Below are 57671 nucleotides of genomic sequence, written 5' to 3'. Positions count from 1 at the left end.
AATTTCTGGTTCACTTGGTTCAAATTCTTCCATTGTAGGAAGGGTTACACCATAGCCATGTTCACTAGCCTCTTCAATCGCCTCACGGAATCGTCTATGCGCTTGTTTTGCCTCTGCTGCTTCTTTTATAAAGAGCAGCCAATCTTTTTTCGTCGCAATCGGTGAATCCAACCATTCATTACAAACAGCTTTATAAATTTCAGGCTTTAACGTAATACGAACCGTTGCCAAACCAAGACCAGCATCCACTCGTTCAATTTCACTTTCTTCTACAAAGTCAATTTCTCGTAATTGGGAAGCAGCTTGGGATACGTCTCGAATTTTAGTAACTGAATTTAATACGTTTCCAACAGCGTCAGAAAGCGTCACATTCAACGGATGAGTATAATCTAATACATCTAACCAATCTGGCTTTTCAACCTCAATATCTTCAATTGGAAACTCATATAAAGCTTCTTGAAGAATATACTCCATATCCTTCACTGTCATTTGATCAATAGCCACAGGGATTACAGGTACCCCATACTTCTCAAGAAGCTCATTTCGAAGGGCCATTGTATTGTTATGAGTAGGCATTTGACAGTTTAGGACAATGACAAATGGTTTGCCAATCGCCTTAAGTTGATCAACAATTTGTTCTTCCGCAACTTCTGCAGCAATACGGTTAATACCATTAACTGTACCGTCCGTAGTCACAACAACGCCTATGTTGGCATGATCACGAATTACTTTGTCAGTACCGATTTTAGCCGCTTCCTCAAAGGGAATTGCTTCAGAATGCCATGGAGTATGAACATATTTCGGGCCTTCATCATCCTCATAACCTTTTACACCGTCAATAATGTAACCAACACAGTCTGCAAATCGAATTCGGAATGGGATTTCGCTTTCTCCAATATTAATCTCTGTTCCTTGGGCAGGAACAAATTTTGGTTCAGCTGTCATGATGACAGGACCTGGTGAACTTTGAGGCAGCTCGTCCAGTGCTCTTTTGCGATCTTCTTCATTTACGATATTCGGGAGCACAATTGACTCCATCATTTTTTTCACAAAAGTAGACTTACCAACTCTAACAGGCCCTACAACACCAATATATACGTCCCCATTCGTTCTTTCTGCTATTTGATGAAAAATTTCTTCGCCTATTGTAGCTCCTCCTTTACGTAATTCAGTTTATGATTGCCTTACCTCAATTATGAAACAACCATGTATAATTTCAGAAAAATAAATAGATTATTTTTTCCTCTAGTTCATTTAGTGAGTGACCTCTACTAGAATGCATGGACTAATTTTCCATTGTTTAAAAATATGAAAAGGTGTCCTTAAATATGACAACATTTAAGGACACCTTGTTTTATAGTTTATTTTTCTTCAGTTGTTGGATCATACATAAATACTGGTTCGTTGTTCTCATTTACTGTATACGGCAATGAATAAGCTGGTACAACTGGATAAGCTTCTACTAACAACATTCGAATATCTTCTCCTGGAGTAGGCTTTAAATTATTTTCTTTTATGAAAGTATTTAAGTCCATCGAATAATCTACATAAAGATCCCCTTCCGTTGTTACAATAATCGGTAGTTGATTATTCGTATACGGGCTAGGAACAGTCAATTCTTCTTTATATCCAATTTTTTTAAAATCAATTGTATAAATGTAATCGGTAATTTTATCTTTAAACGTTGGGTATTGGGAACCCATAAAACGAATATTTAACTCGCGCATACGTTCTGCAGCTCGCAAATCTACTAATTTAACAGTCGGGTTTTTTTCTGGATCCCAAATAATATATTGGAAAATGCCACCTTTTTCATAGGAATTTGCCGGAGCATTTGCTAAATATTTGGGTGCTAACTTTTCAAAATCAATCGGATATTTGATAAACATATCCGTATCCATATCACGATTTTTAATTGGAAGTACTCCTGTATCCGCTTGGTATTCCTCCACTGCCTTTTGAACAGAGGCTAATTGTATGTCATCAGGCACTTGATTTTCCACTTTTTCCTCTTCAGGAAATAGACAGCCTGATAATAACACGGTTGTTAATGCGAGCATCAAAAATAAGCTCCATTTTCTTATCATTTTTTCTCACCTCAAATGTTATTCCCGATTATCGACCTATTTGTATATGTCATTAGTTAGGCCATGTAAAAACAACGAGTATCATTAAAATGGAACCGATTGCAAAAATTACGAAAGCAATTAATCGTAAAAGGAGAGATAAACATCCATTATTAACCCATTTTCTTGTTATAGAAACGATGAGTACGGATAATAACATGGCTCCTATCGAGTAAAAAGAAACCCACATAACATCTAATGAATGCATACTAGCAAGGGGTCCCCTTGCTGTTAAGAATGTTAAAGAATTCATTGATAACAAGTTTTGCAAGTAAAAAACCACCTTTCGAACTACTTCTATGTATAAAAAATACTTTTAGACGATACCAAAAGAATAGGAGGTATCTTAAACATACCTCCTATTTCACAATATAACAAATGAAGAAATTATGAAATCTTCCTTATAAAATATCAATTTCTCGCTTTTTCATTCGAATCATTAACTCATCGACAGCTTCTTTAGGTTCTTTGTCGTTGAATAACACATCATAAAGTGCAGTCGTAAGCGGCATTGGCACATCGTATTCTTGAGATAATTGATAGGCAGCCTTTGTCGTTCTTACCCCTTCTACAACCATCCCAATATTGTCTAATACTTCATCTAATTTCATGCCTTTCCCAAGCATGTTACCAGCTCTCCAGTTTCGAGAATGGACACTTGTACACGTAGCGATTAAATCACCCATTCCAGTTAATCCGGCAAAAGTGAAAGGATTACCACCCATTTTTACACCTAGTCGAGTAATTTCTGCTAATCCTCGTGTAATTAACGCAGCTTTAGCATTATCACCATAATTTAAACCATCAGAAACACCAGCTGCTAAGGCAATCACATTTTTCAATGCACCACCAATTTCAACACCAACGACATCTTCGTTCGTATAGACACGGAAATATTGGTTCATAAACAGATCTTGAACTTTTTCTGCCATTTCTAAATTTCCGCATGCCGCTGTAATCGTTGTAGGATGGTGTAATACCACTTCTTCCGCATGACTAGGACCAGATAGTACGACAATTTCTTCTATTACATCTGGTGATAAATTTTCCTTCAACATTTCAGAAATGCGTTTTAATATATCTGGTTCAATCCCTTTTGAAACATGGATAAATAATTTTTTATCGTTCAAGAAGGTCATCATTGAATGACATACTTCTCGAATAGCCTTTGTCGGAACAGCAACAACAATAATGTTTGAATGGTTTACCGCTTCTTGTAAATCTGCTGTAGCCGTTAGTTTTGTCGGCAATTGTATATTAGGTAAATATTTTTCATTTGTATGTTGTTCATTAATTTCATTTGCTTGTTCTATACGATGGGTCCATAAAAGGGTATTGTGGCCATTTTCAGCTAACACGATGGCTAGAGCAGTCCCCCAAGAACCAGCACCTAATATCGTTACATTTTCCATTTGTTTATCCCCCTCTAATACGGTTATTCGCGAGCACGTGCAATTAAGCGAATAGGCGTACCTTCAAAATCAAACGTCTCACGAATTCGATTTTCAAGGAAACGTTCATAAGAGAAATGCATCAGTTCAGGATCGTTTACAAATGTAACAAATGTCGGTGGCTTTACTGCAACCTGAGTCGTATAGTAAATTCGTAAACGGCGCCCTTTATCCCTTGGAGCTGGATTTCGAGCTACTGCATCCTCAATCACTTCGTTTAAAATGGATGATTGAATACGCATCGCGTGATTTTCACTTACTCGTTGTACAATATTTAAAATTTGATGCACCCGTTGTTTCGTTTTAGCGGAAACGAAAATGATTGGTGCGTAATGTAAATAGAGGAAGTGTTCTCTAATTTGTTGTGTATAGAGATTCATCGTTTTCTCATCTTTTTCAACTGCATCCCATTTATTCACAACAATAATGACCGCTTTTCCAGCTTCGTGGGCATAACCTGCAATTTTTTTATCTTGCTCTTGTATCCCCTCTTCCCCATTTAATACAACTAAGACAACGTCGGATCGTTCAATAGCTCGCAACGCTCTTAGTACAGAATACTTTTCTGTCGTTTCATATACTTTCCCTTTTTTACGCATCCCAGCTGTATCGATGATGACATAGTCTTGTCCATCGTAAGAGTACGGCGTATCGATAGCATCTCGAGTTGTACCAGCTATATCACTAACAATTACCCGTTCTTGCCCAAGGAAAGCATTAACTAATGAAGATTTCCCAACATTCGGACGACCAATTAAACTGAACTTAATTGTATCATCTGGATATTGTTCTTCATCTTCTTTCGGGAAATGTTTTGCACATTCATCTAATAAATCCCCGATACCTAAACCGTGGGAACCGGAAATCGGGAATGGTTCACCAAATCCTAAGGCGTAGAAATCATAAATCATTTCACGCATGTCTGGATTATCAATTTTGTTGACTGCCAAAACAACTGGTTTTTTTGTTTTATATAAAATTTTCGCTACTTGTTCGTCAGCTAATGTCACACCTTCGCGGCCATTCGTCATAAAAATAATGACATCTGCTTCTTGTATAGCAATTTCTGCTTGAGAACGAATTTGATCTAAAAAAGGTTCGTCTCCTATTTCAATTCCACCTGTATCAATAATGTTAAATTCATGGGTTAACCAATCTGCCGAACTATAGATGCGGTCACGTGTTACACCTGGAATATCTTCCACGATTGATACGCGTTCTCCAACAATACGATTAAATATTGTAGACTTCCCAACGTTCGGACGACCTACGATGGCGATTACTGGTTTTGTCATCTGTACTTCATCCTTCCAAATTCTTATCTTTAGTATTATACACGAAAATGTAAATTATATCATTTTTTGACTACAAATCAATAATATCTGTCATATTTTGTTAATGAAAATAAAAAATACAGACATGCATTTATTATGCACGCCTGTATAATAAACAATCTTATTTATTCGTAAAACCTTTTAATTTATCTCCGATCACATCACTGAAGGAGAAACCAGTGTTTTCCTCCGGTAGTTCATAATCAAACTCTTCTTCTTTTACCGGGTTCGTTTGAAGCTCTTTAATACTTAGAGATAAACGTTTTTCAGCTTCATTTACATCTAATACTTTTACGTCAACCTCTTGACTTTCTTTTAGTTCTTCGTGTGGAGTATTAATATGTTTATGTGAAATTTGTGAAATGTGTACGAGTCCTTCAACTCCAGGGAACACTTCTACAAAAGCTCCAAAGGATACTAAACGTTTAACTGTTCCTGTTAAAACACTTCCCTTTGATACTCGTTCTTCAATATTTGACCAAGGTCCAGGTAAAGTATCCTTTATAGATAAGGAAATTCGTTCATTTTCCGGATCAACTGATAACACTTTCACTTTTACTGCTTGGCCTTCAGATAAAACTGTACTCACATCGTCCACATGTTCATGAGAAACTTGTGAAATGTGTACTAAACCATCAACACCGCCAATATCAACAAAAGCTCCAAACGGTGCTAATCGTTGTACAGTTCCATCTAACACATCACCAGCATGAATTTCTTCAAATACTCGTTTCTTCTTATTCGCTTTTTGATCTTCAAGAACAGCGCGATGGGATAAAATTAATCTCCCTTTTTCTTTATCTAACTCTGTAATTTTAAACGATAACGTTTTCCCTTTATAATCTTCGAAGTCTTCAACGAAATAATCTTCAACTAGAGATGCAGGAACGAAGCCACGTACGCCCAAATCAACAACTAGGCCACCTTTCACAACATCCTTCACTTCTGCTTCAAAAATTTGCCCTGATGCAAATTGTGCTTCAAGCTTATCCCAAGCTTTTAGCGCATCTACTTTGCGTTTTGATAATACAAAGTTTTCCTCTTCCACTTTGGTAATCATCAGCTCTAGCTCATCTCCGACCGCTACTACATCAGAAGCTTTTTCGATATGCAAGCTTGAAAGTTCACTGATTGGTAATATACCATCGAAAGGAGCACCTTCAATCGAGACTGTTACTGCTTTATCTTCCACTTGTGCAGCAACACCTTTCACAATATCTCCTTCACGAAATTCTTGGTTTGATCCTAAGTTCATTTCTTCAGACATATGTAACCCTCCTTCGCATCTTCCAATTTCTATTTTATTCGAAATTGTCCATAAAAACAAAAAATTTTCCTTTATTATCAAAAATTTCACGAAAAAAATTTTTTATACCTATTAAAAAAATAAAGTTTATTCCATTTTTTGCTTTGCTAAATTTAATATTTCGTTGGCAGCTTCTTCAATAGATAATTCCGTTGTATCCAAATAAATTGCGTCTTCAGCTTGGATTAAAGGTGAAGCTTCACGCTCACTATCTAATTTATCCCGTAAAGCAATTTCTTCCTTCAATTTTTCAATTGTAGATGGAATACCCCGTTTTTCATTATCAATAAAACGTCTTCTCGCTCTTTCCTCAACAGAAGCTGACATAAAGATTTTTAATTCAGCATCCTTTAATACATGGGTTGCAATATCTCGTCCATCCATTACAATTCCGCCATTCGCTGCAAGTTCCTGCTGTTTTGCTACGAGTATTTCACGAATATTTGCATGGGCAGCCACTTCACTGACGTTTGCGGTTACTTCATTGGAACGGATTAATTGAGTCACATCTTCTCCATCTACGAAAACAAGTTGTCCCTTTGGAGATGGCTTTAGAACAATGCTTGTTTTTAATAACATTGCTTCTAAAGAGTTTGCATCACTTAATTCTATGTTTTGTTTTAATGCTTTATACGTAACTGCACGATACATAGCTCCCGTGTCAATATACGTATAGCCTAAGTTTTCTGCTACAATTTTTGCAATCGTACTCTTGCCAGCACCTGCTGGTCCATCGATTGCAATTTGAATTTTCTTAACCATAATATCCCTACTTTCCCTGTACATTGTACCATATTTACTTAGTAATTACTTTCTCAAATCCACCTCGGAAATGAAAATATCCGCTAAAAGAAAAAAGCCACTATTAAGAAATAGGGCTTTTTAAAATCGGGCTCGATTCTTTTTTTCGTATCATCAATTGACGTTCAAAACAAAATCGAACAATATATTGCTTATCTACTTCGTCCGTTTCTACAAGTTGTAGTGATGCTAGACGAATTGTATCCCTTTCAAAAATTCGAATAACTTCTGCATTTGTACGGACATATCGCATATCCCCATTTGCAAAAGGTAAAACAATAGTTAATGGTACGATTTCACCTTCATTAAAGGGTACATCCGACTTAAGTCGAATTAATAAACCTCCGGCACTTATATCTTCCGTAACAAATTGAAAATATTCATTGTTATATTCAATTGCTACATCAATAGACGTTTGAACTCTTACAAATTCCCGTCTTTGGATTTTCATAATTTCTTCTTGCTCAGGAAGCGATAACATTATTGTCGGAATTGTACCCATTTTTCTTCCGATTACTTTCGTTTTAAAAGCAAAACTAACATTACCTTCAGAAATAAATGTTCCATAATATTCGGAACCATCCACTAAAAAAGCGGTTTTTTTTGTTAGTGAACTTTTTGGATAGTCAATATAAACGATATTGTCTTTTATTTCGACAATTTTACAATGGAATTTTTCTTCTTTTTCAGTTATTTCCTGCTCTAAAGTTAAGACAGTACCAACTTTTAGATCCATAGTAATCCCCTCGCACAATAATAATAACTAATTATTGCACGAAAACCCGTTTTTTTCTAGGGCGTTTAGTATTTTTTTACTATGGCATATATTCGACTTTTAAAACATCGTGATTTTCAGTATCCACGACAATTCTAAAGGTTTCATTTTGTTTACTATCAAACCTTGCGATGACTTCATAACATTTTCTAAGTTGGAATGCTTCATTTTCTGTGTAAATTAACTTTTCTTCTTCTACATGAGTACCCGGGCGGAAGAACGTTTCCCAATTAATCGGAACAACTTTTTGATCCTCGTTAATTTCTTCCCTTTGAACATATTCCATCGCATTTAATCCTAATAATTCGCCGCTATCCTTTGATATTTTCAATTGAATACCATCTGGATATACAAATGCCTTATCTTTTCCAACAACTCGAGCTAAAGCAATGTGCCATGCTTGATGATTTTCACGCATTTCAACTATTTGCACATCATTATAGCCAGCACGTTTTAAAAATTCATTTGTTAAATCCCTCACTTGTTGTTGGCTAACACCTTTTTGTTCCTGGATCGGTCGTTCTGATAAGAAGGATAAAATATGCCCACCTTTTACGGTAATATCGGCATATCCAATGCGACTACCTTTTACAAATTGAATATGGTAGAACGGGTAAGGTGCATCTTCTTTACTTTTCGTTACAGTATAAGTAGCATCCTTGATTCCTGGAATAAGTATTTCTAATCGTTCGATTGCTTGTTCTTTTGTAATTTCTTTATCATCTAAATTTTGTAAATCCCTTTTCTTTAACCAATCCGATTCACTTGCTGTTAAAGGGAAATCTGTTTCCGAATAAGTTTTTAAATTGGAAGCAACATTTTTAAATGGTGATTGCTCCGTTTCTTTTTCAGCTACGTTTGTCCATTGGGATAAATCAGCATCATTTTGATAGAAATTGGATGTGGCTACAGTCCATTCATCGGATAATGACTGTAAGTTTTGATTGACAACTTGCATTCTATCATGCCAACCTTCAAAATCACGGTTATCTGAAGCATATTTAGCCTCTTCACCGATATTTCCAACATATCGTAGCCATTCATTTGCTACTTCCCTACTTAAAGGTAAACTACTGATCGTAGATCGAAACTCGTTACTTATTCGCCATATATTATCCAGCTCAGCCTCTAATGCTTGTTGGTCTTGAAATAGTAATGATTGAGAGACAGAACGTTGAAGTGTAGATAGTTTTTCAGAGGCATTTGTTAATGCATTTGTATATTGGGCTTGCACTGTTTGCTCAAGTTGCGTATTTTGTTGTCTTACTTCAAATGAATATAACCCTAGCGCTAACACGGCAATAGATAGTAAATAAATAGCACTTTTCATGTTGTCCCTCCTTTAATAACAGAATATATGTTCACCGATTTTTTTAATTTGCGGTCTCGACCAAATCCAATCACTTGTTGCTGTTTCTGGGTTAAAGTAATAAAGAGCATTTTCAGTAGGATCCCAACCATTCATAGCATCTAGAACGGCTTCTCGGGCTCTTTCATTAGGTGTTAACCAAATTTGACCATCAGCTACTGCTGTAAAGGCACCAGGTTGGAAAATAATTTCCGAAATCGTATTTGGAAAATCTGGTGATTCTAATCGGTTTAAAATAACGGCTGCAACGGCAACTTGCCCTTCATAAGGTTCACCACGGGCTTCACCATATACAGCATTTGCCATTAATTGCAAATCACGTTCTGTATATTTTGCTGGAAGTTGCACGTCGGTACTTTCAGATGAACCTGCCCCTCCAGTAGTTTGTTCTGCTAAAGGAACTCCTCCATAGTGGGTAAAACGATTACCTTTTTCAATTTGTTCATGCACCCAATCTCTATGATATTCACTAACAGAAACTAACTGTTCCTTTGTTTTAGCTCCTGCAATACCATCTATATCAAGTTCGTATTGTTCTTGGAAATTTCGAAGAGCCCAATATGTCCCATAACCGAATATCCCATCAATTTTCCCATTATAAAATCCTAAGTATTGTAACCTTGCCTGTAATTCAATCACATCATCTCCAAAAGCTCCACGTTCGACTACTTGACCTGAAAATGCGAATGTTTGATTTGGATTTACTACAGCTAATGTGCCAAATATTAAAATGACAGACATAAAGATACTTCTTACCATGTATTTCACTCCTTTCTCATAGCATGTAAAAATCATTTCGTTTTATACGTTTTACCAAATAAAAAAGGTTGATTCATTTTTGTTTGAATCAACCAATTGTTATAAAACAAATGCGATCGTTCATTCTACTCGCCATTTGTTTTCTTATTAAATTTTATTTTGTTCAAATAAATGTTGTACTAAATGTTGATGGGCTAATTTTACTTTTTTCAATGCTAACCACCACAAATAAAACATAAACGGAGCAATCAAATATACCCAATAGCCTTTAAAGGATAAAATAGAATTATAAATGATATGTAGTAAAAATGGCGTTAAAATAGAAAGAATTAAGTACTCTGTTTTTTTATCATTATTAGCAAACTTACTTTTACCAAAGTAGTAGCCCATTACGACTCCAAATAATGCATGGCTCGATACTGGTAAAATCGCCCTCATTAGAGCCGTATTTATTCCAAAGGATATTAAATAGAGAACATTTTCAACCGTTGCAAATCCGAGGGAAACACTTGCACCGTAAAGAATGCCATCATATGGATCGTCAAATTCAATATGTCTAAGAATAACGGTAAAGATGACGAGCCATTTAAAAAACTCCTCGAGTCCACTTGAAAATAATACTTCAGTGATAAAACGGTTGGAAAAAGTATCTTCTGTTTTTACTACATATTGTATAAACATAATCGGGAAAGTAATTAACGTCCCGAAAAGAAAAGCTTGTAACAACGTTTTTCTCGGCTCGGTCGCCATCTGATTTCTTAAATAAAAATAACTAAGCAGCGCTAACCCAGGAGCAATCGCAGCAGAAAACAATATGAACATTTTTTGGCTACGCTCCTTTCAAAACTCATTAATGTTATTATATCATTATTAGCTCACGAAAAAATGAATTAGAGGGGAAATTTTTATGGCAAAAAATATTTTATTGCTACATACAGGTGGTACCATTTCAATGAAGATGAATGAAAAGGGGGCAGTTCTCCCTAACGACAAAAATCCACTTTTAGGTGTAAGTGAACAGCTTTCCAAATATGCGAATATCCGTGAAATGGAAGTATTTAATTATCCTTCACCCCATATTACGCCCAAAGAAATGCTTTATTTACGAGATACGATCGTTCAATACACTCAAGAACATGTGGTTGATGGAATCGTTATTACCCACGGGACAGACACGTTAGAAGAAACTGCTTACTTTTTAGATTTAACAACTCAATTTGAATTTCCGATAGTGTTAACTGGTGCTATGCGTTCATCCAATGAACTCGGTGCAGACGGAGTATATAACTTAGTAGAAGCAATACAAGTTGCTTGCAGTGATGACGCAAGAAACAAAGGAGTACTCGTTGTGATGAACGATGAAATTCATCAAGCCTTTAACATTACAAAAACTTCCACATCTAGCGTCAACACGTTCCAAAGCCCACAATACGGTCCTATCGGGTTAGTAACGAAAAAAATGGTACACATTCACCAAGCACCGATTAAACGAAGATATGTAGAAGTAAACTCCATTGAAAAACGGGTTGCTTTATTAAAGGTATATGCAGGAATGGAAAGGGATTTAATCGAAGCCATATTAGATTTGAAGTATGACGGTGTTGTACTCGAAGGGTTAGGACAAGGTAATGTCCCTCCTGATGTTGCAGTCGGTATACAAAAATTACTACAGGCAAATATCCCTGTTATATTAGTATCCCGTTGCTTTAACGGAATTGCTGAAGGAGTTTATGGATACGAAGGTGGCGGAAAAAGTCTAGAAAACCTAGGTGTCATATTTGCCACTGGAATCAACGGCCAAAAAGCTCGTTTAAAACTTTTAATCGGATTAAATCAACATAATAATCCGATTGATTTAAAGGAATTTTTTAATTAACTAATCAAAAAGGTGTCTCAAAAACTGAGACACCTTTTCCTTTTTACTTTGAATTATTCATTTTCTGTTCAATGTGCTTCGCGATAAATCCTCCATGAAACTTTCCATTTTCAATAAAAATTTCATTCGCATTATTTCCAGCAGCAAGAACACCTGCAATATATAAATTTTCTATATTCGTTTCCATTGTTTCTACATCATACAATGGTCTACCAGTTTCAGCGTCGATTTCAACACCCATTGCACGGATAAAGTCATGATCAGGATGATAACCTGTCATAGCAAAAACATAATCATTTTTAATGACCTTCTCAATGCCGTTTGTTGAAAGGACAACTTCTGTTTCCCGAATTTCTTTAACAATCGTATTAAAATGCATCGTAATTTCTTCGTTTCGAACAAGGGATGCAAATTCCGGTAAAATCCAAGGTTTAACACTTGGAGAATAATCACTACCTCGATACGCAACAGTAACTCTAGCTTTTGCTTTATGTAATTCCAGGGCAGCATCCACCGCAGAATTTTTCCCACCGATTACGAGTACATCTGTATCAAAAAATGGATGGGCTTCTTTAAAATAATGAAAAACTTTTGGTAAATTTTCACCTGGAATATCCATATAATTCGGCTGATCATAATAACCTGTTGCCAGAATAACGTATGGGGTTTCGTATACTTCTTTATCGGTTTTTACCGTAAATTGATTTTCACCTTTTACAACTGATTCCACTTTTTCGAAGGCATTAACTTGAATGTTTTTCATTTTCACTACTTCACGATAATAAACAAGCGCCTGATTTCGATGGGGTTTTCGTTCCTCTATTATAAAAGGAACATCACCAATAGCTAATTTTTCACTTGTACTAAAAAAGGTTTGATGAGTTGGATAATGATAAATAGCATTTACCACATTCCCTTTTTCAATGACAATTGGCTTTAATCCGATATTTTGTAATTCTATTGCAGCAGATAAACCGCAAGGACCTCCCCCTACGATTATAGCGTCTACAGTTTGCATCTTAACCTCTCCTTAAAACAACTTACCAACTATATAAATTTATTTTTACTACTTTATTGTATCATGAAAATGCAAGTCAATAATGTGACACTGGGGTTTTGCTCCTAAACGGAATGGTACCATTGTCGTACCATATCCATTACTAATGAGCGTAAATACACCATCTCTAATAGAAAATGAACCATGGGGTAACATTCCTATCGAACCAAATCGAATTTGGCCACCATGGAAGTGTCCACCTAACATTAATTTTGTATGGAAGTTATGGCGTACTTCACGAAATACTTCCGGGTTATGGGAAATAAAAATAACATTTTCCTCTCCCCTGCATTTTTCAAAGGCAAGATCGAAATCTTCATTTTCCGTAGACGTATCATCGATGGCACTTATCCAACATCGATTTTTCATATTCGGAAGTATAATTGCGTCATTTTCTATTATGTGGACACCCGTCTCCTTAAAAATGTTCCGCAATGTTTCTTCGCCAACTTCACGATCATTATTTCCCCAAACAAAATAGAGCGGACCTAACCTTTGAAGCAGTTCAATGTTTTGATAGATTCGTTCAATGGGTGTTCGTTTATCGGCAAAATCTCCGCCAATAATGACCGCATCAAATCGTTTAGAAATTTGTTCAATCATTGGGACATGAATTTTCCTTAAATGGACATCCGAGATAAAAAAAAGGGAAACTTGTTCCGGTTCACCAAGTAAAGAAATTTCATGATGTAATACATTGTTTTCATTGGCCTGTTTATACATAAAGAGTAAAAACACGACGATTACCATTATTAGGACAAACAAAAAAATTGTAAACCCTCCGTTTCAAAAACAAAAAGACGAGGTAACTTACCATCGTCTTTTTAGTATATTCGGCTCCAACCGAATATGTAATCTTTATACAGTTGAGATTAATCCAAAATCATTAATCTGTCCAGAAAAAGCAAAGATAGCCATGGATTCATCAAACGGATAGAAAATCTTAGTTACGGTATAATTAAAGTTTGCCCTACGTAAACGTCATTAGAAGATAAATTATTAGCTTGTTTAATTTTCTCTACACCACTTGCATCATTATAATACTTTAATGCAATACGGAATAAATTTTCATTTGGTTGGACTGTATGTACCTTACCGCTCGATTGTTTTTCAGCCTCTTGTTTTTTCGCTTCCGCTTCTTTTTGCGCTGCAGCCTGTTTTTCGGCTTCTGCTTTTTTCGCTGCTTCCTCAGCAGCTTGTTTTTCGGCTTCCGCTTTTTTCGCCGCTTCTTCAGCGGCTTGTTTTTCAGCTTCTGCTTTCTTCGCAGCCTCTGCTTCAGCAGCCTCTTTTTCGGCATCTTGCTCTTGCGCTACTTCAGGTTCCTTTTCCTTCGCACTTGCAGATACGGTATTATTTGTTTGAAACTCAACGAGTGTATCGTTATTTTTTTCTACTTCTGCTACTTCATGTTTACCTGGATCATAAAAAGCAGATACGTATATAAGTAACAATAATGGAATTCCAAGTAGTAAAATAACTAGTGCATTCATTAATGAAAATTTTCTTTTTTTCTTTATTTTATTTCGATTAGATCGTGACATTCTAGATTTTTTTTCTTCCATTTCGATTGTTTGACGATGCTCTTCGATTTTTTCTCTGTAATCTTCATTACTCATCAGTGCCACCTCCAAAACTATCTTTCTCTAATTATGACGAAATTTCTTTAAAATGTAAATAATCGAGGTGAATATTTTAATAGATTTTTGTCGACAAATCGATATTTTTAACATATATTTACGAAAAACCTAAAAGAATCGTTTCGAGTCTTTTTTTCCAAGAAACAGCCGTTTCATCCTGTTCGAAACTTTCCCGTTTTTGAATAATATTGTGATAATCTAACCCACAACATTCACAACAATCTGATGGTTTTTCCATTAAATTTTGTCCAAAATAGTGGACAAGCTTTTCTCTCATGCAACTTTTTGTTCGAATTAAATTGACTACTTCTTCAACAGCTCTTATTTTATCAGTTTTCATCGTTAATAATTGATGTTTCACTTCATTTGGATGGATTTGGTGCATCCAATAATCTAACACTCGATATGCCGTCTCAGAAATTTCCCCATTTTGAATCATAGTTGAAGGGGATTCATTCCTCCTACGATACTCTAGATAAAGATCTACGTGTACTTCATTTGGAAAATCATCGATTCCGACAAATTTCGCAAACTCATCGTCTCCATCCGCAAAAAGAAGAATTGCAAGAGCATCCTTTCCATCTCGGCCTGCTCGTCCTATTTCTTGCATATAATTGGCAACATTCGATGGGATTGATTCATGGATAATTTGCCGAACATTTTGTTTATGTACGCCCATTCCAAAAGCATTCGTCGCAACAATCCATTCTAAGGAACCGTCGATAAACTGTTGTTGAATGAATTGTCGATCTAACGTATCTTTCCCACCATGATAGGCAGCCGTTGAAATTCCCATTTGAAGCAATCTTTCACTTATACTTTCAGTTTTTGATCTAGATTGGGTATAAATAATTCCCGGACCTGCTGTTTCCAACACGTGTTCCAAAATCCAATCCAATTTTTCCTCTCTGTTTTGAAACAATACTCTACCCATATGAATATTCGGACGATCAACGGTATGAATAAATGTAAATGGTTCATTCATCTTTAAATAAGATTCGATATCACCTAACACTTTTTGTGTAGCAGTTGCCGATAAAGCTAAAATTGGTGGCCGATTCGCTTTATCCATCACTTCACCAATTCGTAAATAATCTGGTCTAAAATCAAATCCCCATTGGGAAATACAGTGAGCTTCATCAACAACAATCAATGATAACTCCATTGAATTTAACTTCTGTTGGACTTGGGGTTGCAATAACATTTCAGGTGAAATAAATATAAACCGATATTGGTGTAAATGTTGTATCGTTACTTTTTTCTGAGTGGCGTTCAAAAAAGAATTTAAGGCCACTACCCTTTTTTCCTTCAGTTGTTTAATTTGATCAACTTGATCTTGCATTAACGATAATAATGGAGAAATGATTAAAACCGGTTTGTTAAATATATATCCCGGAAGCTGATAACATAATGACTTCCCCATTCCCGTAGGCAACAACGCAATGACATCCTTACCTTTTACAATTTGCTCAATAACTTCTTTCTGGCCGGGACGGAAGGATGTATAGCCAAAATGATGTTGTAAAACTTTCTCAAGTTCCATCGTTATTCCCCCCTCGCCAATACAAGTCGTATTTGAAAATAGGATAAATGAGGAACCACTTCATGTAAAATCTTTAGTTTTCTCGTATTATAATCATCGACTGCCGTCATTACTTTTTTAATATCTTCTTTCGAAATAAATTGTTCGATAGAAAAATCGGGATCATTCATCGCAATTTCAACGATATGGTCTTCAATCGTGCTAACCTTTAACCGGCGGATATGACTAATTTCTTCTATTAAATACCCTTTACGGAAGAGTTCGGCTGTTTGATGAGCAGAACCACTTAAAGGAATAACGACTCGAATATCTTTTGCAAGTTGATTTAGTAATAAATATTGCTCCGGATGATTTGAAATTTGGGTAATCCAACTATGTAAAGTAGAAATATAAATTAATTGAACATCCATTTCAGATAAATTTTCTTGATAACTGATTTGCTGCCATGTAAGGCCAGCCGTTTGAAAACCTGCCAAGCGGTTAATGACAATCGATTTTGCCCGTTCTTCTACTTTTGAACTTTCAAGACTCCCCACTATTTCGTCTAATAACGTTTTTTGTAAATTACCTTCTTTATATTGATTTATAAGTAAAAACTGTCGAACCCAATGTTGAATATGATCGTCCTTTTGAATAGGGGTAAAAGACATTCGACCTGCCCCATGGTGAGAGAGGGATTGCACAATCAATGAAAGTCTAGCAAAAAAAATATGCTCATTCCCTCTATAATACCACCCATTAAAATAATACTTTTCCCCATCCTTTACAAATTCTCTTGCACTATCTGTCAGCTCATAGCTACCTTCATCATGGACGATTAAATAATGTTCTTCTATTAATGAATTCAGTTTCTCGTCGTAATGAGGTCTTGACAATTTCGGTAAAATACTAAAAAACTTATGTAAATGATATATTCCCACATCTTGTATTGTTTGGCCTGAACGTTTACCTTTTAGTAAATGGAAAGGTGCGGAAATCGTTCGTTCTTGATTGAAATTGTGGAAAATTTGTAAAAGAATTTGTTCAAATATCAAAAATCAACCCCTCCATTTCGTAGTATTATGTTGAAAAGTCGATTAAACAGTTTTAGAATAGAAAAGAAGCTTGATTGGAGCGCACGTTAAAAAGGAGAGAATACTATGCCAAAATATACAATTGTTGATAAAGATACATGTATTGCTTGTGGCGCTTGTGGTGCTGCAGCCCCAGATATTTATGATTATGATGATGAAGGAATTGCCTTCGTTATTTTAGATGATAACATGGGTACAGCTGAAGTACCAGAAGATCTACTAGAGGATATGCAAGATGCATTTGAAGGCTGTCCGACAGATTCTATCAAAGTAGCAGACGAATCATTTGAGGGCGATCCTTTAAAATACGAATAATTCATTCATATAAAAAGGTAGGAAAGGGATTTACCCTTGCCTACCTTTTTGTTTATTTTGCTTCACGGGTTTTTTTAAATAAATAGGATGCTAATATTAAGAAACAGCCAAGTCCGAAGGCAGTATAATAATGTATATCAATAGCCGGTCCAAAAGGTTTAACAAAAATATTTAAAAGTATAACACCTGCCCAAACTAAACCAAATAGTATGCCTAAACCCCAAGTAACTTTGTTTTTCTTTTTCTTGCTCGTAAATGCATTCTTTTTTAATACAGCAAATATAAAATAAATGAGACCGACTAAGCTTCCAATAATTAACACGATAGAGACTGAAGCCGTACCTAAATAAATTGTAGAGCCTTCCTTTAAAATTAAATCCGGAACACCCCAAGCCACTAAATACCAACCAAATAATGTTAATATGATTTCCAAACTAAATCCCATTATTTTTTTTACCGATTCATTCGGAAGGGATTCGATAATATCTTGAGCGAGTTGTTGAGGTGCCTTTCCAAACACTTCCTCTGCCTTTTTCCCTTCTTTTTGTGCCTCGAGTAAGTGGTCTAACATTTCCAGCAACACTTCTTCCGTCGCCTTTTCATCTTTAAATGCATTTGTTCGAATATACAGAAGCATATTTTCATAATACGTTTTATTTTCGGGTGTTAATAAATTGCGTTTTTCATTATTTTGTTTCACCATTTTTTTAATTGTTAACGTCATTCTTATCACCTCTTAATATATTTGTAATAGGCCTACTTAATAGCTCCCATTCCTTACGAATTGATTCAAGGGCCACCTTTCCTTCATCGGTTAAAGAATAATATTTCCGATTTGGGCCAGTATCGGATGGTCGCATTTTTCCGTTAATCCACTGACTTTTTTGCAAACGTAATAATACGGGATAAATCGTACCTTCACTTATATCCTTTAAACCAAGCTGCTGCAGTTTTTGTGACAATTCATAGCCGTATACTTCTTCTTTTTCAATAACCGATAAAACACAACCATCTAAAATACCTTTTAACAACTGACTTCGTATGGACAAAGCGATTCTCACCTCACTATTTTGCTTTACAAGATACCCTCTGTTTAATACTATATTGCATAACAAAATAGCAGTCAACTATTTTGTTATGCAAGTTACTTAAATAGCATTGATTTTTAATGATAGAACTGTTAAACTGAAATTAGTAGTTGGTACTAATAACTGATATAACATTATTCGATAAAGGGGTACATTGGATGGACATTTTACAGTTAAAAGATAAAAATATTGTCGTAATGGGTGTTGCAAACGAGCGTAGTATCGCTTGGGGAATTGCAAAGAAGCTTTTAGAAGTAGGAGCAAACGTAATCTTTACTTATCGAAAAGAACGTTCAAAAGGAAAAATTGAAAAAGTTTTAGCTGATTATACAGAACATAAAACAGCTGTTATCGAATGTGATGTAAATAGTGATGAAAGCATTTCAAAAGCCTTTACTCAAATTGGTGAACAATTCGGTGTCATTCATGGAATTGTGCATTCCGTTGCCTTTGCCCATGCAGAAGATTTAAAAAATCGTTTTGTTGAAACATCTCGTGAAGGATATGCCTTTGCTCAAGATACAAGCGCATATTCGTTAATTGCAGTGGCAAAAGCGGCCCTACCATATATGACAGAAGGTGCTTCCATCGTCACAATGAGTTATTTAGGTGGACAACGAGTGCTTGAAGGATATAATGTAATGGGTGTTGCAAAAGCTGCATTAGAATCTGCAATGAAATATCTTGCATCAGATCTTGGTTCCGAAGGTATACGTGTAAACGCAATATCTGCAGGTGCTATTCGTACGTTAGCAGCCAAAGGTGTACCAAGCTTTAACACAGCATTACACAAAATCGAAGAACTATCTCCATTGAAACGTAATACAAATCAAGAAGAAGTAGCAGATATGACTCTTGTTATGTTAAGTAACTTGTCACGCGGTGTTACGGGAGAAACGATTTACGTTGATTCTGGATATAATATTATGGGATAAATAATTTAGGACTTCACTATGCATACTTTGCATAAAGAAGTCCTATTTTTCATTTACTTACTTAATTTCTCTAATAATAGCTCTTCTGTAACCGGCCCAATAATTTGTTCTACAATAATTCCCTCTTCATTCACAATAATACTCGTTGGGATTGTAAGAACTTCATAAGCAATGGATGTATTCCCGTCTTCATCTAATAAAATAGGAAAGGTAATACCATGTTTGTTTGCAAATTGTTTCACTTTCTCTTTGTTCGTTTCTAAATCTGTCGCATTAACGGATAAAATTTCTACATTATGTTCTTTAGCATAACTTTCATAAAAATGTTGGATTGTAGGCATTTCTTCTACACACGGAGGACACCACGTTGCCCAAAAGTTAATGAATATTTTTTTTCCCTTTAAATTTGAAAGTTTCACTGTGTCACCAGCTAATGTTTTCATTTCAAAATCAGGCGCTTTCGTATTCATCGTTCGAACTTCTGGTTGTATACTTCCCTCTTCATGGGCATCATTATGGTCATGAGCATGGGCATGTCCTTCTTCTCCATGGGTATCACCGATAACCGGTTCTTCAATGATTCGATAAGAAATAGTAGGATTATCTCCTCTAGACCCTTCGTCTTCACTTGGAAGTTCTTGCAAAAGATTCGATTGGATTGCCTCATCAATAGTTAGTGGAGTACCTTTCGATTCAGCCATATTTGTATATATTGTAATGAAAAGAACAATGACAATGAGCCCCGTTAAAACAGCAGATAATAATTGTTTTCTCAATCAATAACTCTCCTATTTCATGCATGATTATCATTAGTATATGAACTTTATTAAATATCATGTAAAGTTCTTAAAATATAAAAAACCCCATTAACTAATACTCCAAAATAGGTGGAGTATTAGCAATGGGGCATTTACAACGATAAATTAATACATTTTTAAATATTGGTCGCGTTCCCAAGGATGTACAACTGTACGGAACATATCATATTCAATTTCTTTCGCCTCTTTAAAGTTCGAATAAATATGTTCGCCTAGAGCACCTTTAATCACTTCATCTTTTTCTAATTCTTGTAAAGCTTCTAGTAGTGATCCCGGTAAACTTTCAATACCAGTTTCTTTCAACTCAGCCGCATTCATCACATAAATATTACGATCTACTGGAGGAGGAGGTGTTAAACCGTTACGGATTCCATCTAAACCAGCTTCTAAAAGCACTGCTAAAGCTAAGTAAGGATTCGCTGCTGGGTCAACTGAACGTAATTCAACACGAGTAGATAATCCACGAGATGCAGGAATACGAATTAACGGTGAACGGTTACGAGCAGACCAAGCAATATAACATGGTGCTTCATAGCCTGGTACTAAACGTTTGTAAGAGTTTACTAATGGGTTTGTTACAGCTGTGAATGCTTTCGCATGTTTCATAATACCTGCCATGAATGCACGAGCAGTATCAGATAGCTCTAATTCTGCATTTTCATCCCAAAATACATTTTGGTTTCCTTTGAACAATGATAAGTTCGAGTGCATACCAGAACCGTTTACGCCGAATAGTGGTTTTGGCATAAATGTCGCATGTAAACCGTGTTTACGAGCGATTGTTTTAACTACTAATTTGAAAGTTTGAATATTATCACACGCTTCTATAGCATTTGCATATTTAAAATCAATTTCGTGTTGTCCAGGAGCTACCTCGTGGTGAGAAGCTTCAATTTCAAAGCCCATTTCTTCCAATTCTAACACGATATCACGACGGCAGTTTTCACCTAGGTCAGTTGGTGCTAAGTCGAAGTATCCTCCATCATCATTTAATTCAAGAGTTGGGTTACCTTTTTCATCTAATTTAAATAAGAAGAATTCTGGCTCTGGTCCTAAGTTGAAACTTGTAAATCCTAGTTCTTCCATGTTACCTAATACACGTTTTAAGTTTGAGCGTGGGTCACCAGCAAATGGTGTACCATCCGGATTTACAATATCACAAATTAATCGGGCTACTTTCCCTTTTTCCGCTGTCCAAGGGAAGATAACAAAAGTATCTAAATCCGGTTGTAAGTACATATCTGATTCCTCAATACGTACAAAACCTTCAATGGAAGATCCGTCAAACATCATTTTGTTATCTAAAGCCTTATCTAATTGGCTTAAAGGAATTTCTACGTTTTTAATCGTACCTAAAATGTCTGTAAATTGTAGGCGAATATATTTTACGCCTTTATCTTTCACAATTTGTTTAATGTCTTCTTTTGTGTACTTAGCCATCTTTTTCCACACTCCTAAAATTTTAAATTAAAAAATATAATTTACTCACCCTTTACTTGAAAAAAGCGAGATAAATCCCCTTGCCTTAATGATGCCTTTTGCATAATTTGTGCCTGTTGCATTTCCTCACGTAAAATCGCGCGGAGTTCTGCGTCAGAAATAGATAGTTTGTTAGAAGATTTCACATTGTTGTTTTTTCTCATATCAAAAACTTTTTTAATTCCTGCCATGTTAATCCCTTGATCGAGAAGTTCACGAATTTCTAATAATGCATCTACATCATCTAATGAGAACATTCTACGATTGCCTTCTGACCTTGCAGGCTCAATTAATTTATGTTCCTCGTAATATCGAATTTGTCTCGCAGTTAACTCCGTTAATTGCATTACCATGCTAATAGGGAGTAACGGCATTGCTCTTCGAAACTCTCGACTCATCGACATCTCCTCCCTTTCATAGCATTATTTTAAACTATGTTATGTATAATAGCAATACTATGTTAGAAAAAATAACATATGAAATTTAGATTTTTTTTATCGCAATTTTAGATGGAACGAATTCCCTATATAATCAAGGGCTTACGACATAAAAAACGAAAAAACCCAACGCTTTCACGTTGGGCCATTCTGTATCAATTTTTTCAAATAAAAAAGCTGTTCATTATCGTCATAGTTTATGACATGAATGAACAACTTTTGATTTATAGTAAATATTGTGCTCGTTGATTTTCGATCCAAACTTTCATTGTACGGAATAATAAAACCGTTACAATCATGAGCATAATTCCTTTTATAAAGTTAAATGGTAAAATACCTAACACAATCGTTTCTTTCATATCAAAAGTACCCCATCCAAGGAAGTAAGAATACATAGGTAAAAAGGCTACATAGTTTAATAGACTCATTCCTACTGACATAATGACTGTACCTGCGGCTAACCCTAAAATTAATCCTTCTAGTTTAGGTATCTTTTTATAAAGATAGTAGACAGGTAAAATAAATAAAATACCTGTAACAAAGTTGGCCATATGACCTACCGGAACCCCTGTTGGTGTCCCTGAGAAAATCCAATCTAATACATTTTTAAACAGTTCGACTAAAATTCCAGCTAACGGTCCCATTGTAATTGCTGCGATTAAAGCTGGTGTATCACTAAAGTCGATTTGTAAAAATACCGGGAAGCCCGGTAAAGGGAAGTTTATTAGCATCAGAATAAAAGAAATACTACTTAACATGGCAATCGTTACAAAAGAACGTAACTTAAGGTTTTGATTTTTCATTTACTTTCTCTCCTCTTTGCTGATTCAACCCGCAAGAAGAAAGGACAGCCTTCATCTATATTCGCCTTCTCCATGAAAAATCCCTTATGCAAAATTGCATAAGGGAGAAATAGGCACATTAAAAATAAGAAAATAAGTATGCGAAAACAAGCGTATTATAAAGGGTACGCTAAATAAAAGTAAAGTTATACGACAATGTACAAACGATACTTCCACATACAGTTTCCTATCCACAAACGAATATAGAGACCGTACCTTCACCTTCTCCCATCCAGACTATACTGTCGGCTTTGGAATCACACCAAATCCTGCTCTAAGTTGAGCTCGCGGGCTTAAGAAACTATATTGCAATCCTCCGATGTAAAAGAGAATGAGTTTCTATTACCGCCGATCGGGAATTTCACCCTGCCCCGAAGATGAATCAATATTATTTTTTAACATTATATCTCGAAATTGAAATATTGTAAAGATAGTTCAATAGGAAAAACTTTTCCTTTTATTTCCTATTTTCAAACGCTATTTATTGAAAAACTGTTGAATATGGTATTTCATTTGCACCGACCGGCATTGGTAATGTTGTAGTAAAATCAAAACCTTGCCATTCGGTTTGGGTTACATTTTTAAATTGTACGTTCATATTGAAATTTGCTGCGGTTAATAAAATTCCTTCAATCATTTTCATCGCTTGTTGTTGATCAAGAGTCATTAAATCCAATTGTTCAGTGAATGTTACAGTAACCACATCCTGTTCAACCGTTACATCGTAATCAACATCCGGAACAATAACGGATTGATAAACATCATTTGTGTTTTCTTTCATTGTAAGAATCGCTTCTTCTACGGTTGAATAAAAAGCTCTAAAGTTAGGCACTAAATAGCTCTGACCATCTGGCTGTGTAAATTGATAATAGTTGTATTGAGTCGTTTCACCATTCAATGGAATTGGTGATGATTCTCCTACTTCACTGAATATAAAGGGTGAACCAGTTTCATCTAATTGAACAACTTCATCATAATGATCTCCAAATGTATCTACTAGTGATGCTGTATAAGTTGTAAGTGAACCAGTTCCAACATCATATAATTGATCACTTGGTAATGTGTGAACAACTTGATTATCCCGTTCAGTAATTTCCCCGTCATACGGATGATAATTATGAAATCCAATAGCCTCTTCGTTAAACAATGGTGCATATTTGTTATATAGCTCAACCCCTGTAGGTTGACTATTACCAAAATCCTCCTGAATTCTTTCATTTGGAATTAAAACGGTTACAGGGATACTATCTGCAGCATCACTAGCTAATCCTAATTTAAATATCGTATTTCCTTCAATTTGATCAGGATAAACAGCTGTACGAAGATCAGCCATCTCAGTTCCCATTATATTCATTTCTTCACTAGATTTCGATTCCTCTGATTCAATCATAGAGTTCTTAGAAACACTAGAGGAATCGTCTGCTCGATCCATTACGGTAGTTTCTTCAGAAGTATGTTGGTTCATCATTGACGGAACTAATATAGCGATTAAACAGACTGCAGCTATTGAAATGGCCATCGGTATCCAATTAAATTTCTTTCTAGTTTTCTTCAAAGGCTCCTCATCAAAAAGTCCATCTTCCTTTAGTCGTTGGAGGACTTCATCTTTTGAACGTTGATCATGAATTTTCGGTACATTGGATAATAGATTTTCAATTTTGTCGTCATCCCATTGGTCATGAGTCATGTTGATTCGCCTCCTTTTTGGATGTTGTTAATAACTCACGAAGTTGTTTAATGGCCCGATGTTGTGTTGTTTTAACTTTTCCTTCCGTCCAATTTAAAACCGCTGCTGTTTCCGATATAGATAATTCTTGGAAATATCTCATAATGATGACCATCTTTTGATCACCAGTACATTTTTCTAAAGCGGTTAATAACTGCTGCATTTCGTCATTGAGCTCGGTAAAACTTTCAGGAGATTTAGTTGGTGATACGAGTTGTTCTGTTTCCCAATTAAAAGCATTAAAACTGTGGGAAGAACGAACAGTATTTTTTCTAAAATAGTCGATGGCTACATTTTTTGCAATGGCAAATAGCCATGTTTTCTCTGAGCTTCTCCCCTGAAATCGCTCGTAGGATTTTAATACTCTTACATATACTTCATGGGATAAATCTTCTGCAATGGTTCGATTTTTAACTAAATAAATTAAAAATTGAAAGACATCTTGATGGTACAATTCATACAAACGATGGAATATGGACTCTTTCAAACTATCAGTCCTCCGTTCCTAGTAATTTTGTCGTATACAACATAGAAAAGTTTCATTAATTCAAGATATTTTATAATTTCTATTAAAATTATTCTATATGGTCATTATAAGTGCAAATATCAATGATATACATAAAATAAAGGAAAAGGTTGTCCATTTCACTACAATCTTTAAGGACAACCTTTATTTTAATGGTTTTACATATAATGGTACAACTAAAATAAAGAACAATTTTTATTTGACGATAAACAGTCCACGAAACTGACTATTCCTTTTGCTCAAATTGTTTTGCGACTGTTTCAATTACATTGACTCTTCTTACTAAATCTCGATAACGCATTTGTTGTTGCGCTTTTTCTTTTGTAACTCTCTGTTGTTCTATATATACCTTTTGAATTTCCGAATGAAAGTATTCAATATCTGATTGATTACTCGATAAATTAGCTGCACTTTGAAGTACCAGCTTTTTAGTCTTTAAATCCGATTCTAAAGAATTAAGTTTGTGAATTTCTTCTTGTACACTCGTACATTCATTTATCAAATCTTGAAATAGATCGAGAACATGCCCCATTTCAACTATTCCCCTTTCCACACAATTTGGTTTTCTACGATATCTCTTTATCTTATGAATATTATTTCCGAAAAAACTTCTAAATAATGATGTTTTTTAACAATTGGAAAAAGGGGCTATTTAATGTCGTTCTTCCAATATAAAAAAGGCTAGAAACATTGACGTTTCTAGCCTTATCACTTTTCTTATAATGGTAAAAAGAAGGTGAAAGTAGTTCCTTCTCCAACTATACTATCTACATGAATATTCCCTTTATGGGCTTCGACGATGTTTTTCGCAATGGCAAGACCTAACCCTGTTCCCCCTTTAGAACGTGTTCGAGCTTTGTCCGCTTTATAAAAACGTTCAAAAACATAAGGTAGATCGTCTTGCGGAATTCCCTCACCAGTATCCGAAACTTGGATTTTTGCATAGGATAATTCTTGCGTTAAGGAAACCGTTACACTTCCCTGTTCGGAAGTATGTCGAATCGCATTATCAATTAAATTCGTTAACACCTGTTCAATTCGATCTTCATCCATACTTATTTGAACATCCTCAGACAACTCTGTCTTAAATTGAAGATGAACTTTCCTTTCCTTTGCAACCTGGGTAAATTTTTGCGTAATTCTTTCAATAGCATGCACAATCGGAACTTCGTCTTTAAATAAATTTGTATATCCCGATTCCATGCGAGCTAAATCTAACAAGTCATTAACTAAACGTCCCATTCGTTGAGATTCATCATAAATGATGCGAGTCATTTCACTCCGTTCTTCTTCGTTGGACACTACATCATCTAATAACGCTTCAGAATACCCTTGCAACATCGCAATAGGTGTTCGAAGTTCATGGGACACATTCGCAATAAAATCGGAACGTAATTTTTCAAGACGGGATTGTTCGGTCATATCGCGAATGACCGCAATGGCCCCACGAATGGATAGTTCACTATTTTTTAATGGACTAATCGTAATTCGATAGTAGGAACCACCTATTTCAAGGTCTTCTTCTAGCTTATCTTCAAAATTTAATACATGATCTAGCATTTCAAAAATTTCCTTAGGAATAGGACTGTCATTTTGCCCTTTTTTCCCTATAAACCATTTTTGAAGTAATTTATCAGCAGGAGGGTTACTTAATAATATCGTACGATCCCGGTTAAATGTAATCACACTATCGGTCATTGAAGTTAAAACACTTGCTAACTGTTCTTTCTCCTGGTTAATCACTTCTAAATGATGCTTTAATTGTCTACCCATTTGATTAAAAGCAACGGCTAATTGGCCAATTTCATCATTTTGAGTAGTAGGCAACGTTTCATCAAATCTCCCTTTTGCCAATTCAAAGGCGTGTTCACGCATTTTACGTAATGGCCATGTAATACGGGAAGATAGGAAGAAGGCAAAAAACGTTGTTAAAACAAAGGCAATAAAAGCTGAAAGGAAAACGATTTTCGTCGTTTCCTGGGATGTTTCATGCAATGCCTTTGGATTTTGATAGATGAAAATTGCCCCGTGAACTTCATCATCACTTTTTAATGGATAACTTAATACAACATAAGTTTCCATTTTCTCTTCATCCGTTTGAGAAGGTAAAATCATTTCATCGATAATTGGTTTATCCGATTCATAAATTTTATCGAAGGCTTTGTTTTTTATAATACTATTTTGAATTACTTCTTCGTTTGTTGCTGTTTGAAAGGATGAAACGACTTTTCTTTCATTTGAAGCAAGGAAAGCATTGGTATCCTCCGTTAACATTTCTTCGATAATTTCATCTGTTAACTGCTCTAAATCATAATTATCAACGATACTAGCAATCGTAGAGGCTGTTTGGCTTAAAGATTTTTCTGCTTGTTCACGATGATAATCTTCTAAAAACTCCAACATTAAAACCGTAAATACGAACAATACAAATGAAACGAGAAGCAATATGGTAATCCATAGCTTCCCGACAATACTTCTCCATATTTTAATCATTGATTACCTCAAATTTATAACCTACGCCCCAAACCGTTACAATCATCTTCGCTGCATTCTCCGATACTCGATTTAGTTTTTCGCGTAAACGTTTTACATGGGTATCGACTGTTCGTAAATCACCAAAGAAATCGTAATGCCAAACTTCTTTTAATAATTGTTCTCGGTCAAATACTTTATCTGGAGATTTAGCTAAAAAATATAACAGCTCGTATTCTTTTGGCGTTAAGTTTACTTCCGTACCATCGGCAGTAACACGATGTGCATCATGATCGATAGTTAAATGTGGGAAAACCACTAGATCCTTTGAAGTAGACGGACTTGAAACGGGTGAAAACACAGCTGAACGACGTAAAATTGCTTTAACACGTAATACAACTTCACGAGGACTAAATGGTTTTACAATATAATCATCTGCACCTAGTTCGAAACCTTGTACTCTGTTAGCTTCTTCACCTTTAGCAGTTAATAATATGATAGGTGTTGTTTTCTTTTCTCGTAATTCTGAACATACTTGTAGTCCATCTTTTTCAGGCATCATAATGTCCAATAGTATACAATGATAGTCTTTCTCTAAAGCCATTGTAAGGGCGATTTCACCATTTTCAGCTTCATCTACTTCATACCCTTCACGTTCTAAATACATTTTTAATAAACGTCGAATACGGTCTTCATCATCTACTACTAATACAGAAATATTTTCAGACATAGGTTTTACCCCTCTCATTCTTTCTCTTTACTATTGTACATTTTCATATTAAAAATTTAAAGGAGATATAACAAAACTTCCACAGTTATGTCGTTTTGAAAGATTTTTGAAAATAGATTAGAGAAAAATTGTATGATTATTTGAAAAACTAAATTCTATAAAGAAAGTTCTTCCCATTAATGAGAAGAACTTTCATCCGTTAACTTACTCTTAAGCGTAAGAATGTAAACCTGCAATTACTAAGTTTACAACTATTAAGTTGAAAAGAATGATGGCAAAGCCGATACATGCAAGCCATGCGGATTTTTTACCTTCCCAACCTTTAGATAAACGTAAATGTAAGTATGCCGCATAGAATAACCATGTGATAAGCGCCCATACTTCTTTTGGATCCCATCCCCAGAAACGGCCCCACGCTTCTTGCGCCCAAATCATGGCAAATACAAGGGCACCTAAACTGAATATAGGGAAACCAATTAATACAGAACGATAACCAATTTCATCTAATAAATTTAAATTTACTTTTTTAACTAATGGATGAAGCATACTTAAAATACTTCGACGAGTAATTAATCGGATTAAAATATAAAGAATTGAACCGAACACAAATGACCAAAATACAGTTGTTAATTTTTGCGCATTAATAACTGGCGCTGTTTCAACAAACGGTTCCATCACGTCATCCGTTAATAGTACGTATTCATTCATTCCGAAAACAGCTGGCATATTGTATGTGATTTCTTGTTGTGCTCCTTCTTTATCCACATAAGTAAACGCTGCTTCATAACCAATACTTTTGAAAATCACTGTTGCTAAAATAAATCCAATTACTAAAACCATAAAATAAAGAACAGCTTCTAACCAGAAACGGCCTTTTGATTTCACTTGAGGATCGGTATCTTTTAGTAAGTACAACAATCCTGCAACTGCACTAATTGCTAGAACCGATTGACCAAGGGCAGCCGTAATAACGTGAATCGTTAACCAATGACTTTGTAATGATGGCACTAATGGATCCACATCATTCGGGAACATAGCCGCATAACCGATAATTAATAGCGCAATCGGTAATGCTATAAGCCCAAGGGCAGTTAAACGATACATATAGTAAATAAGAATGAAAGCAGCAATGATAAACATACCAAATGCAGTCGTAAATTCAAACATGTTACTTACAGGTGCATGTCCTGTATAAATCCATCGCGTAATAAAGTAACTTAAGTGGGCTAAAAATCCGATAATCGTTACGATCATCGCTAATTTGCCCCATTTGTCAGCACGTTTTGCTGCACCATCCGGTTTTGAACTTTTAATCGCTCCACCGAAGAAAAATGTTCCAACTAAATAAGCAACAAATGCAACAAATAACAGATTTCCACTTATATCAATTAAACTCATAAAGTGCTGTCACCTTCCTTTTCTTTTCCTTCACCTTCGCCATCTTTATCCTCTTCTCCTTGATCAATGTATGGAGGCAAGTGGGCAAAATCTGATAAAGCATTTAAATCTTTCTTTATACTAAACCAGTTTTTGTTTGTATGGGCTGCAAGGCGAATTGTACCATCTTCCAATTGTTCCACCCAAACACGTCGGTGATTCCAATAAGAACCGATGACTACACCTAACATAAAAATAACGCCACCAATTGCTAAAATTGGAATGGTACTATCTTTATGCACAGTTAAACCAGACATATCTCTAGTTTCAACACTTTGGAATTCCATTTTATACGTGTTATTACCATTTGGTTCAATTGTTTGCTGAATCGCTACAAAGCTTACTTCCCCTTCTGGTTTATCAGGTGTTACCATTTTAAATATAAATGCTGGATTATTAGGGGTTGGTGTAGCTGTTTGCGGTTCTCCATTTTCAAATCCTGAGAAGTCAGGATAGAAACCTAATAATTCTACTTTTGTTTGATCATTCAATACATATTCTTTTTGAGGATTTGTTAGATCGATACTAACAGCACCTAAAGATTCGCCTGTTTCCTTATTTGTTAGCTCGAAGTTCATCGTTTTCAGTTCATTTAAACGGAAATCCATTTGATAAAAGGAAAATCCATCATGTTGTAAAGGATGATTGACTCGAATGGAGTATTCTTCTACTAACTCTAAATTTTCAGCTTGACCCGGAATTGCATCTTCAGACTGTTTATATAATTTCACATCAGTTTGATAGTTTTTCGCTACGACATTAACACCTTGCAACTCTTGGTTTTCTGTCTTTTCATTATCGTGCATTTCTAAAATGAAATCTTCATTTTCGATAAAGTAACCATCCATTCCTGGAACTGCCCGAGTTTCTCCTTCTCGAATCCACATCGATTCATCCACATAAAAACCAGGTACAAGTCGAAGCATCACACCAAACAAGAATATGATCAAACCAACATGGTTTATGTAAGGGCCATAACGGGCAAAACGACCACGTTCAGCTAAAAGCGCATTGCCATCTCGGCGAACTTTATATTTTAACGCTTTCATTTTTTCTTCTATTAAATTTAAAGTTTTGGATGAATCCCCTTCTGTAACAGGACCTTCCGCAATGATACGTTGTCGCTTCATAAAACTAACATGTCGTTTAACACGTTGATTTTTTAAAGAGCGATGTAATGGTAGACCTCTATCGATACTGGCAACAATAATCGAAATCGCCAGCATTCCCACTAATATTTGGAACCACCATGAACTATAAACATTGGATAGCCCTAATTCATAATAAAGCTTCCCAAGGGAGCCATAAGTTTCTTCATAATATGCAGCCTTTTGCTCCTCCGTTGAAACACTAACATAAAATTCTTGTGGGAAAATCGTTCCAATCGAAGCAGCAACGAGGTTAATAATAATTAAAGTTACCCCTACTTTTACACTTGAAAAGAAATTCCAAATTTTATCGACAATCGATTTATTTCTCGTTTTCGATCGAATTGCGATACCATCATATCGCATATTTAAAATTTTACTCTTTTTACCTTCTTCAGTTAAAGGTTGGCCACACTTTTCACAAAGCAAAGTACCTTCTGGGTTTTCATGACCGCAAGCACAAATAATTTTTCCCATTTGAATTACTCCTGTTCTGGCTTAATTGATTCCATATAGGAAGCGATTTGTTGTTCGTTCATTTCACCAGTAATAATTTTCTCAACTTCACCTTCTGGATTAATTAAGATAGTCGCTGGCAACAAATCAACATTATAAGCCGTCATTACACTCTTCGTAGGGTCAATTGCAACTGGAAAGTGTACATCTAAACTTTCAATAAAGTTTTTCACTTCAAATTCAGTTTGGGCAATGTTTACTGCTAATACTTCAACGCCTTGTTCTTTATAAATGGCATATTGATTTGACATAGCAGGCATTTCTTTCTTACATGGCTTACACCAAGTTCCCCAGAAATTTAAGAAGACTCCTTTTCCTTCATAATCTGAAAGTCGATGTTTTAAATCGCCATTATATAAATCAACAAGTTCAAAATCTGGCGCTTTGTCCCCTACTTGTAAAACTTCTACCTTATCCTTAGTTGCTGTACTATAAACTGTATAGACGATTGCAGCTAAAAGAACAACGAGGATAACACCGCGATATATAGAACGTTTTCTTTTTTTATCCATTTACAGGTTCCTCCCCAGAAAACTATACAATCTTCTTTATTATAGCAAACTTCATTTTTGCATTATCTTCTGATTTTGACTGATTTATGAAACTTTCTTTCCTAATATCAGTCAATTTTACCTGTTTCTGCTAAAACTCGAAGCAATTTTACCTCATGTTTTGACAATTCCCGATATTCTCCAGGTTTTAATCCAGCTAAATCTAAAAATGCAAACCGTTCACGTTTTAATTTGACAACTGGTGTCCCTATCGCTTCAAACATTCGACGAACTTGTCGGTTGCGCCCTTCGTGAATCGTAATTTCACAAATTGCTTTCCCTGCTTTTTCATCAAAAGATGTCATACTTACTTTTGCGGGTGCCGTTTTACCATCTTCTAATTTAATACCGCGCTGTAATTTCTTTAAGCCGTCAATGGTAGGTACTCCCTTTACACGAGCGACATAGGTTTTATCGATTTTAAACTTTGGATGGGTCATTTGGTAAGCGAATTCGCCATCATTCGTTAATAAAAGTAAACCTGATGTATCATAATCAAGACGTCCAACTGGGAAAATACGTTGATGTACATGCTTTTTGAAAATATCCGTCACCGTTTTTCGACCTTTATCGTCTGTTACAGCTGATATTACGCCTCTTGGTTTATATAACAAAAAGTAAACTTTATCTTCTTTTTCAAGTTTGATACCATTTACTTCGATTGTGTCAGAGCTTGAAACCTTTGTCCCTAACTCCTTGACAACTTTTCCATTGACTTTCACTTTACCTTCTAAAATTAATTGTTCTGCTTTTCGCCTTGATGCTACGCCAGCATACGCAATCACTTTCTGTAATCTTTCCAATTTGTCCACCCCGTTCATTCGTGTCAGCACATTTAATCTGTTGAAAATTATGTCATATTCTGTTTCATTATTAAAGAAAAATAGCTTATTTCGAAAGTTGTTTGATTATTTCGAAAGGAGCCATGTAAAAAACATATAAAATTGCTTCTTTCTTAAGCTATATGTAGTTTATGGATACTTTAAACTGTTAAAAATCCCTATATCCAAAACACAAAAAATAAGACTGCTCGAATTGCAGTCCTTAAAGAATGATCATCTTTATTCGTACTGTTCATTATTGGAACGACTTTATTTGATATTAACTCTAGTTGAATAAATACTTTCATTATTTAAAAATACATGCCAAATTCCAAAGTTGTCTTGCTTTCTAGATAAGTGTAACACGTTTTGAATTTGTTTTTCTTCTTCTTTGTTAACTAATAGTTTAATCGGTTTACTTAATTCTACCGTTTTTGTTTCTGTTGCTTGATATTCTCCTTTATCTGCAATTGTAACATAGTCATAGTTGGAAAATATTTTATTCGCAAGTGATGTATGTACTTGCCAATCATTTGACTCGCTTAACGTAACAACAATAACCTTTTTATTATCTTTTTCAAAATAAGTTGCCAACGTTCTTCCTGCCACTTTTGTAAACCCTGTTTTTCCTGCTACGGCATCTACTTGTTGACGTAAAAGGCGATGTTTATTTTGCCAAGTGACACCATTTTTAGTTGGACTTTTATAATTAATCGTCGAAGCAATTTTTTTAAATGTATCGTTCTGTAAAGCAATACGTAACATTTGAGCTGTATCATATGCGGATGAAAGATGTAATTCATTGTGTAAACCAGAAGGGTTTGTAAAATACGTATCATTTAATCCGTATAGATAAGCTTTTTCATTCATTAAATCAACGAAACCTTCTAAGGAGCTTCCTGCATGTTCTGCTAAGGCGTATGCAGCGTCATTCCCGGAACGTAACATTAAGCCATACAATAACGTTTCCACCGTAACTTTTTCACCAGGCTCTAAATAAATCGATGAGCCTTCACTTAATGCTGCTTGGCGAGAAATGGTCACTTCATCGTCTAATTGACTATTTTCAATAGCTATTAATGCTGTCCAAATTTTTGTTAAACTAGCTATAGGCATTCTAGAATGGACATCACTGCCTTCCAATAATCTACCTGTTTCTGCATCAATTACGGCATACGAAGCATTTGCTGCGGTTGTAACCGAGAAAAAAAATACGATGGAACAAAGAAACGCAAAAAAGATTTTTGCAATTTTTTTCAACAAGCCACTCCTTTTTTCACTTTACTCTTCACTAAAAGCTTCTTGGAATTTCGTCATAAATAAATCTGTTTCTTCATTTTCATCCACTTGATCGCCTTCAAGTAATGGAGGAAGTTCTTTTATATCTTTCAAACCGAAATAGTTCAAAAACTCCTTTGTCGTACCATAAAGTATCGCTCGTCCTGTTCCTTCTGCCCTTCCGACTTCTTGTATTAATGCACGGGAAACGAGCGTTTGGATAGGACGTTCACTTTTCACTCCACGTAAATCTTCAATTTCCGTTCTCGTAATGGGTTGCTTGTACGCAATAATAGCTAACACTTCTAATGATGCCGTAGATAACACATGGCTATTCGGATTTTCTACAAGTTTTTTTATACAATCCGCCATCTCAGGTTTTGTCGTTATTTGATATGTACCTGCTAATGTTTTTAATGTGATTCCTCGTTCTTCAGATTCATTATAATTTGTTTCTAGCTCACTTAAAGCGGCCTCAATCTCCATTTCATCGACTTCTAGTAATTGGGATAGCTGCTTTAAAGTTAAGCCATCGTCGCCCACTACAAAAAGAAGTGCCTCAATCTTGCTCATCAAATTGTTTAAGTTCATCGCCAATATCCTCCTTTTGTAAAATAACAGTTAAGTCTTCGAAGTTATTTTCTTGCTCTACAAAAACGACATGGCGTTTCATTAGCTCTAATAATGATAAAAACGTTACAATAATTGTTGATTTATCTTCGTATGGGAAAAGTTCAGAAAAGGAAGATCGACCCCCGCTTAACTTTAACGAATCAATCACAGCAATCATTTGATCTTTAACCGATATTTCTTGTCTAGCAACTCTTGTAGATAAAGGTCTTTTAAGCTGCTTCCGACGTAGCAATTTTTGGAAAGCACTTAACATATCATAAACATTGACATTCATATCGAAAAGTGCAAGCTGTTCATCTGGCAGAAATCCTGATAAATCGCTAGGTGGTCGTGTGAAAACTTGTGCACGATCAGCTTCTAAATCCTTTAATTCGTTCGCAGCTTCTTTATATTTCTTATATTCTATTAATTTTGTTACGAGCTCTTCCCGTGGGTCAGGTCCTTCAACTTCAAATTCAGCATCTTCTATTTCACCTTCGTGAATGGGAAGGAGCATACGACTTTTAATCGCAAGTAATGTTGCTGCCATGACAAGATACTCACTTGCTTCATTTAATTCTAGCTCTTTCATCGCATGAATATGGTCAATATATTGTGCGGTTAACTCAGCCATTGGAATATCATAAATATCAATTTCCAAACGATGAATTAAATGCAATAATAAGTCAAGAGGACCTGTAAAGGCTTCTAATTTTACTTCATACATGTGTCAACCACCTGACATTTTGTTCGTTAACTTTATAGTTCGTCCTAATTTTAATCATATGGATACTTAACTATTGTAATTCAAATTTTAGTATAGAGGAAAGAGGATTGTAATGCATCCACTGTTTCATCCATTGTTTATAGATTATTGTACATATTTTAATGGCAATCAAGATTATTTTGAATGTCACGAAGTTCTTGAAGAATATTGGAAAGAAATTGCACCTGGTAAGAAAAATCATCCATTGGTAGGATATGTCCAACTTGCAACAGGCATGTATCATTGGCGTCGAAACAACACAATCGGTGCTATGAAAATATTAAAAAAGGCTATGAACAATTTCTCTATCAATCAATCATCGCCCTTTTTCGATTTCATCGAGTTCGATGAATTATGTAAAAACTGCGAAATGAGTATGGAAGCTATAAAAAATGGTGAATCCTTTAAACCTTTTTCTTTAACTTTGACTCATGCTAAGTTTGCTTCAATCGTGGATAGAAAAATAGAAGAACTACCCAATGTTTCAAAAGAATTTCTTCTCCATAAACATATGCTACGCGATCGTACAGATATTCTTGAAGCTCGGAACAATAAACTTGGCTTATCGCAAAAACATTCTAATAAAGAGGATTAATTACAGCTTTTGCAAATATATTTGTAAAAACAAGAAGAAGAGGCTGACGTCACTCATTGTCGTCCGCCTCTTCTACTATTGGTAAACATTTTTCTATAAAAGGTTGTGTTTCTTCATTCGCTTTCAACTCTTTAAATTGCCCTGTCTTTAAAAGTGCTTTCAACATGGCAATTGCGACACCTTCACCTCGATAAGAAGGCACTACCGTAATATGTTGAATGATAGCAACAGAATCTTTTTCGAGCACTCCTACAATTCCTATATATTCTTCATCTTTTTTCCACAAATACAAATGCCAATTTTCTTCTTCTTCATAAGCATGTATTGTTTCCATCAAACGCTTTACGTCCTTTTCTTGAGGCATGAACGAAAGCAGACCCATTGCTATTTTTTCAAAAGATTTTTTATAGCGTATTAACATGAATAACATTCCCTCATTTTCTATCAGTACAACATCTTTAAATATACTACATGATTTAAGACAAGTAATCAACTATATTTCCATAAACTTACAATTGTCATAACCAATACTATTCTAAAGATGCATTTGGAAGGATAATAAATAGATCAATTAACGCCCAAATCAGGCATACTGCTAATAGAATCCCAAAAAGCAACCATTTCGATATTTTCATCAATATTCACCCTTTTTTAAAGATAGCGGGAGATCATTTTGAATAATATTTTCATAACTTTCTCTGTTTATAGCCAATTGGTGTTGACCCGATTCTACAAACACAACTGCTGGTCTAGGAATACGATTATAATTTGACGCCATCGAATAACCGTATGCACCAGTACAGAAAACAGCTAAAATATCACCTGATTCAACTTGTTGCAAAGGTGCATCTACTATTAATTTATCACCTGATTCACAAAGTTTACCTGCAACAGTGTATGTACTTAATCGTTCTTCGTTTGCCTTATTGGCAACAACCGCTTCATATTTTGCATCATAAAGGGCTGGACGAATATTATCGCTCATACCGCCATCCACAGCGATGTAATCACGAATATTGGGAACATTTTTTCGTGAACCAACTGTATATAAAGATGTACCAGCGTCACCAACAAGGGATCTACCAGGCTCAATCCAAATCTCCGGCATTGTTAATTTTAGCTTAGCGGCATATTCTTGTACAGTTTTGATCATACCTTCAACATACACATGGGGCTCTAAAGGAGTATCTTCTTCCGTATAACGAATACCAAATCCTCCACCTAAATTTAAAACCGTACTTTCGAATTGATATTGTTCTTTCCATTCACCTTGTTTTTTCATTAACTTTTCAGCAGCTAGGCCGAATCCATCTGTCTCAAAAATTTGGGAACCGATATGACAGTGCAAACCTAACAGTTCAAGATATTCATGATCTTTCACTTCTAAAAAGGCACGATCTGCTTGACCATTATTTAAATCAAATCCAAATTTTGAATCAGCTTGTCCAGTCGTAATGAAGTCATGGGTATGAGCTTCAACTCCAGGGGTTACACGTAATAAAATACGCATCTTTTGTTTTCTTTCTTCAGAAATTTCTTTTAAAAGCTCAATTTCATAAAAGTTATCTACAACGATACAGCCTATTTTTGAATCAAAGGCAAATTCCAATTCCGAATAGGATTTATTGTTGCCATGGAAATGAATTCGTTTTGAAGGGAAACCTGCTTGGATCGCAGTAAACAGTTCTCCACCAGATACTACATCTAAAGATAAGTTTTCTTCTTTAGCAAGTTGATAAATGGCAATACATGAAAAAGCTTTCGAAGCATAAGCGACTTCTGCTTTTATACCAAGTTTCTTAAATGTTTCGATAAATCCGCGGGCACGTTCTCTAATTAGTTGTAAATCATAAACGAAAAGTGGAGTGCCGTATTTTTTCGCAAGTTCAACTGAATCCACTCCACCTATCGTTAAATGTCCATTTTCATTAATTTGTTGTGTTCCATAAAGATGCATAGTCTCTCCTCCGCTCGATAGGAAAAGGTCAACCCTTCTCCAATTAAAAATTACCTTAGATGAACTTTAACATAGGTAATTTTCTTTCGCAACGGATGATTTTAAATACGTTTTCTTTGCTTCGCTCCCACAATATATGGTCTGAGCGCATCGTCGGCCATAGGAAAACGAATGAATACACGTAAAAAGGCTTTTGGGAAAAAAGGAACAAGAGGCCACATGTATGGAACTGTCATCGGCTTGAGAGAACATAAATAGGAGAACACAATGAAAATACCAATAAAGAACCCACTTGGACCAGCTATAACCGTACCAAGCAAAATGACAAATTGAAAATATTTAACCGCACTACTTAATTCATATGTTGGAATTGTGAAAGTAAAGATTGCTGTAATGGCGGAATAGAGCACAATTTCAGCAGAGAATAATCCAACATCAATCGCAATCTGACCGATGATAATTCCCGCAACTAATCCCATTGCCGTAGAAAGCGGTGTTGGAGTATGAATAGCTGCAATCCTTAAATATTCCAACCCTAAGTTAGCGATTATAATTTGTAAAAATAATGGTACGGACGAGTCTTCCTTCGTACCGATGAAATCAATAGCATCAGGTAAATATTGATCATGGGTGGCCAGTAAATACCAAATTGGTAGTAACGTTAAACTAAAGAATGCCGCTAAATACCTTAACAAACGGGTAAAGGATCCGATAAACGGTGCCTGTCGATATTCCTCGGCATGTTGTAATAAGTGGAATAAAGAAATCGGCACAACAATAACAGAAGGGGACGTATCAACAATAATCGCGATATGTCCCTCTAATAAATGGGCCGCTACAATATCCGGTCTTTCAGAATAACGGACAAAGGGTAAAGGATGGAATTTTTGTTTAAACAGCCATTCCTCGAGGGATTTATCCGCCATCGTAAGACCGTCGTGTTTAATTTCCTCTAACCTTTTCTGTACCCATTTTAAATGTTTCTTATTTACAATATCCTTCATGTAACAGATGGCCACATCGGTGTGACCTAATGTGGTAATTTTATGCAACTCAAACCGTAATTGAGGGTCGCGAATCCGTCTGCGAATTAAAGCAGAGTTTAACATGATATTTTCTGCAAATCCGTCTCGGGAACCACGAATGACTTTTTCATTATCCGGTTCATCCGGCTGACGGCCAGGATAGCTTCTAAGCTCCAATAAATAGCCGTAACCATGTAAAGTAATAATCCCTACTTGTCCTGCTAAAACACCAATCATGAATTCTTCCCGATCTTTTGGTATTGATTTTCCGTAGAAATTAAAATGATCATCAAAATACTTATCTTCATGTTCAATTTCAATATCTAACTCAGAAAACTTTTCATCTTCGTCATAATCAAAAAATAATGGTGTCAACTGAACTGTTGTGGCAGTTCCGTCGACAAGTCCACTAATATAAACCATTAAAATCGGCAAACTTTTTACATGAAGGTCTTTAATACAGACATCATAGGATTCATCTTTACCAAATTGACTATACAAATAATCTTTTGCTTCATCTATAGATGCAAAAACTCGATTACTCATTTATTCACCGTCTTTTTTGTAGTTCGTGATGTATTCGTTTCCATCCACGTTTTAAGTTGTGCTAAAATCTTCTTTTCTAAACGTGAAACTTGAACTTGTGATATCCCTAACCTTTCTGCAATATCCGTTTGGGTCAAATCTAAGTAGTAGCGTAAATAAATAATCGCTTGTTCTCGCTTATCCAATTTTGCTAAAACTTCTTTTAAAGGAATATATTGAAATGGAAGTTCAGACTTCTCATCTTTCATTTGATCCATTAAAGTAATGGAATCTCCTTCACTTTCAAAAAGCTGTTCATGTAAAGAAGCTGGGTCTCGCATTGCATCGGTTGCAACAAGCACCTCATCCTTCGTTACACCTAAAATATCAGCAAGCTCTGAGATGGACGGCGGCTTTTCATTGGTTTTTAAAAATTCATCTGTTGCATGACGAATTTTATAATTCAACTCCCGAATGGAACGGCTTACTTTTACCATACCATCGTCCCTTAAAAAACGTTGAATTTCACCAATAATCATCGGGACAGCATAGGTTGAAAACTTCACATCGTAGGATAAGTCAAATTTATCAACCGATTTCATCAATCCGATACAACCGATTTGAAATAGATCTTCAAGCTCTACTCCCCGGGAAGCAAAGCGTTGAACAATCGACCAAACGAGCCGCGTATTGCCCTCAATCATTTGCTTTCTTGCATCAATGTCACCAGCTTGCGCTTTTTCAATTAGACCGCGCATTTCTTCCTGCGTTAACAAAATATTGGACGGCTGTTCGATTGTCCTCATCCCCCTTACTTCTATCAAATACGACCGTATTTGCGTCCACATAAAATTGATCGTTAAAACAAATTGTTAAAAACAATTAGGTGCTAAACACCATTCACGTGACGACTAGTTTCGCAAAAATAAAAGCTACTTTAAGAGATTTGAGGCATCTTTACCGAGTAAAATTTTTTTGAAAAGGTAACAACCGTTCCAACATTCGGTTCAGATTCAACTTGAAGGTCATCTGCAAAGCTTTCCATAATCGTAAAGCCCATGCCAGAACGTTCCATTTCAGCTTTCGAAGTAAACAATGGTTCCATTGCTTTCTTCACATCAAAAATCCCTTTTCCATTATCTTTAACCGCTACAGATATAACATCCCCATCACGAACAGCGTGAACAGTCACTATACCCTTTCCATCTTCGTCATATCCATGAATAATCGCATTGGATACAGCTTCTGAAACGATTGTTTTAAACTCTGAAAGTTCGTCAATGGTTGGATCAAGTTGAGCAATAAAACTTGTAATTGCCATCCTTGCCAAACTTTCATTCTCACTAATTGCTACAAATGAAAGTGTCATTTCGTTATCCATTCACAATCCCCCTTGCGTGTAAAATTGCATCTGCTTCTGTACCCTCCATAATAAATGAAGCAAGTCCCGAAAATTGAAAGATTTTTTTCATCGTATTTGAAGGGTTTAAAATGACCGTTTGACCATTTACGGCACTAAGTTCCTTCATACGACCTAAAATCAGCCCAATTCCGGAACTATCCATAAAGTTCAATCTTTCTAAATTCCAAATAATTGTGTTCAAATTTCCTTGTAAAATCGTTTTGGAAATATGCGTGCGAATTTTTTCTGTTTCGTGATGGTCTAATTCACCATATAGCCTGATGACTGCTATATCATTTAAGTGCATGTTAACTTCATAGTTCATTTTGTTAATTCGCCTCCTCTAAGTTCGCTAATTCAACATTTTATTATCAGATTCCTTTTTACTGACAATAGTAGAAGAAATTCGCTGAAACTAGTGAAAATACGACAAAAGGAAAAGTGGATAGATTTATCAAATGATATAAAAAAATGATTGTATTACCAAAATAAGTATGGAAAAAAACTTTCCATTTTAAACATTTGAAAATAGGATTTAAGAAATTATTGTTTTGACCTCCATTAAAAAAGAACATCCTTTGCAAAATCAAAGCATGCTCTTTTTAAAGTCATTATTAATCTTTTTACCTTTCCACTTCATATTTATAAGTATTGAAGTGGATTATATTTACATCAACCTTGACATTTTTTAAAGAGTTATTGTTTAAATAAAAGGTATAAGATTGTTCCAATTTTTTGTATGCCTTTGGGTGTATTCTGTACCATTTTTCACCTATATTCAGTACATCTAATTGATTTTCCACCCCCTTTTGATAGAGGGATATAAATTTTTCTTTTAAGTCTTCCTCAATCAGTTTAATTACCTCATCAATCGGAATATCTTTTAGTTTCTCCAACAAATCGACATTGGCGGAAAGTTCGACAGAAAATTGTGGAGAGTCCGTTCCTTTTTCATAATGAATGTTCATTTTTGAATCTAAGAACTCTACATTTGCTACAAGCTCCTCACCATTTTTTACTTTATAATTTAACGTCACTTTATCTTCAGTTAACCAAGTAAGAAATAGTGCATCATTAAATTCAATTTCTTGTACATATTTTTCATTTTGAAAAACAGAATATCCGTTAAAATAAAGGGCTGTGTAATTTCCTTCAGACATCCAATTCGTATCATCCAGTTTTACGGAAGGTATTTTTGCCATCCCCATCGGCTCATAATAAGTTTTTAAAAACTCCATTAATGTCACTGGCTTAAGTTCATCTCTTGCAGTTTCATAGGCAAATTTTTTAAACAGGATTGTATAAATAGGTGGATAGTTAAATAATGCTTCCACATTTAAAACATCTTCAATCTCCTCTTCTGTTGTCACAATTTGAAGGGTAGAACTAAGGGAACGGTTGCGATTAATTTCTTCTATTACTTCATTAAATTTATGGGTGACAATTTTATCACTTAATACGAGGGCACTTACATGCCCTAAAAACAAATCGTTTTCTGTTTTGTTATATAGTTCACTTATAGCTAAATTCAACGTTTCTCCTTCTGCTCTCCCAACAAAAATAGGTACCTTTTCAGTCGGTCTCGCTCCTTCTTGTTTTGCGACATTGGTGAAATTTAACCCTTGAAGATAAACAATATATTCATTTTTTTCTTGATCGTAATCCATACCAATGGCGACAATATAAGTTAAGTCTTGAATATTTTTCACACCGCCACATCCCGATAAGAACACAACAATGAATAAGAAAAGTGAAAAGAGCATCATTCGTTTCATTCCTTTCCACTCCTCGTAGCATCTTCAGGACTAGTTATAGTTGTTCTGGATTTATAAAATGAGCGTGGAGGTTTTAAAAAAGTTTTTATTCCTTCTTTAAAACTAAATGGTGCCAATGAACTTATATAGGAAACTCCAAAAGAAGTAATGGTTGAAAAATATATTATTGTAAGAATAAATCCTAAAATTGTTCCAAATAGACCGAAGATTGAACTTAGCAGCGTAATAATTAGTCGAAGAACGGCAAACGCAGTACTTAAAGCTGGATTGACGACTGTAAAGGAACAAATATAAGTAATCGCTACAATAACTAACATAGTAGGAGAAGTAAGACCTGCCCGAATCGCTGCGTCCCCTATTATTAAACCTCCCAATACAGTTACACTTTGACCAATAGCCCGGGGAAGTCGAGCACCGGCTTCATTAAATAAATCAAATAAAAATAAGATAAGGAACATTTCGATTCCTGTGGCTAAAGGGATTCCTAAACGGGAAACTGAAATGGTCGCTACTAATAAATAAGGAATTTGTTCGATATTGTAACTAGTAAACGCAACCCATATTCCTGGTAAAAATACGGAAATCAACGCTCCTACCGATCTTAATAACCTTTCCATCGATACAAAAAAATAGTTAAGATAGGAATCTTCTGGCGACTTCGTTTCTAACAGCATTCCTATCGGCGCGAAAGAAACGGTTGGATTTCCATCCACTAAAAGGGCAAATCTCCCTTGATTTAATGCTTGTACTAAAAAATCCGGTCTACCTGTATACGACAACGTAGGAACAAGCGACTTTGGTCTATCCCTAATACAATCTTCAAGCTCATTTATACTTACTAAAATATCTAGCTCTACTTGATTTAACCGCTTTTGTATTTCCTTTAGCACTCTTGGATCAATAATATCTTCCATATACATGAGCGCTACCTTTGTTTTACTTCTTTTTCCAATTGTATATTTTTCGAGACATAAAGTAGATGACTGAATCCTTCTTCTAATTAAAGATATATTCGTTTTTATATCCTCTACAAATCCATCCCTTGGACCCCTTAAAGATGTTTCAAGGGCGGATTCTTCTGGAATACGCTTTGGAAAATCCCCCATTTGCATACTTAAAAGACAATTATCGGCTAGAAATAAAATGTTTCCTTGAAAAAGCAAATCGGACAACTCTTCTTCTGACTTGAAAGAAACGTCCTCTGCGTAAAACAAGGAAATTAACCGGTCCTTTATTAAATCATCTTCATAGATACTCAATTTAGGTAAAATGTTTTTATCCAAATATTGATTATCAACTAAGCTTTCAAAAAACATAAACTCAAAGGTTTTAGACTGAATTTGATGGGTTTTATAAAGGAAATCTTGACTAAACTTAAATTGATTTTTCAAATTTTGTACTTTTTCATTTATTTTGTTGGAACTTGATGTGTTTGTCATGTTGCTCAACTCTTTTCTTCGTTACAAAAATATAAAAGGCTGAAAAAAGTATTTGAAACGTAAAAAATATAAAACAAATCGGGAAGTAGTACTTATATACAAATTCAAAAAAGTGTTGGGATTGAACTTTAATCATCATAACGGCAAATAGAACAATATATAGAACGAGAACAGGTTTGTAATTTAAACGATAATGTCGAGTTTTTGCGAAAAATGTGCATAGGAGATACATATGTAATCCAATGCGAATAACGGCCCCACTTAGCCATTGATATAACGCAAAAAAATCTAAATGGGAAATATACTCACCGATGCTTAATATACGCCATTGTTCATAAGCCGGATAACGAAAATTAACGGATTCCGTTAAGCCGAATTCCATTAATGAAGCCGTAAGAGGACCAAAAATAAGAATGGTAAATATCGTAATAAGTATAAATAAATGTTTGAATTTAATAGGTGCTTGTACATAAGGTTGTAATAAAACGATGACATAAACTTCAAGTAGTGCTGATAGTACATATACACTCCCCTTTAAAATAGGTGAAACACCATCCGTAAAAATCGGAAACAATAAACTTGGATCTTTAGAAGGAGTATTTGTAATTGAGATAAATATTCCAAATATAATTACGAGTGGCAATAATAGACCGCTTGTAATCGACATATTTTTAATCCCTACAAGGGTAACAATACAACAGGCAATGATTAAAAGGACGGTAATCATTAAAAAGGAAGTTTCAGCAAGAAAGTAGGCATTTAACCAGATGACTAAGTCACGAAAAGTTACATAGGTGCTAAAAAATAAATACAACACAACAGGAATGGAAAGAAATATCGAAAAGGTTTTACCCATCCGCTTCTTTATTAATGAAAAGAATCCATCCTGCGGACTGTTGTTTAAAATATAAGTAATAAGTATAAGGAATAGAATACAAATGGGATAGGTGATGATGACACTTACCCAACTATCTCTACCAGCTGCTGAAAGCAAATTAGGAATTAAAATGACATGGTTTAATAAACCTGTCGAAAGGATTAACATTAGCAACAATTGTCTAGGGAGTAACACTTTTGTTAAGCTTTGCATACAATCACCTATTTTTCCTAGGATAGCAGTATTATTCCCTATTCATATGCAAATATTACATCCACACATCATTAACATTAAAAATACTAAATGAAGTTTATTTCGGAAAATCTTCGAAAAAGCAAAAAAGTTAGTAACGTTCTTACTTAACGTTACTAACTTTTAACTTAAGATTATTTTGTAATGACTTCTTTAATTAATGTTGGAGCTTCCACTTTTTCTGGCACAATTTCAATATGTTTGTAAAGTTTCTCCATCACTTCTGAAACATCTTCACTGTTCGAATGAATTGTTACAAGCGACTCTCCTTTTTGAACAGCATCGCCTACTTTTTTATGTAGGACAAGTCCAACAGATAAATCAATTGTTGACTCTTTAGTTGCACGACCTGCACCTAATAACATTGCTGCTACACCGACATCATCTGCTTCAATTTTCGTTACATAGCCCGTTTCCTTTGCAGGTAACTCCATTTGATATTTTGCCTGAGGCAATAGAGAAGGATCGTCAACGACAGAAGCATCTCCCCCTTGAGCAGCGACAAACTTCTTAAACACCTCTAATGCTTGGCCATTAGCGATTACAGTTTGCAGTTGAGTGCGAGCTTCTTCAATACTATTAGCTTTTCCGCCTAATACGACCATTTGGGATCCTAATGTATAGCACAATTCCATTAAATCTTCAGGACCGTTACCTTTTAATGTATCAATGGCTTCTTTTACTTCTAATGCATTTCCGATGGCAAAACCTAATGGTTGACTCATATCAGAAATAATCGCCATTGTATTACGACCAACGCTATTGCCAATTTGCACCATTGCATGGGCTAAACTTTTCGCATCTTCAAACGTTTTCATAAATGCACCTTCGCCTGTTTTCACGTCTAAAACAATGGCATCTGCACCAGCTGCAATTTTTTTAGACATGATCGAACTTGCGATTAATGGGATGCTTGGTACCGTACCTGTCACATCACGCAATGCATATAACTTTTTATCGGCAGGAGTTAAGTTTCCACTTTGACCGATAACAGCAGTTCCAATGTCATTTACTTGTTTCATAAATTGTTCATTGGAAAGCTCTACATGAAATCCTTTTATTGACTCCAACTTATCGATTGTTCCGCCAGTATGGCCAAGGCCGCGACCACTCATTTTGGCAACAGGAACACCACATGCAGCAACCATTGCTGCTAAAGATAACGTAGTCGTATCCCCTACTCCACCTGTTGAATGTTTATCAACTTTTATTCCTTCAATCCCGGATAAATCGATTTGGTCACCTGATTCAACCATTGCCATCGTTAAATCAGCCCGTTCCCGATCATTCATATCTTGGAAATAAATAGCCATCATTAAACTACTTACTTGGTAATCTGGAATTGATCCATCTGTATAACCTTGTACGAAAAAACGAATTTCTTCGGTTGTTAATTCTTCACCATTACGTTTTTTCTCAATAACATCAACCATTCTCATGTGGAGAACCTCCTACTTTAAATTCGTTAAGAAACTTGAACCAAATTGTGGTGCTTTTACATTAAAGTTTTCAGCTATCGTTGCTGCGATATCTGCGAAAGTTTCACGAAGAGGTATTTCATCCCCTTGTTCAAATCTTGGCGAATATACTAATAATGGCACATACTCTCGCGTATGATCTGTTCCAGGGAAAGTCGGATCATTCCCGTGATCCGCTGTAATGATTAATAAATCGTCTTCTTTCATTTCATTAAAAACTTCCGGTAATCGACGATCAAATTCCTCTAAAGCGTTTCCATATCCAATTGGATCTCGGCGATGACCGTAATTCGCATCAAAGTCAACTAAATTTAAGAAGCTAATGCCATGGAAATCTTTTTTAACAACGTCAATGAATTTATCCATTCCATCTGTATTATCTTTTGTACGAATTGCCTCTGTAACGCCTTCACCATTATATATGTCAGAAATTTTCCCAATAGCAATCACGTCAAATCCTGAGTCCTTTAATTCATTCATTGTTGTGCGACCAAAAGGTTTTAACGCATAATCATGACGATTGGCTGTACGGGTAAAGTTCCCTGGTGTTCCAACGAACGGACGAGCAATAACTCGACCGACTAAAAATTCTGGATCTAAAGTAAGCTCTCTTGCGATTTCGCAAATTTTGTATAGTTCCTCTAATGGAATAATGTCTTCATGGGCTGCAATTTGTAAAACAGGATCTGCCGATGTATAAACGATCATGGCACCTGTTTCCATATGATCCGGTCCTAGCTCATCAATAATTCCTGTACCACTAGCCGGTTTATTGCCAATCACTTTTCGACCTGTTTTCATTTCCAATTGTTCAATAAGTTCCTTAGGGAAGCCTTCTGGATAAACTTTAAATGGTTTATCAATGTTTAAACCCATAATTTCCCAATGTCCTGTCATCGTATCTTTCCCGACAGATGCCTCTTGCATCATCCCAAAATACGCTTTTGGTTGTTCTACTTTTTTAATACCTTTTATTTCACGAATATTTGATAGTCCTAATGATTCCATATTGGGCATTGTTAATCCATTCATTTTATCAGCAATATGCCCTAATGTATCAGCACCAGTGTCTCCAAAACGGTCGGCATCAGGTGCTTCTCCGATTCCAACTGAATCCATTACGATTACATGTATTTTTTTAAACGGTTTCATAAATGTGTCCTCCTCTTCCATTTTCTATATTAAACAAAGGTCAGACATCTTACAAATAATTTTATATGTAATATTTGTCATCCTTTAGTGAAACTTTTATTTTAACCGTTCATATTCCGTTCCAAATCCTTTATGCCCTTGGATGGAATTGTTTATATACTTCCGAAAGTCGCGTTTTACTTATATGGGTATAGATTTGAGTTGTTGATATATCCGCATGTCCTAACATTTCTTGAACCGCACGAAGATCAGCACCATTTTCAATTAAATGGGTTGCAAAACTATGTCTTAACGTATGGGGTGTTATTTCCTTTTCAATATGGGCATTTTTAGCATGCTCCTTTAATAATTTCCAACAACCTTGTCGTGTTAAACGTTTTCCCCGCTGATTTATGAAAAAAGCATCCGTTTTCGGATATTTCCCTTGTAATTTGGAACGGGCATTTTGCAAATAACGATCTAAAGTGTTAATGGCACTTTTCCCCAGTGGGACAATTCGCTCTTTTCCGCCTTTACCAAAAACACGAACAAAGCCCATCGTTAAATGGACATCGTCTAAATTTAAACCGATTAGTTCACTAATACGCATACCTGTTCCATATAAAAGTTCCAACATTGCAATATCCCTTACGCCTTGAGGCTTTTCCGGGTTAGGTGCTGATATTAATGCATCAATTTCATCGATGGATAGTACTTTCGGAAGCTTTTGTTCAATTTGGGGCATTTCTAAATGAACTGTCGGATCAGTATCGGTCATTTTTTCTCGTAATAAAAATTGATGGAAAGAACGGATAGATGAAATATGTCTCGCTACCGTTCTTGCTGAAATACCTTCGCTTCTTAATGTCTCTAAATGTATTAATATATGGGATCGGTTAATATCTTTTAATGATTGTATAGCTTGTACTTTATATATATGCTCTATATAACTCTCAAGATCACGCCGATATGAAGATAATGTATTTGCAGATAGTTGTCGTTCAACTTGTAAAAAATGGAGATAATCTAATATCGCTTCTTTAGCTTCTTTCATTGTTCATCACCTATCCTTCTTATTCCTACTATAGATTTTTTCGAATTTGTCTACAAGTATAGAAGATACTTAATAGAAAAGGATGTACATCCGTCATAAACGAAATGTACATCCTTTTTCATTGTTCTTCATTTTGTCCATGACATCTGTGGCAAATACCATGGAATGTTAATCGATGATCTTTAATAATAAAGTTCCAACGTTTTTCAACAATAGCCTCGACATCTTCTAATAAATCTTCTTGGATTTCATCTACCGCACCACATTCAATACATACTAAATGATGGTGGAAGTGTTTTGCACCTTCTTGTCGAAGATCGTAACGAGATACGCCATCGCCAAAGTTAATTTTGTCAACAATTTTCAATTCAGTTAATAATTCTAATGTCCGATAAACAGTAGCTAAACCAATTTCAGGTGCTTTATCTTTTACTAATAAGTAAACATCTTCAGCACTTAAATGGTCTTCCTCATGTTCTAATAGCACTGCAACTGTCGCTTCACGCTGTGGCGTCAGTTTATAGCCAGCACTATGCAATTGCTTTTTTATACGGTCAATACGGCTTTCCATAAGACGCCCTCCTAAACTCATTCTATTATACCAAATGAGTAAAAGCTATTACAAGAGAGGGATGAATTATAAAATGTAAGAAATTGCAACAATCTCCCCTACGCAAATAATGATTAACGTAACGATGATTGTAACAAAGAGTCGTTGAGAAAAGAAATGCTTTCGGTTAGGCCCCATTTTCTTCGTTGTATAAACCGAACAAAGGACAAATAATAGTACACAATAAATGAGTTGGAATGGGAACCACCATATACTGTAAACTAACAAGGATTCTTGTTGTGTTAATAGAAACACCGAACTAAATCCAAAAAATGTAATTTTAACAGCCACAACGAATTTTGATAAAACATGTAAATATGGATGGGTTGCAAAGAGCAGGACGAGTACTACCCAAGCAACTAACGGTATAATGGTATTCCAAAAGGAAACATCGGTTAAATCTAAAACCCTCGGATCCACATAACTTATTAATTTCATAGACTTGTCCAAAGAAAACACTTGAAAACAAACAACACCGCTTATAAAACTAATAGCTAAAATAACAGCATATTGAATAAATAATACAGAACGAAACATAAGCATTCTCCTTTCGTTGGTATAGCTTATGCTCGTTCTCTATCAATATACCCTAAAACTAAGTTCAAATTTCAAAGTAATCTATTAAAATTTCGTCAGACATTTTATAATCCGTTGTGATCGTTTGAGATTCCGTAAAAAGGACGATGTTTTCTATTAAAAAATAACCCTATTGATTCATTTTCATCCAAAGTACAGCATAAGCTGTTTTCGCATCATAAATTTGCTGATTGACTACCATTTGTTCCGCTTCTTCAACAGTAACTTCTAAAAGTTCTACAAATTCATCCTCATCTAAGTCCGCTTTTTCTTCTATTTTGTATAAATCTTTTGCAACAAACAAATGAATTACTTCATCAGCAAAGCCGGGAGAAGTGGCAAAGGTTTGCAAATAAATTAGTTCATTACATCCATATCCCGTTTCTTCCTCCAGCTCTCTTCTAGCTGTAACAGCTGGTTCTTCCCCAGGCTCCAACTTCCCTGCTGGAATTTCAACAATCGAACGTTCCAATGCTTTTCGATATTGTTCTACTAAAACTAATTTCCCTTCTTTTGTTATAGCTATAATCGCAACCGCTCCTGGATGGTTCACTATTTCCCTCTTTGATTGCTTTCCATTTGGTAAAGTAACGTCATCTACTTTTAATGAAATCACTTTCCCTTTAAAAATTGGAGTTGAATCAATTGTTTTTTCTTCGAATTTTTTCATTTCAAACGCCCTCACTTGTCCTGTTGATTCATTTCATTGTACCATTAGTGAAAGAATTTGTTTGGGGGAAAGAGGTTAAAACATGAAAAAAAGAAAAGTTGGAAATAGTTCTATTGAAATTTCGGAAATTAGTTTCGGTTGTATGTCTTTACCGACAACGATTCATGAAGCAAAGCCAATTGTAGATAGCGCCCTTGAAAATGGTATTAACTATTTTGATACTGCTGACCTGTATGATAAAGGGGTTAATGAAGAGATTATCGGGGAACTTTTAAAACCCCATCGTCATGATATTATCCTTGCTACAAAGGTCGGTAATCGATGGAATGAGGGGGAAGAAGGTTGGCATTGGGATCCATCCCCTGCAATAATCGAACAAGGTGTAAAAGATAGTTTACGTCGCTTAAAAACGGATTATATTGATATTTATCAATTACACGGCGGAACAATTGATGATCCGTGGGATGATATTATTGAAACCTTTGAAAAACTTAAAAAAGAAGGTTACATTCGAGAATATGGTATTTCCTCTATTAGACCTAATGTATTCAAGCCGTTTTTACAAAAAAGCAATGCTATATCAAACATGATGCAATATAGTATTTTAGATCGTCGTCCTGAAGAATGGTTTGAAGAGATTACAAAAACAGGTGCTTCAGTCGTAACCCGCGGTTCCATTGCAAAAGGTTTACTTACGAAAGAATGGCCAACGAGATTAGAAAAATCAAAGGGTTATCTATCTTATACGAAGGATGAATTGATGGAAGTGTTAACAAATCTTCAAAAGGAATATGAAGACATCCATGCATTAGCATTAGCCTATAATCTTAGTCATCCAGTTATCGCTTCTACAGTGCTTGGCGCTAGTTCTAAAAAGCAATTACTTGATACAATAGCAGCCTATGAGAAAGCCCAATCCATCCAAAATTTATCCATCGTTTCTGAATTAACGAAAAAAGAGGTCTATACGGAGCATCGATGAAGAAATATATTTTTTTAATTGTCGGTATTTTGATAATGTTGTTTTGTATTTCGAGTATGACCTATGAACAACAAACTATTGTACCTACATTGCAAGAAACATTAGAAAACAAACCGTTTTACAATTTATTAAGCAAATTGGAACTAACCTATTGGGACCAAACTATTTCCGTTGAAAGCCGTGGATATTATTATTTTGTGGAATTTTTAATTCGTAAAGGGTTACATTTTGCGGGTTATGGTATCATTGCCATTTTAATTTATCGGATATATCGAAAATTCCAATTTCAACTAGCCGGTATTTGTGCCGTGTTATCGATATTTGTCATTGCTTCATTGGATGAATATCGTCAAACATTTGTAGAAGGTAGAACAGGGATTTTTGATGACGTTCTTTTAGACACATATGGTGCCATCACCTTTGTCATTCTATTTAAGCTATTCAGTGCCTTATATCAAAAAATAAAGCAGAGAAATAGTGTTGAATGATCATATCTCTTTGATCCCTTTTTACTTTCTTTTGAAAAACTATTCTAGAAAATAACAAATTTTTATCATTTTTCATTAGTTCACTGTTCAATCGTATTGAATATTTTTATAAACATTGATAACATTACTAAATGTATACAAAATTGAACTCCACCCTTTTATGGATGTTCTTTTGTTACAAAATTAAATAGCGGTGATTGCTATGGGATGACTATAGCAGGAGCAATTTCTGGAGAGATCGCATCTTTGCGACGCCGAAGGGTTCACAATCTCAGGCAAAAGGACAGAAAAAGTAACAAATAATCGCGAAATAGCGATTTATGATGGTAATTTTGACTTTTTTATTCATGAAAGGCTTCTTTCTTAATAAAAAGTTTATTCTTTTATCTTTTGTTATTTTTAAATGTCGAATGAGATAGGGTATCCTATCTCATTTTTATTTTCCCCTTTGTTACTGTTTGTTTCTGAATGAATAGAGGGATTCAGTTAAAAAGGATATTCCTTTTTAACTGTCCTTAAGAAAAAGTTCATTACAAGAGCAATGCCGCTATAGTTGGGGGCATATGGATGAATCAACAAGAATTAAAACGAGAATTAAAAAACCGGCACGTACAATTAATCGCCATTGGAGGAACGATTGGAACTGGATTATTTTTAGGATCTGGTGCGGCGATTGAAAAAGCAGGTCCGTCTATACTGCTCGTTTATATGATTATCGGAGCAGCCGTCTTTTTCGTTATGCGGGCTCTAGGAGAACTATTATTATCAAATAAAGGCTATCAATCTTTTAACGATTTTGCAGTAGATTATATCGGTCCTTGGGCTGGCTATATAACAGGTTGGACTTATTGGTTCTGTTGGATTATGACAGCAATGGCCGATATTATTGCCGTAGGGGTTTATGTTCGATATTGGTTCGATATACCCCAATGGATTCCGGCTATTATATGTCTCGTATTATTACTTGGATTTAATTTGTTGACTGTTAAACTATTTGGAGAATTAGAATTTTGGTTTGCCTTAATTAAAGTCGTTACAATTATTGCTTTAATCGTTATCGGTATGGTAATGATTGTCACTGGTTTTGAAACAAATAGTGGTACGGTTTCAATCTCAAACTTATGGGAACATGGCGGAGTATTCCCGAATGGCGTTACTGGATTTTTACTTGCCTTTCAAATGGTTCTATTCTCCTTTGTAGGAGTGGAATTAGTAGGTGTTTCTGCAGCGGAAACTTCTAATCCTGTTAAGAATATTCCATCGGCAATAAATAAAATTCCATTACGCATTTTGCTCTTTTATGTTGGAGCTATTTTCGTCATTCTTTGTATTAATCCTTGGACAGAACTGAATGCAGAAAGCAGTCCCTTTGTACAAGTATTTAGTTTAGTCGGTATTCCGATAGCAGCGGGCATTATTAATTTTGTTGTTTTAACATCTGCCGCATCTGCTTGTAATAGTGGGTTATTTTCAACAAGCCGTATTATGTATAACTTAAGTAAAAATAAACAAGGTGCAAAACATTTAAGTAATTTAAATAAACATGCTGTACCAGCAAATGCCCTTTTCATATCATCCGTTGTTTTATCCATTGGGGCATTATTAAGTTATGTCATTCCAGATGCTGCTTTTAGTATCGTCACAACAATTAGTGCCATTTGTTTTATTTGGGTGTGGAGTATCATTTTAATATCCCATATACGTTATAAAAAAACTCGACGGGATTTACATAGAAAGTCTACTTTTAAGGCGCCCTTTACACCCTTTATAAACTATGTAGTATTGGTGCTTTTTGTTTGTATTTTACTTATAATGTTCATGGCTGAAGAAACGAGAACGGCATTATTATTAACACCTCTTTGGTTTATTCTTTTATTTATTTCTTATGCTTTTAGAAAGAAAAAACAATCAAGGGATTATTGAACAAATAGAAAAAAGTAGTATTAGTTATGTTGAACTGAACCCCGAATAGGTCCACTTTTTTTAAAGTGTCCACTATTCGGGATTCAGTTCATGTTTCCTAATACTACTTTTTTCTTTTGAGTATGTAGTTTGAATGGAAAATACCTTCTTTTCGAACGACAACATCGATTAAAACTTCGATCCTTGATCGCCGTATTTCTCAAGTAGCTCTTCAAAAGACATATTTTTCTCCCGTTGCTTTCTTTCAAAGGCTAACCGCGCTTGACGCTCTTCTTCTTTCGCCTGCTCTTCTTCTACTAAATTTTTCTTCGCAGCTTTTAATTTTGCTAATACATCACCGTTTAGTTGGTCTTGTAATGTTAATGTATCTTCACTTTTGGACTTTTTTACCGAAGTGAATGGTTTTTTCTTTTTCGCCATACTATTCACCTACTTACCATTTCGTATTTCCTTTTTAGTTTATCATGAAATTGAAAAAATCTCTTTCATCTAAAACATTCTCCCATTTGTCACGAACTCAAACAAATACTGTTGCGTAGTATAGTAATAAAGATATTTTTCGTACATTGAATACTATCCAATCGTTAGAGCTAATATAAATTTATTTACAATTCATAATAGAACAGTGAATAGCGACAAAAGAAAGAATAATACTACTATTAATGAATCGAGGTGTTTTTAATGAAACGAAAATTCTTTTGGGTTTCAAGTATTATCACCACTATTCTTTCTGCTGCAACTACCGTCTTCGGCTTCGTTGCTTCGAATCGATTGATGTATATTAAAAATAAAGATGCAACGTTTATATATGATCGTGAATTAAAAGCACAACGCTTTGATGAAAAATGGTTCAATCAATGTCCAAAGGATGAATTAAGTATCGATTCTCCTAATGGCTATTCAATAAAGGGCATTTTCTTCCAACCCCTTAACACAAAAAATACGATTATCATCTGTCATGGTGTTACAGAAAACAAAATTAATTCTGTAAAATATGCTCGTATGTTTGAACGACTTGGTTATAATTCCTTCGTATTCGACCATCGACGTCACGGTGATTCTGGGGGAAAAACAACAAGTTATGGCTATTATGAAAAATTTGATATCGCTGCAGTCGTCCAAACGATGAAATCGATTGTTGGTGAAGATGCCATTATTGGCATACATGGAGAGTCGATGGGAGCTGCAAGCATGATCTTATATGCGGGTTTAGTTGAAGACGGAGCAGACTTTTATATAGCGGATTGTGGGTTTTCAAATTTCTCGGAACTTATCTCTTATATATTAAAAAAAGAAACGATTTTACGGACGAAAATCCCCATCCATTTAGCAAACATATTTTTAAAAATGCGTGATGGCTATACATTTAAAAGTATCACGCCGAAGGAAGCAGTTAAAACTATTCAATCCCCGGTATTATTTATCCATAGTCTTGAAGATGATTTTATTTTGCCTTATATGACAGAAGAAATGTATGAAGAAAAAGAAGAACCAAAGATGTTAAAGCTCTTTGAAAAAGGAGCCCACGCCCAATCCTTTAATCAAAATCCCGAAGAATATGAAGAAACGGTATTGGAGTTTTTACAAAAGTACGTTTATGGAAATGTGGAACAAGTTGAAAAAGACATATCCTAAACCTAGATAGACTTCCTAACTACTTCCATTCATAGTGAATAAAAATCTGCTCTTTCTAAAAGAATGGGCAGATTTTGTTTTTGCATGTTATCACGATTACTTTTTTACATACCTACCTTGTATTATCGATTATCATCCGATATATTCCGTATATAAAATATCGAGTCAATCCTAAATATGAACGATAAGATGAACTTGTAAAGGAGGGAAAATGGATGATTGAAAAATTTAATCATTTAATGGACTACATTGAAACACATTTGACGGAAGAGATTTCCGGAGAAGAGATGTCAAAAATTGTAGGTCTATCTGATTATCATTTTAAAAGAATGTTCTCTTATATGGCTGGCATGTCATTAAAAGACTATATAAAAAATAGGAGATTTTCCGTTGCAAATGTTGAATTAATTAACGGAGCAAAGGTGACGGATATTGCCTATAAATATGGTTTTCAATCGATAGAAGGATTTTCAAGAGCCTTCCGTGAATGGAGTGGATTTTTACCTTCAGAAGTAATAAAGAACAAAATTCAAAAATCCTTTCCTAAATTTACATTCGTTATCGATATAAAGGGAGGTATTTCAATGGAATTTAAAATTGAAAAGAAAGAGAAATTCAATATAGTGGGCGTATCAAAAAGGGTACCCATTCAATTCGAAGGCGAAAATAATGCAATCTTAGAACTAGCCCAGTCAATTACCGAACAACAACGAAATGAAATGCATCAATTAGCTGACTTATATCCTCATCAAGTGTTGAATGTATCGTATGATTTTGATGAAGGTTTTTTAGAGGAAAAAGGCTATTTAACCCATATGATCGGATTCGCAACAACAAAAGAAAATCCATTCGATGATTTAGAGCAAATTTCTATCGATGAAAGCCTATGGGCAATTTTCCCAAATCAAGGACCTTTTCCATCTACGTTCCAAGAGACCCATGCAAAAATTTATTCTGAATGGTTACCAACTTCAGGATATGAAGTAGCAAATATTCCAGGGATTTCTTTTATAAAGCATAATAATTCTGCCGAAAATGTATATAGTGAAATATGGATGCCAGTAAAAGAGAAGTAATAGCGAGAAAAAAGAAAATTATTAAATTCATAAAAATTTAGGTAAACCAGTTAGAATCTAACTGGTTTTTAAAATATCAAATAAATTATTTGTTTAACGCCAGATTTATTTCGGTAAAAATACGAATTTACTGTTTCTTATTAGTTTTCTCGACTGATTCATTTTGAAAATTTTAACTAATTAGGATAATTTATGATAAATTAAGAAGAAAGTCGAATCAAAAAGGAGCACTACATTGAAAAAGTTTAAAGGGTTAGCTTTTTTCTGGAAGTTACTTTGGGTTATTGGATTGATTATTTTATCATCTTTAATTTTTTATTTAGAGACCCAAGTCCGAAATTATATAGACTCAACATATATTTTTAGTCTAATTTTTTGGGTTAACTTAATGAATTCGATTATATTAGGAATCTATATTTCTCTTATTTTCGTAAAGAAATGGTCACTGAATATAAATCCAACTTTATTATGGGGTGTGTCGTTTCCTTGTTTATTCATTTCAATTTTTATCCCCATCATGTGTATTTCGCAAGTAAAAATTGAGCCATTTATTAATTAAAAACTGATCCACTTAAACCGAACTATTTTCTAGCCATT

General features: G+C 35.1%; 59 protein-coding genes and 2 riboswitches (1 of these 61 running past the window's edge). Of the genes, 9 read left to right on the top strand and 50 right to left on the bottom strand.

Annotated elements, in window-relative coordinates; all coding sequences use genetic code 11:
- The 11 genes from spoIVA to prsW all read right to left on the bottom strand — a co-directional run.
- Window positions 1-1146: the 5' portion of a stage IV sporulation protein A gene (gene spoIVA, locus ACH0B5_RS01570; protein ID WP_122973066.1), read on the bottom strand. The gene continues 333 nt to the left of window position 1, outside the view; only the first 1146 of its 1479 coding nucleotides appear in the window; the start codon lies at window positions 1144-1146; the stop codon falls past the left edge of the window.
- Between the two features lie 215 nt (window positions 1147-1361).
- On the bottom strand, window positions 1362-2087 hold the full coding sequence (locus ACH0B5_RS01565; protein WP_341361998.1) for a hypothetical protein: 726 nt from the start codon (window positions 2085-2087) through the stop codon (window positions 1362-1364).
- A gap of 52 nt (window positions 2088-2139) precedes the next feature.
- Complete coding sequence (locus ACH0B5_RS01560; RefSeq protein ID WP_241559363.1) at window positions 2140-2397, bottom strand: DUF2768 domain-containing protein; 258 nt, start codon at window positions 2395-2397, stop codon at window positions 2140-2142.
- A 130-nt stretch (window positions 2398-2527) separates the two neighbouring features.
- Complete coding sequence (locus tag ACH0B5_RS01555) at window positions 2528-3538, bottom strand: NAD(P)H-dependent glycerol-3-phosphate dehydrogenase (protein WP_406927318.1); 1011 nt, start codon at window positions 3536-3538, stop codon at window positions 2528-2530.
- A 23-nt stretch (window positions 3539-3561) separates the two neighbouring features.
- Complete coding sequence (gene der, locus ACH0B5_RS01550) at window positions 3562-4872, bottom strand: ribosome biogenesis GTPase Der (RefSeq protein WP_122973061.1); 1311 nt, start codon at window positions 4870-4872, stop codon at window positions 3562-3564.
- A 160-nt stretch (window positions 4873-5032) separates the two neighbouring features.
- The gene (rpsA, locus tag ACH0B5_RS01545) at window positions 5033-6178 is read right to left on the bottom strand and encodes a 30S ribosomal protein S1 (RefSeq protein ID WP_341361996.1); all 1146 of its coding nucleotides are present in this window, start codon (window positions 6176-6178) and stop codon (window positions 5033-5035) included.
- A 126-nt stretch (window positions 6179-6304) separates the two neighbouring features.
- Window positions 6305-6979 (bottom strand): (d)CMP kinase, encoded by a 675-nt coding sequence (cmk, locus tag ACH0B5_RS01540; protein ID WP_122973057.1) that lies wholly within the window; start codon window positions 6977-6979, stop codon window positions 6305-6307.
- A gap of 103 nt (window positions 6980-7082) precedes the next feature.
- Window positions 7083-7754 (bottom strand): flagellar brake protein, encoded by a 672-nt coding sequence (locus ACH0B5_RS01535; protein ID WP_122973056.1) that lies wholly within the window; start codon window positions 7752-7754, stop codon window positions 7083-7085.
- 79 nt (window positions 7755-7833) lie between these two features.
- The gene (locus tag ACH0B5_RS01530; RefSeq protein WP_122973054.1) at window positions 7834-9123 is read right to left on the bottom strand and encodes a PepSY1/2 domain-containing protein; all 1290 of its coding nucleotides are present in this window, start codon (window positions 9121-9123) and stop codon (window positions 7834-7836) included.
- A 12-nt stretch (window positions 9124-9135) separates the two neighbouring features.
- Window positions 9136-9921: a spore cortex-lytic enzyme gene (gene sleB / locus ACH0B5_RS01525; protein ID WP_122973053.1), complete on the bottom strand. Its 786-nt coding sequence runs from the start codon at window positions 9919-9921 to the stop codon at window positions 9136-9138.
- Between the two features lie 147 nt (window positions 9922-10068).
- A complete protein-coding gene (gene prsW / locus ACH0B5_RS01520) occupies window positions 10069-10743 on the bottom strand; it encodes a glutamic-type intramembrane protease PrsW (RefSeq protein WP_122973051.1) in 675 nt (224 codons plus the stop codon).
- Between the two features lie 85 nt (window positions 10744-10828).
- On the opposite strand from prsW, the gene ACH0B5_RS01515 reads away from it, so the two are divergent.
- Window positions 10829-11797, top strand: coding sequence for an asparaginase (locus tag ACH0B5_RS01515; RefSeq protein ID WP_122973049.1), 969 nt, complete (start codon window positions 10829-10831; stop codon window positions 11795-11797).
- A gap of 43 nt (window positions 11798-11840) precedes the next feature.
- Here ACH0B5_RS01515 and ACH0B5_RS01510 read toward each other — a convergent pair whose 3' ends face one another.
- From ACH0B5_RS01510 to ACH0B5_RS01490, 5 genes are all read right to left on the bottom strand, one after another.
- Window positions 11841-12815: a YpdA family putative bacillithiol disulfide reductase gene (locus ACH0B5_RS01510; protein WP_341361992.1), complete on the bottom strand. Its 975-nt coding sequence runs from the start codon at window positions 12813-12815 to the stop codon at window positions 11841-11843.
- A gap of 48 nt (window positions 12816-12863) precedes the next feature.
- Window positions 12864-13619, bottom strand: coding sequence for a metallophosphoesterase (locus ACH0B5_RS01505; protein WP_241559362.1), 756 nt, complete (start codon window positions 13617-13619; stop codon window positions 12864-12866).
- 182 nt (window positions 13620-13801) lie between these two features.
- Window positions 13802-14470 (bottom strand): LysM peptidoglycan-binding domain-containing protein, encoded by a 669-nt coding sequence (locus tag ACH0B5_RS01500; protein ID WP_341361990.1) that lies wholly within the window; start codon window positions 14468-14470, stop codon window positions 13802-13804.
- A gap of 118 nt (window positions 14471-14588) precedes the next feature.
- On the bottom strand, window positions 14589-16034 hold the full coding sequence (locus ACH0B5_RS01495) for a RecQ family ATP-dependent DNA helicase (RefSeq protein WP_122973042.1): 1446 nt from the start codon (window positions 16032-16034) through the stop codon (window positions 14589-14591).
- 2 nt (window positions 16035-16036) lie between these two features.
- Window positions 16037-17068, bottom strand: a complete 1032-nt coding sequence (locus ACH0B5_RS01490) for a YpbB family protein (protein ID WP_122973041.1) — start codon at window positions 17066-17068, stop codon at window positions 16037-16039.
- A gap of 105 nt (window positions 17069-17173) precedes the next feature.
- On the opposite strand from ACH0B5_RS01490, the gene ACH0B5_RS01485 reads away from it, so the two are divergent.
- Complete coding sequence (locus tag ACH0B5_RS01485) at window positions 17174-17422, top strand: ferredoxin (protein ID WP_097072328.1); 249 nt, start codon at window positions 17174-17176, stop codon at window positions 17420-17422.
- Between the two features lie 52 nt (window positions 17423-17474).
- Here ACH0B5_RS01485 and ACH0B5_RS01480 read toward each other — a convergent pair whose 3' ends face one another.
- Together ACH0B5_RS01480 and ACH0B5_RS01475 are read right to left on the bottom strand one after the other, a co-directional pair.
- A complete protein-coding gene (locus ACH0B5_RS01480; protein WP_406927317.1) occupies window positions 17475-18146 on the bottom strand; it encodes a DUF1129 family protein in 672 nt (223 codons plus the stop codon).
- On the bottom strand, window positions 18130-18471 hold the full coding sequence (locus tag ACH0B5_RS01475; protein WP_406927316.1) for a PadR family transcriptional regulator: 342 nt from the start codon (window positions 18469-18471) through the stop codon (window positions 18130-18132). Before ACH0B5_RS01475 ends, ACH0B5_RS01480 begins: the two co-directional genes overlap by 17 nt.
- Before the next feature lie 197 nt (window positions 18472-18668).
- Between ACH0B5_RS01475 and ACH0B5_RS01470 the strand changes: the two genes are divergently transcribed.
- A complete protein-coding gene (locus tag ACH0B5_RS01470) occupies window positions 18669-19445 on the top strand; it encodes an enoyl-ACP reductase FabI (RefSeq protein ID WP_122973038.1) in 777 nt (258 codons plus the stop codon).
- A gap of 53 nt (window positions 19446-19498) precedes the next feature.
- Here ACH0B5_RS01470 and ACH0B5_RS01465 read toward each other — a convergent pair whose 3' ends face one another.
- The 16 genes from ACH0B5_RS01465 to ACH0B5_RS01390 all read right to left on the bottom strand — a co-directional run bounded on the left by ACH0B5_RS01465 (window position 19499) and on the right by ACH0B5_RS01390 (window position 35565).
- Window positions 19499-20221: a TlpA family protein disulfide reductase gene (locus tag ACH0B5_RS01465; RefSeq protein ID WP_122973037.1), complete on the bottom strand. Its 723-nt coding sequence runs from the start codon at window positions 20219-20221 to the stop codon at window positions 19499-19501.
- A gap of 147 nt (window positions 20222-20368) precedes the next feature.
- The gene (gene glnA, locus ACH0B5_RS01460) at window positions 20369-21703 is read right to left on the bottom strand and encodes a type I glutamate--ammonia ligase (protein ID WP_122973036.1); all 1335 of its coding nucleotides are present in this window, start codon (window positions 21701-21703) and stop codon (window positions 20369-20371) included.
- A 41-nt stretch (window positions 21704-21744) separates the two neighbouring features.
- Complete coding sequence (locus ACH0B5_RS01455; protein WP_122973035.1) at window positions 21745-22140, bottom strand: MerR family transcriptional regulator; 396 nt, start codon at window positions 22138-22140, stop codon at window positions 21745-21747.
- Window positions 22141-22403: 263 nt separating this feature from the next.
- Window positions 22404-22982: an ECF transporter S component gene (locus tag ACH0B5_RS01450; protein WP_122973034.1), complete on the bottom strand. Its 579-nt coding sequence runs from the start codon at window positions 22980-22982 to the stop codon at window positions 22404-22406.
- A 255-nt stretch (window positions 22983-23237) separates the two neighbouring features.
- A riboswitch (FMN riboswitch) is annotated at window positions 23238-23404 on the bottom strand.
- A gap of 98 nt (window positions 23405-23502) precedes the next feature.
- Window positions 23503-24708, bottom strand: coding sequence for a hypothetical protein (locus ACH0B5_RS01445; protein WP_122973033.1), 1206 nt, complete (start codon window positions 24706-24708; stop codon window positions 23503-23505).
- The gene (locus ACH0B5_RS01440; RefSeq protein WP_122973032.1) at window positions 24698-25234 is read right to left on the bottom strand and encodes an RNA polymerase sigma factor SigX; all 537 of its coding nucleotides are present in this window, start codon (window positions 25232-25234) and stop codon (window positions 24698-24700) included. The genes ACH0B5_RS01445 and ACH0B5_RS01440 overlap by 11 nt, the downstream gene beginning before the upstream one ends.
- A gap of 265 nt (window positions 25235-25499) precedes the next feature.
- On the bottom strand, window positions 25500-25805 hold the full coding sequence (locus tag ACH0B5_RS01435) for a hypothetical protein (protein ID WP_122973031.1): 306 nt from the start codon (window positions 25803-25805) through the stop codon (window positions 25500-25502).
- Window positions 25806-25990: 185 nt separating this feature from the next.
- Window positions 25991-27766 (bottom strand): ATP-binding protein, encoded by a 1776-nt coding sequence (locus ACH0B5_RS01430; protein ID WP_122972878.1) that lies wholly within the window; start codon window positions 27764-27766, stop codon window positions 25991-25993.
- Window positions 27759-28475: a response regulator transcription factor gene (locus tag ACH0B5_RS01425; protein ID WP_122972877.1), complete on the bottom strand. Its 717-nt coding sequence runs from the start codon at window positions 28473-28475 to the stop codon at window positions 27759-27761. Before ACH0B5_RS01425 ends, ACH0B5_RS01430 begins: the two co-directional genes overlap by 8 nt.
- A 210-nt stretch (window positions 28476-28685) precedes the next feature.
- On the bottom strand, window positions 28686-29873 hold the full coding sequence (gene ccsB / locus ACH0B5_RS01420; protein WP_122972876.1) for a c-type cytochrome biogenesis protein CcsB: 1188 nt from the start codon (window positions 29871-29873) through the stop codon (window positions 28686-28688).
- Window positions 29870-31537, bottom strand: a complete 1668-nt coding sequence (locus tag ACH0B5_RS01415) for a cytochrome c biogenesis ResB family protein (protein ID WP_122972875.1) — start codon at window positions 31535-31537, stop codon at window positions 29870-29872. The genes ccsB and ACH0B5_RS01415 overlap by 4 nt, the downstream gene beginning before the upstream one ends.
- Before the next feature lie 5 nt (window positions 31538-31542).
- A complete protein-coding gene (gene resA, locus ACH0B5_RS01410; protein ID WP_122972874.1) occupies window positions 31543-32088 on the bottom strand; it encodes a thiol-disulfide oxidoreductase ResA in 546 nt (181 codons plus the stop codon).
- A 107-nt stretch (window positions 32089-32195) separates the two neighbouring features.
- Window positions 32196-32930, bottom strand: coding sequence for a pseudouridine synthase (locus ACH0B5_RS01405; protein ID WP_122972873.1), 735 nt, complete (start codon window positions 32928-32930; stop codon window positions 32196-32198).
- A gap of 288 nt (window positions 32931-33218) precedes the next feature.
- Window positions 33219-34199 carry a D-alanyl-D-alanine carboxypeptidase family protein gene (locus tag ACH0B5_RS01400; protein WP_406927334.1) on the bottom strand — a complete coding sequence of 327 codons (981 nt, stop codon included), beginning with the start codon at window positions 34197-34199 and terminating at the stop codon, window positions 33219-33221.
- 30 nt (window positions 34200-34229) lie between these two features.
- Window positions 34230-34817, bottom strand: a complete 588-nt coding sequence (gene scpB, locus ACH0B5_RS01395; RefSeq protein WP_341361981.1) for an SMC-Scp complex subunit ScpB — start codon at window positions 34815-34817, stop codon at window positions 34230-34232.
- A complete protein-coding gene (locus ACH0B5_RS01390) occupies window positions 34786-35565 on the bottom strand; it encodes a segregation/condensation protein A (RefSeq protein ID WP_122972871.1) in 780 nt (259 codons plus the stop codon). Before ACH0B5_RS01390 ends, scpB begins: the two co-directional genes overlap by 32 nt.
- A 112-nt stretch (window positions 35566-35677) precedes the next feature.
- On the opposite strand from ACH0B5_RS01390, the gene ACH0B5_RS01385 reads away from it, so the two are divergent.
- Window positions 35678-36199: a DUF309 domain-containing protein gene (locus ACH0B5_RS01385; protein WP_122972870.1), complete on the top strand. Its 522-nt coding sequence runs from the start codon at window positions 35678-35680 to the stop codon at window positions 36197-36199.
- Between the two features lie 49 nt (window positions 36200-36248).
- Here ACH0B5_RS01385 and ACH0B5_RS01380 read toward each other — a convergent pair whose 3' ends face one another.
- From ACH0B5_RS01380 to ACH0B5_RS01310, 15 genes are all read right to left on the bottom strand, one after another.
- The gene (locus ACH0B5_RS01380; protein WP_122972869.1) at window positions 36249-36620 is read right to left on the bottom strand and encodes a GNAT family N-acetyltransferase; all 372 of its coding nucleotides are present in this window, start codon (window positions 36618-36620) and stop codon (window positions 36249-36251) included.
- A gap of 213 nt (window positions 36621-36833) precedes the next feature.
- The gene (gene lysA, locus ACH0B5_RS01375) at window positions 36834-38156 is read right to left on the bottom strand and encodes a diaminopimelate decarboxylase (RefSeq protein WP_406927315.1); all 1323 of its coding nucleotides are present in this window, start codon (window positions 38154-38156) and stop codon (window positions 36834-36836) included.
- A gap of 101 nt (window positions 38157-38257) precedes the next feature.
- Window positions 38258-39727 (bottom strand): spore germination protein, encoded by a 1470-nt coding sequence (locus tag ACH0B5_RS01370; RefSeq protein WP_341361979.1) that lies wholly within the window; start codon window positions 39725-39727, stop codon window positions 38258-38260.
- Window positions 39724-40512, bottom strand: a complete 789-nt coding sequence (locus ACH0B5_RS01365; RefSeq protein WP_122972866.1) for a SigF/SigG family RNA polymerase sporulation sigma factor — start codon at window positions 40510-40512, stop codon at window positions 39724-39726. The genes ACH0B5_RS01370 and ACH0B5_RS01365 overlap by 4 nt, the downstream gene beginning before the upstream one ends.
- Window positions 40513-40643: 131 nt before the next feature.
- Window positions 40644-41087, bottom strand: a complete 444-nt coding sequence (gene spoIIAB, locus ACH0B5_RS01360; protein ID WP_122972865.1) for an anti-sigma F factor — start codon at window positions 41085-41087, stop codon at window positions 40644-40646.
- Complete coding sequence (locus tag ACH0B5_RS01355) at window positions 41080-41433, bottom strand: STAS domain-containing protein (RefSeq protein ID WP_122972864.1); 354 nt, start codon at window positions 41431-41433, stop codon at window positions 41080-41082. The genes spoIIAB and ACH0B5_RS01355 overlap by 8 nt, the downstream gene beginning before the upstream one ends.
- 298 nt (window positions 41434-41731) lie before the next feature.
- Window positions 41732-42883 carry a Ger(x)C family spore germination protein gene (locus tag ACH0B5_RS01350; protein ID WP_406927314.1) on the bottom strand — a complete coding sequence of 384 codons (1152 nt, stop codon included), beginning with the start codon at window positions 42881-42883 and terminating at the stop codon, window positions 41732-41734.
- Entirely contained in the window at window positions 42880-44322 is a 1443-nt protein-coding gene (locus ACH0B5_RS01345; RefSeq protein WP_406927313.1) for a spore germination protein, read from the bottom strand. Before ACH0B5_RS01345 ends, ACH0B5_RS01350 begins: the two co-directional genes overlap by 4 nt.
- Entirely contained in the window at window positions 44288-45412 is a 1125-nt protein-coding gene (locus ACH0B5_RS01340) for a GerAB/ArcD/ProY family transporter (protein ID WP_406927312.1), read from the bottom strand. Before ACH0B5_RS01340 ends, ACH0B5_RS01345 begins: the two co-directional genes overlap by 35 nt.
- Before the next feature lie 173 nt (window positions 45413-45585).
- Complete coding sequence (locus tag ACH0B5_RS01335; protein ID WP_122972861.1) at window positions 45586-46890, bottom strand: pyrimidine-nucleoside phosphorylase; 1305 nt, start codon at window positions 46888-46890, stop codon at window positions 45586-45588.
- 12 nt (window positions 46891-46902) lie between these two features.
- Complete coding sequence (gene deoB / locus ACH0B5_RS01330; RefSeq protein WP_406927311.1) at window positions 46903-48081, bottom strand: phosphopentomutase; 1179 nt, start codon at window positions 48079-48081, stop codon at window positions 46903-46905.
- 130 nt (window positions 48082-48211) lie between these two features.
- Window positions 48212-49114: a site-specific tyrosine recombinase XerD gene (gene xerD / locus ACH0B5_RS01325; protein WP_406927310.1), complete on the bottom strand. Its 903-nt coding sequence runs from the start codon at window positions 49112-49114 to the stop codon at window positions 48212-48214.
- 118 nt (window positions 49115-49232) lie between these two features.
- Window positions 49233-49685 (bottom strand): ferric iron uptake transcriptional regulator, encoded by a 453-nt coding sequence (gene fur / locus ACH0B5_RS01320; protein ID WP_122972858.1) that lies wholly within the window; start codon window positions 49683-49685, stop codon window positions 49233-49235.
- A gap of 66 nt (window positions 49686-49751) precedes the next feature.
- Window positions 49752-50261, bottom strand: a complete 510-nt coding sequence (locus tag ACH0B5_RS01315; RefSeq protein ID WP_406927309.1) for a hypothetical protein — start codon at window positions 50259-50261, stop codon at window positions 49752-49754.
- A 169-nt stretch (window positions 50262-50430) separates the two neighbouring features.
- On the bottom strand, window positions 50431-50970 hold the full coding sequence (locus ACH0B5_RS01310; RefSeq protein WP_406927308.1) for an NUDIX domain-containing protein: 540 nt from the start codon (window positions 50968-50970) through the stop codon (window positions 50431-50433).
- 82 nt (window positions 50971-51052) lie between these two features.
- Between ACH0B5_RS01310 and ACH0B5_RS01305 the strand changes: the two genes are divergently transcribed.
- The 3 genes from ACH0B5_RS01305 to ACH0B5_RS01295 all read left to right on the top strand — a co-directional run bounded on the left by ACH0B5_RS01305 (window position 51053) and on the right by ACH0B5_RS01295 (window position 54363).
- Window positions 51053-51952, top strand: coding sequence for an aldo/keto reductase (locus ACH0B5_RS01305; protein ID WP_341361970.1), 900 nt, complete (start codon window positions 51053-51055; stop codon window positions 51950-51952).
- Window positions 51949-52440, top strand: a complete 492-nt coding sequence (locus ACH0B5_RS01300; RefSeq protein ID WP_122972854.1) for a VanZ family protein — start codon at window positions 51949-51951, stop codon at window positions 52438-52440. The genes ACH0B5_RS01305 and ACH0B5_RS01300 overlap by 4 nt, the downstream gene beginning before the upstream one ends.
- A gap of 219 nt (window positions 52441-52659) precedes the next feature.
- Window positions 52660-52737, top strand: a riboswitch (glycine riboswitch).
- Between the two features lie 270 nt (window positions 52738-53007).
- Window positions 53008-54363 carry an amino acid permease gene (locus tag ACH0B5_RS01295; RefSeq protein WP_122972853.1) on the top strand — a complete coding sequence of 452 codons (1356 nt, stop codon included), beginning with the start codon at window positions 53008-53010 and terminating at the stop codon, window positions 54361-54363.
- A 168-nt stretch (window positions 54364-54531) separates the two neighbouring features.
- Here the strand turns inward: ACH0B5_RS01295 and ACH0B5_RS01290 are convergent, their stop codons facing one another.
- Window positions 54532-54783: a YqkE family protein gene (locus tag ACH0B5_RS01290; RefSeq protein WP_122972852.1), complete on the bottom strand. Its 252-nt coding sequence runs from the start codon at window positions 54781-54783 to the stop codon at window positions 54532-54534.
- Window positions 54784-55044: 261 nt separating this feature from the next.
- Here ACH0B5_RS01290 and ACH0B5_RS01285 point away from each other — a divergent pair, with 261 nt between their 5' ends.
- Both ACH0B5_RS01285 and ACH0B5_RS01280 read left to right on the top strand, forming a co-directional pair.
- Window positions 55045-55998 (top strand): alpha/beta hydrolase, encoded by a 954-nt coding sequence (locus ACH0B5_RS01285; protein ID WP_122972851.1) that lies wholly within the window; start codon window positions 55045-55047, stop codon window positions 55996-55998.
- Between the two features lie 215 nt (window positions 55999-56213).
- Window positions 56214-57074 carry an AraC family transcriptional regulator gene (locus tag ACH0B5_RS01280; RefSeq protein WP_406927307.1) on the top strand — a complete coding sequence of 287 codons (861 nt, stop codon included), beginning with the start codon at window positions 56214-56216 and terminating at the stop codon, window positions 57072-57074.
- The last annotated feature ends 597 nt before the right edge of the window (window positions 57075-57671 follow it).

Origin of the sequence: Ureibacillus sp. 179-F W5.1 NHS, assembly GCF_045369345.1 — a bacterium.
Lineage (GTDB): Bacteria > Bacillota > Bacilli > Bacillales_A > Planococcaceae > Ureibacillus > Ureibacillus halotolerans.
This window is presented reverse-complemented; position numbering and strand designations above follow the sequence as displayed.

Bases quoted from the DNA above. Each gene is read 5' to 3' on its own strand.
- ACH0B5_RS01565 (WP_341361998.1), bottom strand. From the start codon at position 2,087: ATGATAAGAAAATGGAGCTTATTTTTGATGCTCGCATTAACAACCGTG.
- ACH0B5_RS01555 (WP_406927318.1), bottom strand. From the start codon at position 3,538: ATGGAAAATGTAACGATATTAGGTGCTGGTTCTTGGGGGACTGCTCTA.
- der (WP_122973061.1), bottom strand. From the start codon at position 4,872: ATGACAAAACCAGTAATCGCCATCGTAGGTCGTCCGAACGTTGGGAAG.
- rpsA (WP_341361996.1), bottom strand. From the start codon at position 6,178: ATGTCTGAAGAAATGAACTTAGGATCAAACCAAGAATTTCGTGAAGGA.
- cmk (WP_122973057.1), bottom strand. From the start codon at position 6,979: ATGGTTAAGAAAATTCAAATTGCAATCGATGGACCAGCAGGTGCTGGC.
- ACH0B5_RS01535 (WP_122973056.1), bottom strand. From the start codon at position 7,754: ATGGATCTAAAAGTTGGTACTGTCTTAACTTTAGAGCAGGAAATAACT.
- ACH0B5_RS01530 (WP_122973054.1), bottom strand. From the start codon at position 9,123: ATGAAAAGTGCTATTTATTTACTATCTATTGCCGTGTTAGCGCTAGGG.
- sleB (WP_122973053.1), bottom strand. From the start codon at position 9,921: ATGGTAAGAAGTATCTTTATGTCTGTCATTTTAATATTTGGCACATTA.
- prsW (WP_122973051.1), bottom strand. From the start codon at position 10,743: ATGTTCATATTGTTTTCTGCTGCGATTGCTCCTGGGTTAGCGCTGCTT.
- ACH0B5_RS01515 (WP_122973049.1), top strand. From the start codon at position 10,829: ATGGCAAAAAATATTTTATTGCTACATACAGGTGGTACCATTTCAATG.
- ACH0B5_RS01510 (WP_341361992.1), bottom strand. From the start codon at position 12,815: ATGCAAACTGTAGACGCTATAATCGTAGGGGGAGGTCCTTGCGGTTTA.
- ACH0B5_RS01500 (WP_341361990.1), bottom strand. From the start codon at position 14,470: ATGAGTAATGAAGATTACAGAGAAAAAATCGAAGAGCATCGTCAAACA.
- ACH0B5_RS01495 (WP_122973042.1), bottom strand. From the start codon at position 16,034: ATGGAACTTGAGAAAGTTTTACAACATCATTTTGGCTATACATCCTTC.
- ACH0B5_RS01485 (WP_097072328.1), top strand. From the start codon at position 17,174: ATGCCAAAATATACAATTGTTGATAAAGATACATGTATTGCTTGTGGC.
- ACH0B5_RS01480 (WP_406927317.1), bottom strand. From the start codon at position 18,146: ATGACGTTAACAATTAAAAAAATGGTGAAACAAAATAATGAAAAACGC.
- ACH0B5_RS01470 (WP_122973038.1), top strand. From the start codon at position 18,669: ATGGACATTTTACAGTTAAAAGATAAAAATATTGTCGTAATGGGTGTT.
- glnA (WP_122973036.1), bottom strand. From the start codon at position 21,703: ATGGCTAAGTACACAAAAGAAGACATTAAACAAATTGTGAAAGATAAA.
- ACH0B5_RS01455 (WP_122973035.1), bottom strand. From the start codon at position 22,140: ATGAGTCGAGAGTTTCGAAGAGCAATGCCGTTACTCCCTATTAGCATG.
- ACH0B5_RS01450 (WP_122973034.1), bottom strand. From the start codon at position 22,982: ATGAAAAATCAAAACCTTAAGTTACGTTCTTTTGTAACGATTGCCATG.
- ACH0B5_RS01445 (WP_122973033.1), bottom strand. From the start codon at position 24,708: ATGACTCATGACCAATGGGATGACGACAAAATTGAAAATCTATTATCC.
- ACH0B5_RS01435 (WP_122973031.1), bottom strand. From the start codon at position 25,805: ATGGGGCATGTTCTCGATCTATTTCAAGATTTGATAAATGAATGTACG.
- ACH0B5_RS01430 (WP_122972878.1), bottom strand. From the start codon at position 27,766: ATGATTAAAATATGGAGAAGTATTGTCGGGAAGCTATGGATTACCATA.
- ACH0B5_RS01425 (WP_122972877.1), bottom strand. From the start codon at position 28,475: ATGTCTGAAAATATTTCTGTATTAGTAGTAGATGATGAAGACCGTATT.
- ccsB (WP_122972876.1), bottom strand. From the start codon at position 29,873: ATGAGTTTAATTGATATAAGTGGAAATCTGTTATTTGTTGCATTTGTT.
- ACH0B5_RS01415 (WP_122972875.1), bottom strand. From the start codon at position 31,537: ATGGGAAAAATTATTTGTGCTTGCGGTCATGAAAACCCAGAAGGTACT.
- resA (WP_122972874.1), bottom strand. From the start codon at position 32,088: ATGGATAAAAAAAGAAAACGTTCTATATATCGCGGTGTTATCCTCGTT.
- scpB (WP_341361981.1), bottom strand. From the start codon at position 34,817: ATGAACTTAAACAATTTGATGAGCAAGATTGAGGCACTTCTTTTTGTA.
- ACH0B5_RS01390 (WP_122972871.1), bottom strand. From the start codon at position 35,565: ATGTATGAAGTAAAATTAGAAGCCTTTACAGGTCCTCTTGACTTATTA.
- ACH0B5_RS01385 (WP_122972870.1), top strand. From the start codon at position 35,678: ATGCATCCACTGTTTCATCCATTGTTTATAGATTATTGTACATATTTT.
- ACH0B5_RS01380 (WP_122972869.1), bottom strand. From the start codon at position 36,620: ATGTTAATACGCTATAAAAAATCTTTTGAAAAAATAGCAATGGGTCTG.
- lysA (WP_406927315.1), bottom strand. From the start codon at position 38,156: ATGCATCTTTATGGAACACAACAAATTAATGAAAATGGACATTTAACG.
- ACH0B5_RS01370 (WP_341361979.1), bottom strand. From the start codon at position 39,727: ATGAGTAATCGAGTTTTTGCATCTATAGATGAAGCAAAAGATTATTTG.
- ACH0B5_RS01365 (WP_122972866.1), bottom strand. From the start codon at position 40,512: ATGAGGACAATCGAACAGCCGTCCAATATTTTGTTAACGCAGGAAGAA.
- spoIIAB (WP_122972865.1), bottom strand. From the start codon at position 41,087: ATGGATAACGAAATGACACTTTCATTTGTAGCAATTAGTGAGAATGAA.
- ACH0B5_RS01355 (WP_122972864.1), bottom strand. From the start codon at position 41,433: ATGAACTATGAAGTTAACATGCACTTAAATGATATAGCAGTCATCAGG.
- ACH0B5_RS01350 (WP_406927314.1), bottom strand. From the start codon at position 42,883: ATGAAACGAATGATGCTCTTTTCACTTTTCTTATTCATTGTTGTGTTC.
- ACH0B5_RS01345 (WP_406927313.1), bottom strand. From the start codon at position 44,322: ATGACAAACACATCAAGTTCCAACAAAATAAATGAAAAAGTACAAAAT.
- ACH0B5_RS01340 (WP_406927312.1), bottom strand. From the start codon at position 45,412: ATGCAAAGCTTAACAAAAGTGTTACTCCCTAGACAATTGTTGCTAATG.
- ACH0B5_RS01335 (WP_122972861.1), bottom strand. From the start codon at position 46,890: ATGAGAATGGTTGATGTTATTGAGAAAAAACGTAATGGTGAAGAATTA.
- deoB (WP_406927311.1), bottom strand. From the start codon at position 48,081: ATGAAACCGTTTAAAAAAATACATGTAATCGTAATGGATTCAGTTGGA.
- xerD (WP_406927310.1), bottom strand. From the start codon at position 49,114: ATGAAAGAAGCTAAAGAAGCGATATTAGATTATCTCCATTTTTTACAA.
- fur (WP_122972858.1), bottom strand. From the start codon at position 49,685: ATGGAAAGCCGTATTGACCGTATAAAAAAGCAATTGCATAGTGCTGGC.
- ACH0B5_RS01315 (WP_406927309.1), bottom strand. From the start codon at position 50,261: ATGTTTCGTTCTGTATTATTTATTCAATATGCTGTTATTTTAGCTATT.
- ACH0B5_RS01310 (WP_406927308.1), bottom strand. From the start codon at position 50,970: ATGAAAAAATTCGAAGAAAAAACAATTGATTCAACTCCAATTTTTAAA.
- ACH0B5_RS01305 (WP_341361970.1), top strand. From the start codon at position 51,053: ATGAAAAAAAGAAAAGTTGGAAATAGTTCTATTGAAATTTCGGAAATT.
- ACH0B5_RS01300 (WP_122972854.1), top strand. From the start codon at position 51,949: ATGAAGAAATATATTTTTTTAATTGTCGGTATTTTGATAATGTTGTTT.
- ACH0B5_RS01295 (WP_122972853.1), top strand. From the start codon at position 53,008: ATGAATCAACAAGAATTAAAACGAGAATTAAAAAACCGGCACGTACAA.
- ACH0B5_RS01290 (WP_122972852.1), bottom strand. From the start codon at position 54,783: ATGGCGAAAAAGAAAAAACCATTCACTTCGGTAAAAAAGTCCAAAAGT.
- ACH0B5_RS01285 (WP_122972851.1), top strand. From the start codon at position 55,045: ATGAAACGAAAATTCTTTTGGGTTTCAAGTATTATCACCACTATTCTT.
- ACH0B5_RS01280 (WP_406927307.1), top strand. From the start codon at position 56,214: ATGATTGAAAAATTTAATCATTTAATGGACTACATTGAAACACATTTG.